This is a genomic window from Pontibacillus yanchengensis (assembly GCF_009856295.1).
Lineage (GTDB): Bacteria > Bacillota > Bacilli > Bacillales > BH030062 > Pontibacillus > Pontibacillus yanchengensis_A.
In genome coordinates this window covers 288,357-346,027 of record NZ_WMEU01000001.1, presented here as the reverse complement: position 1 = coordinate 346,027, position 57,671 = coordinate 288,357, and the positions used below count along the sequence as shown (strand labels likewise).

The following is a 57,671-nucleotide window of genomic DNA, read 5'->3' as shown; positions in this document are numbered from 1 at the left end:
GGTTGATAAGTCCATTTTTTCAGCTCCTCTTTTACACTTTTCGAATGGTTTCTTCTAAGACCTCAATGTTTATGATAAAATAAATAAGTTGAAATTGAAAATAACATCTGAGAAAAAAACAAAAAAGTAGAGTACATAGGAGGAAATAATATGTTCCTCAAACGTTTAGATACAGTAGGATTTAAATCGTTTGCAGATAGAGTAACAGTCGATTTTGTACCAGGAGTGACGGCTGTGGTCGGCCCAAACGGAAGCGGTAAAAGTAATATTACAGATGCTGTCCGTTGGGTGTTAGGTGAACAATCTGCAAAATCCTTAAGAGGGGCGAAAATGGAGGATATCATTTTTGCAGGAAGTGATACTCGAAACGGATTAAATTTTGCAGAAGTCACCTTAACCCTAGATAATGAAGATCATGCATTACCGATAGATTACCAAGAAGTTTCCGTAACAAGGCGAGTATATCGTTCTGGAGAAAGTGAATTTTATATTAATAAACAATCCTGTCGTTTAAAGGATATTGTTGAATTGTTCATGGATTCAGGTCTAGGACGAGAAGCTTTTTCCATTATTTCACAAGGCAAGGTGGAAGAAATTTTAAGCTCAAAAGCTGAAGAGAGAAGGTCCATTTTCGAAGAAGCAGCTGGAGTTTTAAAATATAAACAACGTAAGCAAAAAGCTGAGTATAAGTTAGCTGAAACGCAAGAAAACTTAAATCGTGTAGAAGATATTATATATGAAATAGATAACCAACTTGAACCATTAAAAGAACAAGCTGCTATTGCCAAAGACTACCTTGAGAAGAAAGAAGAGTTAGAACAACATGAGGTATCACTACTTGTAGCAGAAATAGAGTCATTGCATGAACAATGGGAAACCATGCTTAAGGATATAGAAACGCAAAAGGAACAAGAAGGAAAGCTTCAATCAACAATACAAAACGAAGAAGCCAAGATAGAGGAAGAAAGAGCACATATACAAGCTTTGGATGAATCAATTGAAGAACTTCAAGAATCATTGCTCATCCTAACCCAAGAATTAGAAAACCTTGAAGGTAAAAAGGAACTTCTATCTGAGCGACACAAGCATTATACGGAAAATAAAACGAAAATGGAAGAAGATTTGGCTTCGTTAAGAAAGCAACAGCAGCAAGAAGAGTCCTCTTACCAAGAAGAACAATCTAAACTAAAAGCCTATGAAGAACAACGGAATCAAACAAAAAAGCAACTAGATGATGTGAAAGAAAAGTTAGTTAGTGCTAGTGAAGATCACGAAGAGCTAATTGAAGAGTTAAAAAGTGATTATATTGAGTACTTGAATCAACAGGCAGCAAAACGTAACGAGCAACAGTCTATTCAACAACAACTACAACAGACGGATGTAAAAAACACTCGTTTGGAAGACAAGTTTAAGGGACTCTTAGAAGAGCGGACACAAATACAAAGTCAGAAAGAATCTGCCCAGTCTAGTCTAGATGAGACTTCGATACAACGAAAGCAAGCAGAGCAAGAACTTGCTACATTGCAGCAACAAGTAGATAAATCCAATGAAGACTATCAAGAACAACAATCTAAACTTTATAAGGGATACCAACATATTGAGAAGCTACGCTCTAAAAAAGAAATGCTGGAGGAAATGAAAGAAGACTTTGCAGGATTTTTTCAAGGTGTCAAAGAAGTATTAAAGGCTCGTCAAAATAATGAGTTGGTAGGTATTGAGGGTGCTGTTGCAGAATTAATTGACATTCCAAGTGATTATCTCACAGCTATCGAAACAACCTTAGGTGCCCAAGCTCAACATGTGGTCGTTGATAATGAGCAAAATGCCAGACAATCGATTAATTGGCTTAAAAAGAATAATAAAGGAAGAGCAACATTTTTACCCTTACCTACTATTCAATCGAAGTATATACCTGGAGAACGTCTAAATACCGTCAAACAGTATGATGGATTTGTGGGAGTAGCATCCGAGTTAATTCGTTATGACGCAAAGTATGAAACCGTCATTAAGCATCTAATGGGACATGTAATCATTGCAAAGACGTTGAAGGATGCAAATGAAATGGCGAGTGCAACTGGTAGGAAGTTCCGTATTGTAACCCTCGAAGGCGATGTTGTGAATCCAGGCGGTTCCATGACGGGTGGTGCTCAAAAGAAAAGCAATCAATCGCTATTCACAAGAGAAAAGGAATTAGAAGAATTAAAGGATAGGCTTTCTCATTATGAGCAACGAGCTCGTCAATTTGAAGAAGAAGTTAAAAATTTAAAAAATGATATCACTACAAAACAACATGAGGTACGATCGCTACATGAGAAGTTAGATCAGTATCGAACAGAGGAACAGCAAATAAAATCTAACGTAAGAGAGTTAGAGCTAAAAGAGCAAAATTTAAATGATCATCTCAAGCTATACGATCAAGACAAAGCTCAATTTGAAACGGATTATAACCAGCTTCACGCACGAAATGAAGAGTTATATACGGAACTAGAAGAGATAGATCAGCACTTGCAACATGTTCAGAAACGAATTGATGAATTAACATATCAACAAAGTTCTCAAAAAGCAAACGAAGAACAGCTCCAACAACAACTGAATCATCTGAATGTTCAATTTGCTGAACAACAAACACAGGTGCAAAATCAGAATGAAAAAACCACAACGCTTCAGAACCAATTAGCTGAGCGTAATGAGACCATAAAAAAGCAGCAAAAGCACCTCGATGACTTACAGCAATTAACCGATAATGGGGATACTCAAGAAGACTTACAAGAAAAAATTCAAGAAAAACGTAAATACAAAGAGTCAAATACAGAATTAATTCAGAGCCGTCGGGAAGAACGAAGTAAACGGTCACAGGCGATAGAAGATATTGAGCATGAATTGAAAGAAATGAAGCGGAACCATCAATCGGTAGTTAACGACATTCAAGATAAGGAAGTTAAATCCAATCGATTAGATGTCGAGCTTGAAAATCGCCTTGAGCACCTTAGTACTGAGTACATGCTAACCTATGAAAAGGCAAAAGCAACGTATCCTAAAACAGAAAATATGGAAGAAACTCAGACGAAGGTGAAGCTGATCAAGCGTGGTATTGAAGAATTGGGTACCGTAAACCTTGGCGCGATTGAAGAATATGATCGTATTCTTGAACGCCATACCTTTTTAACGGATCAGCAAAACGATTTACTTGAGGCGAAATCGACCCTCTATAATGTCATTGCTGAGATGGATGAAGAAATGGAACGACGCTTTGAACAGACTTTTTCTCAAATCAAAGAACAATTTACTGTTGTATTCAAAGAATTATTTGGCGGTGGAAGAGCTGATTTACGTATGACAGACCCGGAAAACATATTAGAAACTGGTATTGAGATTGTCGCACAACCACCTGGTAAAAAACTTCAGCATTTAGGGTTATTATCTGGGGGAGAACGCGCTCTTACCGCAATAGCTTTATTGTTTGCAATCCTTAAGGTGCGACCAGTTCCTTTCTGTGTACTAGATGAAGTAGAGGCAGCGTTAGACGAAGCCAATGTAAATCGATTTGCCAGATATTTAAAAGCATTTAGTGAAAAAACGCAATTTATTGTTATCACTCACCGTAAGGGAACAATGGAAGAAGCGGATGTACTATATGGTGTAACCATGCCCGAGTCTGGTGTATCTAAGCTTGTATCTGTTCGATTAGAGGAAACAAAGGAATTAGTAGAAGGCGCAACCATATAATGAAAGGATGAGTGAAGATGAGTTTCTTTAAAAAATTGAAGGAAAAGATTACAAAAAAAGAGGAAGAAGAACAAGAAAGTCTAATTACTTCAGAAACCCAAGGTGATGAGGAAGAAAATGCAGAAGTAGAGGAAAAGGAAACCATCTCTGACAAGTTTAAAGAAGGGCTTTCCAAAACTCGAAATTCTTTTGCTAGTAAAGTGAACGACCTCGTTGCCAAGTATCGTACTGTTGATGAAGAATTCTTTGAAGAATTAGAGGAGATTCTTATATCTGCTGACGTAGGCGTCAATACTGTTATGGAATTGATTGACGAGCTGAAAATGGAAGTGAAACGGCAAAATATTAAAGACAGTTCCAGAATGAAAGAAGTTATCTCCCAGAAACTGGTTGAAATCTATTATGGTGATGATGAGGAGGAAATAGAAGAACTTCAGTTAAATGAAGATGGTCTATCTGTTATTCTATTTGTCGGTGTAAATGGAGTAGGAAAGACAACTACAATCGGAAAGATGGCTCAGCGTTTGAAAGACCAAGGGAAAAATGTTGTTCTAGCAGCAGGAGATACATTCCGTGCAGGTGCGATAGAGCAATTAGAAATTTGGGGTCAACGAGTGAATGTACCTGTTATTAAACATAGCGAAGGCAGTGACCCAGCTGCAGTTATCTATGATGGAATCCAGTCAGCTAAATCAAAAGGCGCTGATGTACTTCTATGTGACACAGCAGGACGTCTCCAAAACAAAGTGAATTTGATGAATGAACTCTCTAAGGTGAAACGTGTTATTGAACGTGAAATACCAGGCGCACCTCATGAATCATTACTTGTACTAGATGCTACCACGGGTCAGAATGCTCTAAGTCAGGCAAAAACATTTTCTGAGAGTACAAACGTATCAGGAATCGTATTGACAAAACTTGATGGGACAGCTAAAGGTGGTATTGTCATGGCGATTCGCAATGAATTAGATATACCTGTTAAGTATGTAGGTTTAGGGGAAAAAGTTACCGATCTACAAGCTTTTGATGCACATGCCTTTGTGTATGGGCTATTTGCAGATATGCTAGAAGAACAGGAAGAACAATCCTCATAATTTCAAGGTCTAGCCTTGACAGACGCCTACTACATTTTGTACTATTTGTATATGTAAAGGCTTTTCACTTAACAAGGAGTGCTTGCTTTGCTTGAAAAAACAACACGCATGAACTATTTATTTGATTTTTATCAAGAATTGCTTACCGATAAACAGCGTAGTTACATGGAGTATTATTACCTTGAAGATTATTCTTTAGGGGAGATTTCCGATACATTCGATGTGAGTCGTCAAGCCGTCTATGATAATATTAGACGTACAGAAACCATGTTAGAAGAATATGAAACAAAGTTGCACTTGTATGAACGTTTCCAAAGGCGGCAGCAGCTGCTCGATCAATTGAAAGATTCCATTCAACAAGGTCATGATGATGTATTAGACATCATTCATACACTTGAGAATTTAGATTAGGAGGACGGCTTATATGGCATTTGAAGGGTTAGCCGACCGACTGCAAAATACGTTTCAAAAGATAAAAGGCAAAGGTAAGGTTACCGAAGCTGATGTGAAAGAAATGACCCGTGAAGTACGTCTTGCATTACTAGAAGCAGACGTTAACTTTAAGGTTGTAAAAGACTTTATTAAACGCATTAAAGAGCGTGCAGTAGGTCAAGAGGTCATGCAAAGTCTTACCCCTGGTCAACAAGTGATTAAAGTGGTCAAGGAAGAGTTGACGGACTTAATGGGTGGGGAGCAAAGCAAGATTGCTGTTGCGAACCGGCCACCAACTGTCATTATGATGGTTGGTTTACAAGGTGCGGGTAAAACCACCACTACAGGGAAGTTAGCAAACCATCTTCGCAAGCAGCATAATCGTAATCCTTTACTTGTAGCAGCCGACGTTTATCGTCCTGCAGCCATTAATCAGTTAGAAACATTGGGGAAACAGCTTGATATGCCTGTGTTTTCAAAAGGTACAGAAGCAAACCCAGTAGATATTGCAAATGAGGCTATTCAACAAGCAAAAGACAACCACAATGATTACGTTATTATTGACACGGCTGGTCGTTTGCATGTCGATGAACATCTAATGGATGAACTCCAGCAAATACGTCAAAATGTTCAACCAAATGAAACATTCCTTGTTGTTGACGCTATGACAGGTCAAGATGCTGTTAATGTTGCTGAAACCTTTAATGAACAGTTAGATGTTACGGGCGTTGTATTAACTAAGCTAGATGGTGATACACGTGGTGGTGCAGCATTATCCATTAAAGCTGTAACCGATAAACCGATTAAATTTGCAGGTATGGGTGAAAAGCTTGACCAATTAGAGCCTTTCTATCCAGATCGTATGGCCCAGCGTATTTTGGGAATGGGTGATATGCTCAGCCTGATTGAAAAAGCTCAAAATGAAGTCGATGAAGATCAAGCCAAACAGCTTGAACAAAAAATGAAGGACGCGTCCTTTACATTGGATGATTTCCTAGAACAAATGGGACAAGTCCGAAATATGGGTCCTCTTGATGAACTCATAGGTATGATTCCCGGAGCAGATAAAATGAAAGGTCTTAAGAACGCTCAGGTTGATGAAAAGCAACTCAACCACATAGAGGCCATCATTCAGTCTATGACCAAGAAAGAACGTGAGGATCCTAGTATCATGAACGCCAGCCGTAAAAAACGTATTGCCAAAGGTTCAGGTCGTACTGTTGCTGAAGTGAATAGACTTCTTAAGCAGTTTAGTGATATGAAGAAAATGATGAAGCAAATGACCAATCAAAAAGGCAAAAAAGGCAAAGGTGGCGGTGGATTTAAAATGCCTTTCATGTAAAAAACGGCAGTAGTTCGTCCATGACTCACACAATTTTTAGAATGTAATGTAAAAACACTTTACACACTTTTGATTGTCTGCTACAATCTTTACTTGTGTAATGATATTATTAATGAATTAAAAATATGGAGGTTTTATAATATGGCAACAAAAATTCGTCTAAAACGTATGGGTTCAAAGCGTAACCCTTTCTATCGTCTAGTCGTAGCAGATTCTCGTTCACCACGTGATGGTCGTTTCATCGAAGAGATTGGAACGTACAACCCAACAGCTAATCCAACTGAGGTTACTGTAAACGAAGAAAAAGCACTTGATTGGATGACAAAAGGTGCTAAGCCATCTGATACAGTACGCAACCTATTCTCAAAACAAGGCATCATGGAGAAGTTTCACGCACAAAAAACTCAAAAGTAAAGTAGTGTGATATCATGAAAGCCCTAATTGAAACGATGGTTAGACCGCTCGTCGATTACCCTGATGAAGTTACTGTTCATGAACAGGAAGAAGAAAACAAAATCACCTATCATCTATCTGTTCATAAAGAAGATGTAGGGAAGGTGATCGGCAGACATGGTCGTATAGCTAAGGCTATTCGTACCGTTGTCTATGCTGCAGCATCAAATTCAACTAAAAGAGTTTACTTGGATATCATGTGAAAAGGGGAGGGGAGACCTTTCCCTTTTTTTATAAGAAAAGAAAGCATGAAATTAGGCACTTAGATACATAGCTTCAGCGTCCACCCCACTAGTAGCTTCCTTCACCTCCGGTCGATAAGTTAATATCGAATCGCGTATGCTTTGGTTTTTCCCTTTATTTACTGTGGATGCAGGGAAGCTTGATTAAGGCTGTTGCTTCACGCAGCAATATCGAACCAATCTACGTTGTGTAGGCCGCAGCATATAAGTTGATAGCAGTGCACTTGCGCTTTTCTTGTAAGTAAAGAAATTGTAACTCATAGATGTCTAGTATCAGTTTTTTACGCTATGTTAACCATTTCATGCTTTGACCTTCTTCTTTAACTTAAAGGACTTGAAATGAGTGTAAAAATCTAGTTCAAGATAGAATACGGAGGACGGAATCATGAGAATAATGAAAAAGGTTCCCGTTAAACAAATACTTACTGAATTGAGTAAGCAAAAGCTAGCCAATGATTTCGAGAAACAAAAGACACAATTAGATCAGGAGTGCCAGCAACTGTCTTTTGAAAAGAGAAAAATAGAAATGAAACAAAATGTGTCCCGTGAAGAAGTATCGAAACGATTTCAACGTGAGATTGACCGTCGCAAAGAAAAAATACGATGGGTGGATTATAAATTAGAGCAATTGAATGTATTACCATTAGGCAGTGAAATAACGGAAGATGAAGTAGAAACAATTGTTGAAGTTAACGTTGGTGACGATTGGGATAGTATCATGAATAATGGCGCCATCATCGTCGAAGATGGCAAAGTAATCAGAATTGATGAATAGGTGATAAGAATGGAAGAACAATTATTTACAGTAGGAAAAATTGTGAACACACATGGTGTACGAGGAGAAGTACGCGTTATTAAAGTTACAGATTTTGAGGATCGATTTGAGCCGGGTAATATCGTGTATTGGAAAAATGCAAATGGTCAAAACATAATGGAACTAACTATAGACGGGCATCGCATGCATAAGAACTTTCACCTTCTTCATTTTCAGGGGTATGATGGCCTGAATGAGGTTGAAGCGTTTAAAGGTGGCTCTCTTTCTATTACACAAGAGCAACAAACCCCTTTGGATGAAGGAGAATTCTATTACCGTGAAATCATTGGTTGTCATGTTGTTACAACAGATGGTGAAGAAGTAGGAACTGTGAAGGAGATTTTATCCCCAGGCGCAAATGATGTATGGGTAGTAAAACGAAAACAACAAAAGGATGCAATGATTCCCTATATTGAACAAATTGTTTACGAGGTGGATATAGAACAACAGAGAATTGTCATTAATCCTATGGAAGGGCTGCTAGACTGATGCATATCGATATTCTTACACTATTTCCAGAAATGTTTGATGGAGTATTAAATTCATCAATCATGAAGCGAGCACAAGATATGAATGCCTTCTCCTACAACACCATAAATTTTAGAGAGTACACCGAGAGCAAACACAATAAAGTGGATGATACGCCTTATGGTGGAGGTGCGGGAATGGTATTGTCACCTCAACCTATTTTTGATGCAGTAGATGCTATTAAAGACACATCAAATCAAACCAAGTATCCACGGATTATCCTTCTATGCCCGCAAGGCGAACCTCACTCTCAACAAAAGGCAGAGGAGTTAGCACAAGAGGACCACCTTATCTTTCTGTGCGGACATTATGAAGGCTATGATGAACGTATTCGAACGCATCTTGTCACAGATGAGATTTCAATTGGGGATTATGTGTTAACGGGTGGAGAGCTTGGAGCTATGGTCGTCATGGATAGTGTTGTAAGACTTCTCCCAAGTGTGCTAGGTAATGAATCCTCTGCACCAGAAGATTCATTTTCAAACGGATTATTGGAACACCCCCATTATACTCGACCAAGAGATTTCCGCGGGATGCACGTTCCAGAAGTCTTGTTTTCTGGAAATCATGCTAAAATTGACGAATGGCGACATCAACAATCCCTTTTGAGGACGTATAAGCGACGTGAAGATTTATTACGTGACTATCCTTTGAGTGAAAAGGAAAAAGAATGGATAGAATCATGGGAAAATGAGTGATCAAATATTGCAGTCATAGTTTAATTATGATATATTAAACCTTGTGCTTAAGTGATCGTACTTAAGAATAAAACGATGTTCCGCTGCTAGGTTATCCAGGCATGAGCATTAGTGAAGAGGAGTGAAAAAAGGATGCAAAACTTAATCCAAGAAGTAACACAAGACCAACTACGTACAGACCTTCCTAAATTCAAAGCAGGTGACACTGTTAAGGTTCACGTTAAGGTTGTTGAAGGTAACCGTGAACGTATCCAGGTTTTCGAAGGTGTAGTAATCAAGCGCCGTGGCGGAGGAATTTCCGAAACATTTACAGTACGTAAGATTTCTTACGGTGTAGGTATTGAGCGTACATTCCCTGTACATTCTCCACGCGTTGATAAAATCGAAGTAAGTCGTCGTGGTAAAGTACGTCGTGCTAAACTTTATTATCTACGTAATCTACGTGGTAAAGCAGCACGTATCAAAGAACTTCGCTAAGATGACACCGAAAAAGGAGCTTGCATTGACAGGCTCCTTTTTGTTATCAATAGAACGAATAATAAATTATATTAGAGTTTCTGTGGAGGGGTGAAGGGTGACTGGAAAACGAAGTGAATGGTTTGACTGGGTGAAAGCTCTAGGTATCGCTGCTGCAATTGCTATTATTATACGTGTGTTTTTGTTTTCTCCAGTTATCGTAGATGGGCCCTCTATGTTACCAACTTTACATGATGGGGATTACTTAATTGTTAATAAGATAAGTTATACGATTGGAGATCCAGAACGTTTTGATGTTGTTGTATTTCATGCAACAGAAACTCGGAATTATATCAAACGTGTAATTGGTTTACCAGGTGAACACGTCGAATACAAAGATGAAAAACTATATGTGAATGGCAAGACTGTTAACGAACCGTTTATACAAGACAGGGTTAACCAGTTAAATGATAATCAAACGTACACATTTGATTTTTCACTTGAAGACCTACCAGGTGGATATCAGAAGATTCCTGAGGGGTATGTATTGGTGTTAGGGGATAATCGTAATAACTCCACAGATAGTAGAAGATTAGGACTCATCTCAATAGACCGGATTGTAGGCGAGGCTCAATTTAAAATTTGGCCACCTAGTCGAATTGGAACTGTGAACTAAAAAAAGGGTGATTGAATTTGACTATTCAATGGTTTCCAGGCCATATGGCCAAAGCAAAACGTGAAGTAGAAGAAAAATTGAAGTTAGTAGACTTTATTATTGAACTGGTAGATGCAAGAGCACCTTACTCATCTCAAAACCCAATGTTACATCAGGTTTTAAACCAGAAAACGAAAATGGTCTTATTAATGAAGAAAGACCTAGCTGACGCACATGTAACGGAGCAGTGGGTTCAGTGGTATGAAGAAAAAGGAATCATTGCTATACCTGTAGATGTTCAACAGCAAAAAGACATCCAATCAGTCGTACAACAGGCGAAGGAACTTGGAAATGAAAAATTAGAAAAGCTCCGGAAAAAAGGGGTTCGCCCTCGTCCGGCTCGTGCAATGATTTTAGGTATTCCTAATGTAGGGAAGTCTACTTTGATTAATCGACTGGCTAAGAAAAAGATTGCAAAAATTGGAGACAAGCCAGGGGTGACCCAGGCACAACAATGGATCAAAGTTAAAAAAGACTTTGAGTTATTAGATACTCCAGGTATATTATGGCCTAAATTTGAGGATGAAATCGTTGGTTATCGTTTAGCATCTATTGGGACGATTAAAGATAATATTCTACCAATACCAGATGTAGCGGCTTTTATAATTCGTTTTCTACAAGCTCATTATTCATCTGCTTTAAAAGAACGCTATGGTCTTCCTTCCTCTATTGAAGAAATGGGTGAAGCATTCGAGCATATAGGTGAAAAACGTGGATGTTTAGAAAGCGGTGGCAACGTCAATTTTGATAAAGTAGCTGATATTATCATACGTGATTTACGATCCAATAAATTAGGTGCCATTACACTTGAGACACCTGAAGTTGTCGAACAACAAGAAACAGAGTGATACAGGGCTGACTCACATTGGGTCAGCCTTTCTTTCGTATAGTCCAATGTAAATACGAAAATTGCTATACTTTAAAATTTTTAACTAAAACCGATATAAAGATTGATGGAGGAGTATATGAAATCAGACTTTACAATTGCTTATATTAAAGAACTTATCAATAATGAACAGTTTACAGAAGAACAATACATAGCATTCCAAAAGGATAGCCGTAAAGGTGTTCAAAAATTATTGGAGCAATATGAAAAAAAACAAAAGCATAAACGAGCATTACAACATCAATTTGAGGAAATGCAATCGTTTGAGAAGCATTACTTTCAGGAAGGCAAACAGTATATTGCTGGTATAGATGAAGCTGGAAGAGGTCCTTTGGCCGGCCCTGTAGTAGCAGCAGCAGTTATTTTACCTATAGATTTCCATTTGGTAGGATTGAATGATTCTAAGCAGTTGACAGGAAGTAATCGTAATCTATTTTTTGAATCGATAAAACAAGAAGCAATTTCCTATGGGATAGGAGTAATTCCAAGTGAAGTGATTGATGAATTGAATATTCACCAAGCTACAAAGTTAGCAATGCGTAAAGCCCTATCTCAATTAGATCCTTTCCCCGATCATGTATTAATCGATGCAGTAGAATTAACAGACATTAGTGTAAGTTATGATGCACTAATAAAAGGGGACACTCGCAGTATTTCCATTGCTGCAGCCAGTGTGCTAGCTAAAGTAACACGAGATCGTTATATGGAAACACTTCATAACGCTTTTCCTGAATACCAATTTGGAAATAATATGGGGTATGGAACAAAAGAACACATGCAAGCCATACAGGAGCATGGTATAACTCAGTACCATAGGCGTTCTTTTTCCCCCGTTCGTAAAGCCATTTATGGAGGTGAATAATATTGTCCTCTACCATTACATCACAACTGTTAGAGACACTGAAATCATCAAAAACTCAATCTATCCAACAAACATTAAAGCCTGGTCAAATGGTAACTGGTAAAGTACTAAAGCTTTATCCAAACCAACGCGCCCTTGTTCAGCTTGGTAATCAGCAAGTTACCGCACAGTTAGAAGCCGCCTTAACTCTAAATGGACGATATTTATTTCAAGTGAAGTCTAATGACCAAATGGTGCAATTACAAGTGATGAATGAAGTGGGCATGCAACAATCTGATAAACAAACCACACAAATATTACAGCAGTTAGGAATATCTTTTTCAAAAGAACGCGCCAACCTTATCAAAACCTTGTTAAATGAAAACATACCATTTCAAAAAGGTGATGTTCAGAAGGCTATAAGCATATTGGGTAAATTCGGTGACCAAAAAGGATTCAACCATGTGATGCTAGACATGTTGAAACGAAAAATGCCTATCAAAGCTTCGATATTTCAAGCATTACAGACGAGAATAGAAGGACAACAGACTTTATCATCAACCTTACAGTCTGTTGAGGCAGACTTAGAAGGTCAACCAACGACAGATCGACAGCAACAATTATTACATCAAATAAAATCTGCAATGAACCGATCAACAACTTCTTTTTCTCAACAGGTCTCTAATACGCTAAATGCTCATATAAACATGAATCAATCAGAAAGCTTACATGTATTACGCAAGGCTGGTATCATTTCGGAAGCTAATTCGATACAAAACTTGAAGTCTCAAGTATTCCATTCTTCACAACCTACTCTAAAAGGACCTGCTAATCAAGAGGACTTACCGCAGACGTTATTGTCCCAGGTTACGAACAGTAACAACTCTTCGAAAGATATGGCAAGGAGATTATTGAACCTATTACAACAACAGTTACCTTTTCAAGGTGGAAAGCAACAACAATTTCAACAATGGGTAACAACTTTGACAAGCCTAGTTAAACTAGGTCAAGATGGAAAGCTAAATACTAGTCAGATGGATCACAAACAAGTAAATGCATTACAATTAAAAACACAGCAACTACTTTTTTCTAATCAAAATCAAGCTTTGATACAATCCCTGAAAAGCACTTTAACTGATGATGCATATAAAGTATTGCAAGAATTTGCATCAAGTCAAAAACCACAACAAGTTATACAACAACAATCAGCTCCTATATCCAACATGGTGAATCAACTTCAGCAGGTATCTGGAAGACAGCTTACTCAACAACAAATGCAAGTATTAGTTGATTGGTTAAGTCATGCTAGGCAAGATCAATCTCAGCTTTTCCAGGGAAGTAAGGAGCAGTTTTTAGTCCAGCTAAAGTCTTCATTGCAATCAACAGGAATGAACGTTGAGCATAAGCTTCTTCATAATCCAGAACAAGTAAATCAAACATTAAAATCCACAGTTTTACAAGTAATGCATGACGGTACTAGTCCTCAAATGACGGAGAAATTACAAACAGTTCTCCATCATCTGAATGGGATGCCGTTAAATGTGCAGGAAAACAATCAAATGCTTCAAATGAACCTACAGTTACCTGGGGAATGGTTTGGTTTGGAACAGGATTTATTCATGGATGTAGAAGGCAAAAAAAATGAAGATGACGTAATTGATCCAGATTATTGCCATATTTTATTTTATTTAGAATTAGGATCTTTAAAAGAAACGGTAATTGATATGCGTGTTCAAAAAAGAATTGTTCAGCTTACAATCTTTTCGGATAACGAAAAGGCATCTTCTGTTCTAAAGTCGCTAAAACCGTCTTTAGAACAAGGGTTGGAAAAGATAGGGTATCAGGTTTCTACGGTTAGACATCGTGCTATACATGAAAATCACCAAGAAACAAAAACCCCTACTTCAAAACATTCCACTTTTCCTCAAGGAGGCTTTGATTTAAAAATATGAGTGAACAACATAAACGAAGAGAGGCAGTTGCATTAAATTATGATGCTGATGAACAAGAAGCACCAAAGGTTGTAGCTAAGGGAAAAGGCGATGTTGCTTCTAAGATCGTAGAAAGTGCAGAAGAGCATCATGTACCTATTCAAGAAGACCCTGCTTTAGTAAATTTGCTTGGAGAGCTAGATATAAATGAAACAATACCAGAAGATCTTTATCAGGCTGTAGCAGAAGTGTTTGCATTTGTATATCAAGTTGATAAACGATCTGGATAAAAAACGTAAAGTGGATTCTTTTAAGAAAACAGGTCTGTTGAGGGGGGGATACTATTTCCAGAAACTAGTTTACGTAGCACAATTACAGGTAACTAAATTAGTTACCTGATTTATGTGATATTTTGTGAGAATAAAGAGAAATTCTCGAAAGTTTTCTATATTATAAATGAATTTGTGGACAATTCACACATATTTTTTATACAATGGTCATGCAGTGACAATTTGATGGGAGGATGGAACATGAATATTCACGAGTATCAAGGTAAAGAAATATTACGTAGCTACGGCGTTGCCGTTCCCAATGGTAAGGTAGCTTATACCGTAGATGAAGCTGTAGATGCTGCGAATGCACTAGGCTCTAAGGTATCAGTAGTGAAAGCACAAATCCACGCAGGAGGACGCGGTAATGCCGGTGGCGTAAAAGTAGCAAAAAACCAAGATGAAGTGCGTACATATGCCAATGAAATTCTAGGTAAGCAGTTGGTTACTCATCAGACAGGACCTGAAGGTAAAGAAGTTAAGCGCTTACTGATAGAAGAAGGCTGTGACATACAAAAGGAATATTACGTAGGCATTGTACTTGATCGTGCAACCTCTAGAGTTACGATGATGGCTTCTGAAGAAGGCGGTACAGAGATAGAAGAAGTTGCTGCAAATACGCCTGAAAAAATATTTAAAGAAGTTATTGATCCAGTTGCAGGCTTAATGCCATATCAAGCACGTCGTTTAGCATTTAACATTAATATCCCAGATGAATTATTAGGTAAAGCAGTTAAATTCATGATGGGTCTTTATCAAGTCTTTGTAGAAAAAGATTGCTCCATTGCTGAGATTAACCCTCTTGTTACGACAGGTGATGGTGAAGTTCTAGCTTTAGATGCAAAGTTAAACTTTGATGATAACGCTTTATTCCGTCAAAAAGATATTTTAGAATATCGTGACTTAGATGAAGAAGATCCAAAAGAAATTGAAGCTTCTAAGTATGACCTAAGTTATATTGCTCTAGACGGGAATATCGGTTGTATGGTGAATGGTGCGGGTCTTGCAATGGCAACGATGGACACCATTAAGCACTACGGTGGTGAGCCCGCCAACTTCCTTGATGTAGGGGGAGGTGCCACTACAGAAAAGGTAACGGAAGCGTTTAAGATCATTTTGTCCGATTCCAGTGTTAAAGGGATTCTCGTTAATATCTTCGGTGGAATAATGAAGTGTGATGTTATTGCTGAAGGTGTAGTAGCGGCTTCGAAAGAAGTAGGTTTAGAGATTCCACTTGTTGTACGTTTAGAAGGTACCAACGTAAAAGAAGGTAAACAAATTCTAAATGAGTCAGAACTAAATATTACAGCTTCTGAATCTATGGCTGAAGCGGCTCAGAAAATTGTTGAACTAGTAAAATAAGAAAGGACGGACAAAAATGAGTGTATATATTAATAAAGATACAAAAGTTATTGTGCAAGGAATCACAGGTTCTACTGCACTTTTCCACACAAAACAAATGCTTGAGTACGGAACTCAAATTGTTGGTGGTGTAACCCCGAAAAAAGGCGGAACAGAAGTAGAGGGTGTACCTGTTTTCAATACAGTTGAAGAGGCTGTTGAACAAACAGGAGCAACTGCTTCCGTTGTTTACGTTCCTGCAGCATTTGCTGCCGATGCTATTATGGAAGCAGTAGATGCAGAACTTGATATGGTAATCTGTATTACAGAACATATCCCTGTAATCGACATGGTAAAAGTTAAACGGTATATGGAAGGCAAGAAAACTCGCCTAGTAGGACCAAACTGTCCAGGTGTTATTACCCCTGAAGAATGTAAAATTGGTATTATGCCTGGTTATATTCACAAAAAAGGCCATATCGGTGTTGTTTCCCGTAGTGGAACACTAACGTATGAGGCAGTACATCAACTTTCAGAAGCTGGAATTGGTCAATCTACTGCTGTTGGAATTGGCGGAGACCCTGTAAATGGTACTGACTTTATTGATGTATTGCAGGCATTCCAAGATGATCCTGATACGTATGGAGTTATCATGATTGGGGAAATAGGTGGTACTGCAGAAGAGGAAGCTGCCCGTTTCGTCAAAGAAAACATGGATAAGCCTGTAGTTGGATTTATCGGAGGTCGCACAGCTCCTCCGGGTAAACGTATGGGACATGCTGGTGCAATCATCTCTGGCGGAAAAGGAACAGCAGAAGAAAAGATTTCTGTTATGAATGAATGCGGCATTGAAGTTGCAGAAACGCCAGCAGTAATGGGTGAAACACTTATTAATGTCTTGAAAAATAATGCTCTATATGAAAAATGTAAAACACATTAAGAAGAATGTTCGAAAGCTCCTGGTATCCCCCAGGAGCTTTTCTTTCTAATGATGCCTATAATAAACATTACAATAGTAGAAACTTGTTTACTTAGTAGAAAGGATAAATGTGATGACCAATTTTGAATTCCGCTTATGCCATCTTCTTATAGTGTTGAATGGAAATCGTCGATTAATGAGGAAGGTTATGAATGTAGATCCTAATTTAATCCTTCCCTATAAAAAATCTCTTGCTCAACTAGCCTCTTTATTACAACTCCCAACCAAGAAAGCTACAAGTATATTTCAGAAGTTGCATTCGAGTGATATGAAGCGCCTTACAGCATCCTATATACATCAAAATATTGTAATAACGAATAAGCATCCTCTGTTTCCTTCCCACCTCAAACAAATCCCAGATCCGCCGATTGTTTTATATTGTAAAGGGGACCTATCTTTACTAAGTCAATCACCTTCTCTTAGCGTAGTAGGTACAAGAACTCCTACCTCTAAAGCATACCCAATAATGAAGAATGTGTTAACTCCATTAATTGAACAGAAATGCGTAATTGTTAGTGGTATGGCGAGAGGAATCGACACCTTTGCTCATAATATAACAATGGAAAAAGGAGGTCGAACAATCGCTGTGCTTGCATTTGGTTTTAACCATTGCTATCCTTTAGAAAATCGAGGACTTATGGAAAACCTTAGAAGGAACCAACTCCTTGTTAGTGAATATCCTCCTTATATCAAACCTCAGAAATGGCATTTCCCGGAGCGTAATCGACTTATTAGCGGTCTAAGTACAGGAACATTAGTGATAGAAGCGAAAGAAAGAAGCGGATCTCTTATTACGGTGGATCAAGCTTTAGAGCAAGGGAAAGATGTGTATGCTTTACCAGGCGATATTACATCCCCCATGTCAGTGGGGTGTCATCGATTAATCCAACAAGGAGCGAAATTAGTTCAAAACTCCCACGATATAGAAGAGGATTGGTTGTAATAATGGAGGTAATTTTGTAGATTATCGTCAAATTTCTGTTTGAAATATCCATAAAATGAAATATTTATCTATTTATGCGTTTGACAAACTGAGAAGAAATATTTAATAATAGGGAAGATTTTAAAATAATAAACGTTTTCAACATAACAATAGAACTAACAACTGAAAATGAACCCCATCTGGGAGGAAACATATATGGCAGATTATCTGGTTATTGTAGAATCACCTGCAAAAGCAAAAACAATAGAGCGATATTTAGGAAAAAAATATTCTGTAAAAGCATCAATGGGCCACGTAATTGACTTACCTAAAAGTCAAATGGGTGTGAATGTTGAGGAAGACTATCAACCTAAGTACATCACAATAAGAGGTAAAGGGCCCGTATTAAAAGAATTGAAAACGGCAGCTAAAAAAGCGAAGAAAGTGTATCTTGCCGCTGACCCCGACAGAGAGGGAGAGGCAATTGCTTGGCACTTAGCACATAGCCTGAATATGGATGAAACATCTCAATGCAGGGTTGTGTTTAATGAGATTACGAAAGATGCTATAAAAGAATCGTTTAAAAACCCTCGTACCATCGATATGGATCTGGTAGATGCACAACAGGCAAGAAGGGTTCTAGACCGATTGGTTGGTTATAATATCAGTCCATTATTATGGAAGAAAGTTAAAAAAGGCCTTAGTGCTGGACGAGTACAATCAGTCGCTGTAAAGCTTATCATTGATCGTGAAAATGAAATAAATGAATTTAAGCCAGAAGAATATTGGACAATTGAAGGAAACTTTCAAAAAGAAAAAGAATCATTTGAAGGATCGTTTTACGGTTTGAATGGAAAAAAAGAAAAACTATCTTCAAAAGAGGATGTTGATGGAGTACTTTCAAAAATGAAAGGGAAAGACTTTACCGTTGATAAAATAAATAAAAGGGAAAGGCGAAGAAATCCCGCAGCTCCTTTTACAACATCTTCCCTCCAACAGGAAGCAGCACGTAAATTAAACTTCAAAGCTAAGAAAACCATGATGCTTGCGCAACAACTCTATGAAGGTATAGAGCTAGGGAAAAAAGAAGGTACGGTTGGTTTAATTACTTATATGCGTACGGACTCTACAAGAATATCTCAAAGTGCTCAAAAAGAAGCAGCTGGATATGTTGAAGAGAAGTACGGCAAAACATTTTTAGGAAAAGGGAACCAAAAAAACAAAAATGCACAAAATGCACAAGATGCACACGAAGCAATTCGACCAACTTCCACAGTGCGTGATCCAAGAACAATTAAAGAATTCTTATCAAGAGATCAATTTCGCTTATACAAGTTAATTTGGGAACGTTTCTTAGCGAGTCAAATGGCTCCTGCCGTGATGGATACGATAACAGCTCATTTATTAAATGAGGATGTTGAATTTAGAGCTACAGGATCTAAAATAAAATTCAAAGGTTTTATGAAGGTCTACGTGGAAGGTAGCGATGATAACAAAAAGGAAGAAGATAAGTACTTACCTGAATTGGAAGAGGGTATGACTGTTAAGGCTTCCAAAATCGAACCGAACCAACACTTTACCCAGCCACCTCCACGGTACACAGAAGCTCGTCTAGTGAGGACGTTGGAGGAAATGGGCATTGGACGTCCATCTACTTATGCTCCAACATTAGATACTATTCAAAGACGTGGGTATGTAAGCTTGGATAATAAACGATTCGTACCAACGGAGTTGGGTGAAATCGTAGTTGAATTATTAAGAGAGTATTTTCCTGAAATTATTAACGTGGACTTCACAGTTGAAATGGAAGGAAACTTGGATGCTGTAGAAGAAGGGAAAAAGCAGTGGATTCAAGTTATCGATGACTTTTATCAAGATTTCGAGAAGCGTTTAGAAAAGGCTGAAAAAGAAATGGAAGAAGTCGAGATTAAAGATGAACCTGCTGGTGTTACATGTGAAGAATGTGGACACGAAATGGTCTACAAAATGGGACGCTATGGTAAATTCCTAGCATGCTCGAATTTCCCGGACTGCAGGAATACCAAGCCTATTTTAAAAGAAATAGGTGTAAAATGCCCTAAGTGTAAAGAAGGTAATGTAGTTGAACGTAAAAGTAAAAAGCGTCGTACCTTTTATGGATGTGATCGCTTTCCAGAGTGCGACTTTATTTCTTGGGATAAGCCAATTAGCCGTCCTTGTCCAAAATGTGAATCTTTATTGGTAGAAAAGAAGGCGAAAAAAGGCACACAAGTTCAATGTACATCATGTAACTATAAAGAAGATTCACAAGAATAGTAAAAAAGCCTGGTTGCTTCTATTAATAGGAAGCCAGGCTTTTTTTGTGTAGAATGTAGTAAATTTTTATGTTACATACGAATGTATTATTTGCGATATTCAGGATAAGAGGAATAATATGGAAGACTTAAAATCGAGATAAATTTGGTAATCCCGAAAGAGGGGTGTTTCCGTAGATTTAGTTAGAATAAAGGTGGCCGTGGAACAACTCGCGTCCTGCCGGCGAGCTGGCAAGCCTCCTCGAGCCCAAAAATCGGGGCTCTGTGGAGTCTTGCCTACCTCTTTTTCCAGCGGGAGTTCTTCTTGTTCCATGGCCACCTCCTGCGATGTTGGGAGAAACGGCAACATTTGCGAAGTTAGAGAGGTTGAGGTATTTGAATATCTTCTAATGGTACACACCCTAGTAAGTTCTAGTATAACAATTGGTTCATAACAAAAAATTCTGTGGCAAGAGACTAATGGACATTTAGTTCGCTGTTTGTAAAAAATAAAGTTTTATTTGTCCGTAAGATCTAACCAAAGAGGGTTTTCACTAAAAATAAGGGCTTATATGTCCTTTCGGGAGACATACAACATTTGGCCGCGGGTCCGATAGCCATTACCCGTATAGGGGTGAAGGGAAACTACGAGACTCCCGCGGGAGAAAGAGGTTGGTGAGACCCCCGGAGGGAGCAAAGCAACTGAGAAGGCTCACCAGCTCGCCCGCAGGAAAGCGAGTTGCTTCACCGTAACCCCCTTCCACGTTTCAAGTATCGGACCCATCATCTTTTGAATATATCTCGAACTCAAGCCTTCAAGATAATGGGGCTTTTCTGGCATATAAAATTAAGAAGCTTCTTATAGTAAAGTAGAAGTTGGTATCGCCCTTCTATTACATGTTTATTTACCATAAGGTTGTAACAAAACTTGATTATTTTAAAATTTGGAATAAGTTTTTGTAAAGATTATGATTGTACAGAAAACTTTGTTTGACACCTATTTCACACTAAGGCTATAATCTACGAGTGGTAAGGGAAATTGCTTGACAGAAATTTGAATAATATCTGTTCAAAAGGCTATCCTGATAAAGGTTATGAAATTGAGTCTAATCGATAACAATTCAGAATTTTGTTACAATTTAGTAAAATTCATTGCATAAGGTATAGAACTGTGTTAATATTTAAACGCCTTATGTGAGGTGATAATATGGATATTCAAAAGGAAAGACAGGCATTTATCGAATACTTACAAATTGAAAAAAATGCTTCCTCTAATACCATCCAATTTTATGAATATGATTTGAATGCATTTCTTGAATTTTTAAATAAGGAAGGGATTACTTCTTTGTTTGATGTGGATTATGCAGTAATTCGTATATTTTTAACCGAATTATATGATCGACAATTGTCCAGGAGATCTGTATCACGGAAGCTATCAAGTTTACGAATGTTTTACCGATTTCTTGAAAGAGAAGGCAAGATTGAATTTAACCCATTCCTAAATATTTCATTACCTAAAATGAATAAACCAATTCCAGAGTTTTTATATGAAGAGGAGTTGGAGAAGCTTTTTCATGTTAGTGATTTGAACACTTCACTTGGGAAAAGAAATCAAGCTATTTTGGAATTACTATATGCAACTGGAATGCGTGTTAGTGAATGTGTAAAACTGAGCATAGAAAACATAGATTTTTCTTTAGGTACTTTACTTGTACAAGGAAAAGGGAGAAAAGAAAGGTATGTACCATTCGGTAGCTTTGCTCAAGAAGCATTATCAGATTATATTTCTAACGGCAGAAACAAGCTGTTAGCAAAATCAAACCATGCAACACAGCATGTCTTCTTAAATGCAAAAGGTACGCCTTTGACAGATAGAGGTGTTCGAAAAGTATTGGATCAAATGGTGCAAAAAGCAGCTTTGACAATTCATTTACATCCTCATAAGTTGAGGCACACATTTGCAACCCATATGTTAAATGAAGGTGCCGATTTACGTTCCGTACAGGAATTATTAGGACACGAACATTTGTCTTCAACACAAATTTATACTCATGTAACGAAAGACCATTTACGTAAAATATATAATAATAGCCATCCAAGAGCCTAAAAGGATGACGATTGGAAAGAGGTGGATAGGTTGGAACAACAATTTCATGCTACAACTATTTTTGCCGTTCGACATAATGGTCAAAGTGCTATGAGTGGGGACGGTCAGGTTACATTTGGAAATGCAGTTGTAATGAAACATAAAGCAAAAAAAGTTCGTACCTTATATAAAGGGCAAGTACTAGCAGGATTTGCTGGATCTGTTGCGGATGCCTTCACACTGTTCGAAAAATTTGAGGCCAAACTAGAAGCATTTGATGGTAATCTCCAAAGAGCAGCTGTTGAACTTGCTAAAGAATGGCGTAGTGACAAGGTTCTTCGTAAATTAGAGGCCATGCTTATTGTAATGAATAAGGATGCTATGCTATTAGTTTCTGGAACTGGGGAAGTGATTGAACCAGATGATGACATCCTAGCAATTGGTTCAGGTGGGCATTATGCCTTGAGTGCAGGGAGAGCATTAAAGAGATATACTGACCAAAAAACAGCAGGTGAAATTGCTCAGGCAGCTTTAGAAGTTGCTGGTGAAATATGTGTGTATACGAACAATGAGATAGTTTTAGAAGTGTTAGGTGAGTAAAGGAGGACGTAAATATGTCTGATAATCTTACTCCACGTCAAATCGTGGAAAAACTTGATCAATATATTATTGGTCAAAAAAATGCTAAAAAATCAGTGTCAATTGCTTTACGAAATCGATATCGACGTATGCAGCTTGACGATAAGCTTAAAGAAGAAATTGTTCCAAAGAATATTTTGATGATTGGACCCACTGGTGTGGGGAAAACAGAAATTGCTCGGCGATTAGCTAAACTAGTGGGTGCGCCTTTTATAAAAGTTGAAGCAACAAAGTTTACAGAGGTAGGCTATGTCGGCCGAGATGTGGAGTCAATGATTCGTGATTTGATGGAGACGTCTGTACGAATGGTGAAAGAAGAAAAAATGGAAGGCGTTAAAGGTCGCGCTGAAGAGTTGGCGAATAAACGTATAGTAGAGTTATTAGTTCCAGAAAAGAAAAAACAAAATAACTTTAAAAATCCATTGGAAATGTTCTTCAATCAGCAACAAGATCAAGGTCAGGAAGAATCAACTCAGGAAGAGCAAGATATTGAACAGAAGCGCAAACGTAGAGCAAATCAACTGGCTATGGGTGAACTTGAAGATCACATGGTTACTGTTGAACTAGATGAACAGCAACCATCTATGTTTGACATGATGCAAGGCTCGGGTATGGAACAGATGGGGATGAACATGCAAGATGCATTTAGTCAGTTCATGCCTAAAAAGACGAAGAAACGTCGTTTAACTGTGGCTGAGGCTCGTAAAGTACTCACTCAATCAGAAGCACAAAAGCTCATTGATATGGATGAAGTTTCTCAAGAAGCTGTTCAAAAAGTAGAACAGACTGGAATGATTTTTATTGATGAGATAGATAAAGTTGCAGGGCAAAGTGAACAATCCGCTAATGTTTCTCGGGAAGGTGTCCAACGCGATATTCTTCCAATTGTAGAAGGGTCTACTGTAACAACTAAATATGGACCGGTTAAAACCGATCATATTCTTTTCTTTGCTGCTGGAGCCTTTCATATGTCTAAGCCCTCAGATCTTATTCCAGAATTGCAGGGACGTTTCCCAATTAGGGTAGAATTAGAAAAACTGACCGTACTAGACTTTGTCAATATTTTAACAGAGCCTTCAAATGCATTACTAAAACAATATAAAGCACTTCTAGAGACAGAAGGTATAAATGTTGAATTTTCTGACGAAGCTGTAACTAGACTTGCAGAAGTTGCATTTGAAGTGAACCAGGACACAGATAACATAGGAGCTCGTCGTTTACACACCATTTTAGAGAGGCTCTTGGAAGATTTATCTTTTGAAGCACCTGATGTCAATATGGAAACAATTGAAATCACTAAAACATACGTAGACGACAAATTAGCTTCGATTGCGAAAAATAAAGATTTAAGCCAATTTATTCTATAGCTAAGTCAGAACAGGAGGATCACTATGAAATTATTAGAACGAGCACGTAACATTAATGCGATGTTACAAACAACAACAGGTAAATCCGTGAACTTTAATGATATGTCTGAAACATTAAGAGATACAATTGGAGCAAACACTTTCATTGTAAGTCGTCGAGGTAAATTGTTAGGTTTCGCGATTAAACAGGAAATAGAAAACGAACGCATGAAAAATATGCTAGAACAACGTCAATTCCCCGAGGAATACACTCAAAATTTATTTAACATCAAAGAAACTACGTCCAATATTGATATAAATAGTGAATTCACAGCGTTTCCAGTAGAAAATCGTGACCTATTTAAGAACGGGCTAACAACAATCGTCCCTATTATCGGTGGGGGAGAACGTTTGGGAACGTTAATTTTAAGTCGTATTACTGAAAGCTTTAATGAAGATGATTTATTGCTTGCTGAGTACGGAGCTACAGTGGTTGGTATGGAGATTCTTCATGAAAAAGCCGAAGAAATCGAATTAGAAGCAAGAAGTAAGGCTGTTGTACAAATGGCAATTAGTTCATTGTCGTATAGTGAACTAGAAGCAATTGAGCATATCTTTGAAGAACTAGAAGGCAATGAAGGATTACTAGTGGCGAGTAAGATTGCTGATCGTGTAGGGATTACACGTTCGGTTATTGTAAATGCCTTGCGTAAGTTAGAAAGTGCTGGTGTAATCGAATCTCGTTCCCTCGGAATGAAAGGGACGTACATTAAAGTACTAAACGACAAATTTCTACATGAATTACAAAACATGCGATTGAACTAAATATATGGAATAATATCCCTTCTCTATTCGAGAAGGGATATTTTTTTTGGGGGTCTTACAAAAATCTTTATACTTTGTACATTTCTTTTGAATTCCTAATGTGTCATAATAATACCTAGATGGAAAAATGTAACCTTAACGCGAAAATTGTCGTAAAATTTGCCTTGACGAACTTGTTTGTTTTTGTAGGTAAATAGTCTTGTTATTACAAGAAAATTATAGAAATATAGGTTAAATAGGGAATTAATCTCATAGACATTCAGTCTTGTATTTCTTACAATTACCGTAGAAACTAGGTCTCACTACTTAAAAATTTGGTTAAAAAGGAGGGGGAAAATGAAACTCTTTGGGAGCACATTTCAAGTGTTAGAGAACTCAATGAATTACGCATCACAAAAGAACCAAACAATTACAAATAATATAGCAAATGTCGATACCCCTAATTTTAAGTCAAAAGATGTGGTATTTAAGGACGTTTTGGCAAATGAAGTAAATAACTCTTTAGAAACGAAAAGAACGAATGAAAAGCATATCCCTTTTAGTAGCTATAGAGGGAAATCTTACAAAGTGGTAACGAATTCAAATACAACATATAACCATAACGGAAACAATGTTGATATGGATAAAGAAATGTCAGACTTAGCAAAAAACCAAATCTATTATCAAGCTTTGGTAGATCGTCTGAATGGTAAGTTTAGAAGCCTTCAAAGTGTCCTGAAAGGTGGTCAATAAATAATGGGGATATTTAATTCACTAAATGCAAGTGCTAGCGCATTAACAGCACAACGACTGAGAATGGATGTTGTATCTTCCAATCTGGCAAACGCTGAAACAACAAGAGCATCCCAGACGGAAGATGGTCAGTGGCAACCATATCGTAGGAAGACGGTTACCTTTCAACCGAATGGGCAATCATTTCAATCTCATCTACAAACCGCAATGGGTTCTTCAACTGATTCTGCGCAAGGTGTAGAAGTCACTGATATCAAGGAAGATCCAGAACCGTTTAATATGATGTACAATCCCAATCATCCTGATGCAAATGACGATGGATATGTTGCGATGCCAAATGTTGATCCACTAAAAGAAATGGTTGATCTAATGAGTGCTACACGCTCATATGAAGCCAACGTAACTGCTATGAATGCTAATAAAAGCATGCTTATGAAAGCATTAGAAATCGGAAGATAACAGGAGGTATATTGGAGATGAACAATTTAGCGACCTCGATTTCATCCTTGCAACAATTACAACCACAAACGGAATCTACCAAAACAAAAGCATCTCCTTCTGAGGTGCAATCTGCATTTGCAGATAGTTTGAAAAATGCAATTAACAATGTAAATAAAGCCGGAGTGACATCGAACCAAATGACAGAAAAGCTTGCAAAAGGTGAAGTTGATAACTTGCATGAAGTGATGGTTACAGCTCAAAAAGCAAGTATCACTTTGCAAACAGCTGTCCAAGTACAGGGGAAAGTCATCGATGCATATAAAGAAATCTCTAGAATGCAAGTATGATTATGTTTGAACAGCATAATTAAGAACGTTTTTGACGACGGGGGCTATTATGAGAGAAAAGCTACAACTTTATATAGAAAAGGTAACTACATTTTGGAAAAGCCGTACTCTCGCTCAAAAAAGTGTCATGATTGGTGCAATTATTGGTTTATTTGTTTTAATAATTGGAGTGAGTGCGTTTGCTTCCAATACCAAAATGGTTCCTCTATATAGTAATCTATCACTGCAAGAGGTAGGCCAAATTAAAGAAGAGCTCGATACGAGGAACATAAAGTACGAAATATCTAATGGAGGACAAAGTGTTTTAGTTCCGCAAGAACAAGTAGACTCTTTGTTAGTGGATTTAGCAGCTCAAGGGCTACCTAACAGCGGAAATATTGACTACTCCTTTTTTAGTGCCAATACATCGTGGGGAATGACAGATAACGAATTTGATGTCATAAAATTAGACGCGATGCAAACAGAATTAGCAACATTGATTTCAAGTATTGATGGTATTAGAGATGCTAAAGTAATGATTAACAAACCTAAAGAATCTGTTTTTGTCGGTGAGCAGCAACAGCAAGCTTCAGCATCTGTAGTCATACAAAAAGAAGGCGGCTACGATATAGACCAAAATAAAGTCAAATCTTTATATAACTTAGTATCGAAATCGGTGCCAAACCTTTCTACAGATAATATCGTCATTACAGATCAATCTTTTACATATTACGACTTAGAAAATGAAGGAAATATGGCATCAGGTAATACCTATGAATATCAACAGGGGATAAAAAAAGATATAGAACGTGATATTCAACAACGTGTACAAAAAATGCTAGGTATGATGATAGGACGAAATAAAGTCGTGGTATCTGTAACAGCTGATGTAGATTTCACAAAAGAAAACCGTACTGAAAATCTTGTGCAGCCTAGTTCAGCTGACGGTGAGGAAGGGCTTCCTGTAAGTGTAGAGAGGATCACAGAGACTTATACAGGGAATCCGCCAGTTGGTGGGACACCTGGTACAGGGGAAGAAGATGTTCCGAACTATGATACAGCTGAGGGTGAAGGCGATGGCAGTTATGAAATGATGAAAGAAACAATTAACAATGAATATAACCGTATTCAGCGTAATATTGTGGAAAGTCCTTATAAGCTTCGTGACTTAGGGATTCAGGTTGCCGTTGATAATAGCAAAGCACAAACAGAAAACACTGAATCTGCAGAATCATTGAGTACACAGGAGCAAAATACGGTTAGTGAAAGTGTGACATCTATTTTAAGTTCTATTGTGGAAACCTCGATTTCTGATGAATATGGTGAAGTTGAACCATCAAATAAGATATCAGTTGTTTTTGAAGAATTTAATGGACAACCTCAGTTTGAAGGAGAATCTAAACCAGTTATTCCAACCTGGCTATATGCTATCGGTGGAGTGATGTTAGTCATCATAGCAACATTAATTTGGATGTTAGCAAAAGGAAACAAGAAGAAGGCTGTAAAGGAAGAATATGTGGCGGAAGCGCCAGTATCAGTACCTGATATTGAGGAAGAACAAGAAACAGAAGCCTCTTTACGCCGTAAGCAATTAGAGCGAATGGCTAAGGATAAACCAGAGGATTTTGCAAAACTTCTTAGATCGTGGATTGCAGAAGACTAGGAGGAAGCGTTTATGGCAAAGCAAAAGAGTGAGATGACTGGCAAGCAAAAAGCTGCTGTGTTACTCATATCTCTTGGGCCTGATGTATCAGCACAAGTGTACAAGCATTTAACAGAAGAAGAAATTGAAAAACTAACATTAGAAATATCATCCGTTAAAAAAGTAGAACCAGAACAAAAAGAGCAAATCCTAGATCAATTTCATCAAATAGCTTTAGCACAAGACTACATTTCACAAGGAGGGATTGGATACGCGAAGACAGTGCTTGAAAAAGCTTTAGGAGAATCTGAAGCATCCAATCTTATTAATAGACTTACTTCCTCCTTACAGGTAAGACCATTCGATTTTGCTCGAAAAGCTGATCCAGCTCAAATTCTAAATTTCATTCAAAATGAACATCCTCAAACCATTGCACTCGTTCTATCCTATTTAGATTCTGAGCAATCCGCTCAAATTTTATCAGAACTGCCTCAAGAAATGCAGGCTGATATAGCAAAACGTATTGCTATTATGGATTCTACATCACCGGAGGTCATTAGTGAGGTAGAACAAATACTAGAAAGGAAACTTTCTACTACAGTTACACAAGACTACACACAAACTGGTGGAATTGAAGCAGTGGTTGAGGTGTTAAATGGAGTAGATCGAAGTACAGAGAGAACAATATTAGATTCTTTAGAAATTCAAGATCCAGAATTGGCTGAAGAAATTAAGAAACGTATGTTTGTATTTGAAGATATTGTGACTCTTGATAATCGAGCTATTCAACGTGTAATTAGAGAAGTTGAGAACGAGGATCTTATGCTTTCTCTGAAAGTAGCTAGTGAAGAAGTAAAAGAGGTCGTATTTAACAATATGTCTAACCGTATGGCTGAAACATTTAGAGAGGAAATGGAATACATGGGGCCAGTAAGACTCAAAGATGTAGAGGAAAGTCAGTCTAGAATAGTTGCAGTTATAAGAAGATTAGAAGATGTTGGTGAAATAGTAATTGCTCGAGGCGGGGGTGACGATATTATTGTCTAACTCGAAAAGAGTAATTGGATTAAAGCCAATCAACGCTCAACAAGTAAGACAAGATATACAGAGTGATAATGAAGTTGAAGTAACACAAGAACATGCTGAACAAGTTAAGAGACAAGCTGATGAAACATTTGTTCAAGCGGAAGAAACCTTAAAAAATGCTGAAGAAAAAGCACAACAACTGATAGATGAAGCCCAAACTGATATCGAGCAACAAAAAAGCAATTGGGATCAAGAAAAACAGAATTTGATTCAACAAGTAAAAGAAGAGGCTTATAAAGACGGATTTGCTGAAGGAAAAGTAGAAGCAGAATCAGAATACGAACATCTTATCCAACAAGCTCAGTTCATTATTAATCGTGCTGAACAAGATTATAAGCAACGAGTTGAAGAAAGTGAAGAAACGATACTTCATTTAGGGATTGCTTCTGCTTCAAAAATTCTAAATACGAAGCTACAGGAAGAACCATATCAATTTGTGGAAATAGTTCGTGCGCTTATAGAAGAAGTGAAAGAACAAGGACAAATATCTATTTATGTACATCCTGAGCAATATGACCAAGTTGTGGAACAGAAAGCAGAGTTACAAATGATAGTAGATCAGCAAGCAGATTTATCTATCTTTCCTAAACATAATGTAAATCCTTACCAATGCTATGCAGAATCATCATTTGGTAGAGTCGATGCCAGTATCGATAGCCAATTACAAGAATTACGCACGAAATTGCTTGAATTATTAGAGGAGGCCAAAGCCAGTGAGAATGAGTCAACTTACTGAAGAGATTCCTCATCTTGATACCTTTAAAAGGTACGGTAAAATTCATAGAGTTGTAGGGCTTATGATTGAGTCTAAAGGGCCGGAAGCAAGTGTTGGTGAGGTATGCATTATTCATTCTAGTCCTAAGAAAGGACAACACATTTTAGCTGAAGTTGTTGGTTTTCATAACGAAAATGTACTCCTTATGCCTTATTCTGAGATAACGGATATTGCTCCAGGATGTCTGGTCGAATCTACTGGTGATCCATTACAAATTAAAATAGGCAGAGGGCTGATTGGACAAGTTATTGATTCTCTAGGTCGTCCTCTATATGAAGACACGCAATTACCGAAAGGGTTAGAGATGTATCCAACCGATCAATCACCCCCGAACCCATTATCTAGACCAAGAATCCAGGAACCAATCCAAGTAGGGGTCAGATTAATTGATACACTTTTAACGGTAGGAAAAGGCCAGCGGATTGGCATTTTTGCGGGTAGTGGTGTGGGAAAGAGCACTTTAATGGGGATGATTGCTCGTAACAGTGGTGCTGACATTAATGTGATTGCGTTGATAGGAGAACGGGGCCGGGAAGTTAAGGAATTTATCGAGAAAGACTTAGGTTCTGAAGGGTTAAAAAAATCAATTGTAGTAGTGGCAACCTCAGACCAACCAGCCCTTATGCGTATAAAAGGTGCCTATACAGCTACAGCAATTAGTGAATATTTTCGAGACCTTGGTTTTAATGTGAACCTTATGATGGATTCAGTAACAAGAGTAGCTATGGCGCAGCGGGAAGTTGGACTAGCTACAGGTGAGCCTCCAACAACGAAAGGCTACACACCAAGTGTGTTCGCAATATTGCCAAAGTTATTAGAACGTACAGGCACAAATTATTTAGGGACCATTACAGCATTTTATACAGTGTTAGTGGATGGAGATGACCTCAACGAACCAATATCAGATACAGTAAGAGGTATATTAGATGGACATTTTGTATTAGATCGAAAACTTGCTGAACAAGGGCAGTTTCCAGCAGTAAACATACTTAAATCAATCAGTAGAGTGATGAAACAAATCACATCTACTCAACACCAAGACGCTGCAAATGAACTTAGGTCAATGCTTGCAACATATGAAGAAAACCAAGAGCTCATCCAAATAGGTGCTTATAAAAAAGGAACATCAAGAGATGTGGATCAAGCAATTCAGTACCATCCTAGTATTATTTCATTTTTGAAACAGGGAACGGAAGAAGTAGTTAGACAAGATGAAGCAGTAAGTCAGCTGTTGAAGTTAGTAGGGCGAGGGGAGTGATAGTTAGTGGCGGATATTGCAACGTTTCATAAATTACTCCAATTAAAAGAAACAGATAAAAACGTAGCTCACAAAATATACCAAGAATCTATAGAAGAGTTTGAACAGGTTGCAACGACAATGTATGAACTTTTAAAGAAAAAAGAACAAGCTGAGGAATACTACCAACATCAATTGCAACAAAGTACTCAAGTTACTGAACTACATATGACACACAATTATATCGAACAATTAAATAAGCAGATTACTCAAATGCAGTCTTCCGTTCAAGAAGCTCGAAATCATATGGAAAATAAACAAGAAGAATTAACATTTGCTCATGTTGAAATGAAGAAGTATGAAAAGATTATTGATAGGAAAGAGCATAATCTCTATTCTTTACAAATGGAAAATGAGAAGAAACAAATGGATGAGATTTCTATGCAACAGTTTATAAGTCAGGGGAATAGGTGAATGTAATGGCAGAACAGGAATACAACCAACTAGAATCAAAAAAGACAAATAAATTCCAATGGTTTGTCTTCGTTATCCTAATTCCATTACTATTTGCCGTTACCTTCGCCTTAATTGTAATGACGATAGGTGGAGTGAACGTCTTTCAAAAAGTTCAAGAGTATGGTGGCAAGATTCCGGTGGTTTCGTCAATGGTTTCTTCTGACAACACTCAAGAAAACCAGGAACCACAATCTGCTGAACTTCAAGCGACAGTTCAAGATCAAAACGCTCAAATTCAGCAGTTAAAAGGGACGGTCTCGCAGAAAAACCAAACCATTGAAGAACTCAACCAACAGATAGAAGAGTTAACGAATCAATTAAATGAAAAGGCAAAATCAGACCAACAGCGATCCGAAATAATGAAGAATATGTCTTCATCATTTAAAGAGATGGATCCTGAAGAAGCGGCTCCGATTATTGCACAATTAGACCAATCTACCGCCGTTTCCATCCTCCAACAAATGCCTGATGAAGAACGTGGTAATATATTTGCTAAAATGAGCCCTGAACAGGCTGCAACGTTAACGAGTGCTTTAGTTAATAATAGTAATCCTTAATGTATGTAAACAAAACCCTTTGAAAGGGGGTGAAAATATGAGCAATAACGTAATGATGTTATCTCAGGTGCTAAGTCAATCGAAGCATTCATTAAAACAAGTCATGAATCAGTCCGCCCAGAGTGGTTCAAGAAAAAGTTTCAGAAACGCTATGCAATCCGTTCTTCAAAATACTACATCAAAGTCTGAATTACAAAAAGGACTCAATGAGCTCGTTTCATCTAGTCAATTTTCAGAACAGATGAAATCTTTACTAACTCACGTAAAACAATTCTTTCAATCAATACCCAAAGAAGAACTAACATTAAACTCAGATATGCTTACAAATTTAAAAAATAGTGATTTGTGGTCAAAACTTTCAAATCAAAAACAAAAAAATATAGAAGATTTGTTCGAAAACAATCAATCTATTCTATCAATTTTGAATTTGGACACTCTAGACTCTAATGACTCATCTATTCAGTTGATGACAGTCCAAACATGGTTCCAAGCTAATCCAGGATATAGGAGTACGGAACTTGGTTCTGCTATTGAAAGCCAGCTTAAGCAATTACAACGGCAATCAATCACGTTAAATACTCAATTCGCAACAAGTTTTATAGCTGATTCAGGTTTGCAACAAAATAACGTAACTTTCAATAAACAAGGTGAAGAAGCCAAAGCTATGGAAAAATTAGTACTGCAACTAACGACAAGTCTGCAAAATCTAGACCAAGAAACACAATTAACAAAAAGCCAAATGGCTACATTAGAGAAAAAGCTTTTTGAAATAGCTAAACAATGGGTACAAATGGACAAATCCCAATCGCAAGCACCCAATCAAATACTGCAGCAACTAAAACAAGAAGGTGTGTCAGATAAAGCACTAGAGTCATGGCAACAAGCTTTATCTAATCTTAAAAAACGTAGTTCATTAGCAAATCAGAATCAATATGGTCAAAATGCTACAGTCACAAGAAACGAGTTTGCAAACTGGATTCGAAGCGCATGGCAACGTATGAATACAGAAGGTTCAAAAGCTGCAAACCAAGAACAACAAAATTTGAAAACATCTCCATCCCAGTTTAGTACTTCAGATATGGTACCCATGTCTAAACAAGAACAGATGGTAATTAAGCTTAATGGCTCTCAGTCGAATGAGAGTATGCAGAAACAATTAGTTGAAGAATTTCAAAAAGTCATGAATCGTAGTAAGTTTTCCATTCACAAAGGAAGTTCACAGCTATCCATTAAGTTAAACCCTGGTCAACTAGGAGATATGATGGTGAAGATGACACAACAAAATGGCGAGATGATGGTAAAAATCATGGTGACTTCCCAGGCAGCTAAAGAAATGTTGGAAGGAAATCTGCAACAGCTTCGTCACATGTTCTCACCAAGCCAAGTTCAAGTTGAAAAGCATGATCAACTAACTTCTTCCCAGGAAAGCCACTTACTAGATAAAGACCAAGCTGATAAAGATGAGGAACAGACCCAAAACTTCCATTCTACCTATGAGGCTGATGAGGAGTATGAAGAAGATTCAGAGAATGTGAGTTTCCATGACTTATTAATGAATGAGAAAGTGTAGGTGAATGCAATGCCTAGTATTGATCCATCATTATATTTACAAACCCAAAACCAATCCAAGTCCCAAGAATCAAAAAGTGCCACCCTCGGAAAAGATGATTTTCTAAAAATTTTGATGACTCAGTTACAAAATCAAGATCCGACGAGCCCTATGAAAGATAAAGAGTTTATTTCACAGATGACTAGTTTTTCGACATTAGAACAAATGACAAACATGTCCGATGCCATTCAAAAGCTTACGGAGGCTCAATCCGAAGCACCTGTTGTACGGTACAGTAATATGATAGGCAAACAAGTTTCCTACGAAATTTCGAATGAAAATGGGACAACAGGAAGTGAAACCAGTAAAGTAGCAGCCGTCTCGAAAAAAGGAGAAAAAATTGAACTTGAATTAGCGAATGGTGATCGAATTAGTACTAATTCGATTACTCGAGTTAGCAACGAGGCGAGTGAATAAGAAAGAAGGGGTATCATGGATCCGAGAATCCATCAGTTACAACACAAACCCTTACAGCTTCCAAAAACTAAGACTACTAATGTTTCCTCAAGTAACACTGCGTCTTTTCAAGAAGTACTTCAAAAAGAAGTAGAAAGTTTAACTATTAGTAAACATGCGAGGACAAGGTTACAAGAACGAAACATTCACATACAGGATAATGTATGGGAAACAATTTCATCAAAAGTAAAGGAAGCGAAAGCTAAAGGAGTCACAGAGTCACTAGTGGTAACGAAAGATGCAGCACTAGTAGTCAGCGCGAAAAATGATACAGTCATTACAGCCATGGATCGAAAAGAAGCTGCATCGCAAATCTTTACGAATATTAATGGAACAATTTTAATGGAAGATTAGGCTGGACCTACGGGAGGCCTACAAGCTGTGGACTGATTGAAGCAGCTCTACTATTACATTTTGAAAGGATTGAATAACCTTATGTTACGTTCAATGTATGCAGGTATTTCCGGAATGAAAGGTATGCAACAAAAATTAGATGTGATTGGTAATAACATTGCCAATGTGAATACATCTGGCTATAAAAAAGGAAGGGTTACGTTTCAAGATATGATGAGTCAGACAGTGAGTGGCGCAGAAGGACCCGTTAACGATCGTGGCGGTAAAAACCCTTCCCAAGTTGGACTAGGTTCGCAGTTAGGGTCTATTGATAACATTCATACGCAAGGTAATCGCCAAACTACGAACCGCCCACTTGATTTAGCAATTGAAGGGGATGGGATGTTTGCAGTAGCTGATTCAGTTGAAGCTGGAGATAATATTGGAGATACCTATTATACTCGTTCAGGTAACTTCTACTTAGATAACCAGGGAGATATCGTGAATAACAACGGTCAATATCTATTAGGAGAAAGTGGAAGTAATGATGGGGGTGGTGATTTATCAAAAATCAATATCCCAGAAACTGCGAAAAGTTTTAGTATTACCTCCAATGGCTCTGTTAATTATATTGATGATAATGGTGACAACCAAGTTGCAGGACAAGTTCGAATGGCTAAATTTGCAAACCCAGCTGGGTTAGAAAAAGCTGGTAGCAATATGTTTAGAGCAACTAATAACTCTGGAGATGGAATAGAGGATTTAGCTGATACAGAAATTCCAGGTACTGGAGGATCAGGACAACTAGTCTCAGGCGCACTAGAAATGTCCAATGTTGACCTGGGTGGAGAATTCACGGAAATGATTACAGCTCAACGTGGTTTCCAGGCTAATACTCGAATCATTACAACATCTGATGAAATCCTCCAAGAGCTTGTCAATCTAAAACGTTAATATAGAGGAGGGGATGGGGATGGAGAACGTCTTTTTCGTGTTGTTCTCTTTCTCCTTTTACATATGATTGCATTAACCAAGCTAAATGGTGACCGGTTTACATTGAATGCTATTTACATAGAGCAAGTTCAACGTTTGCCCGCTACCACAATCACATTAAGTAATGGAAAGAAAGTCATTGTCAAGGAAACAGATGCTGAAGTCATTTCGCAAGTGAAACAATTCTATCGACAAATAGGATTGGTAGGGGTTCAAAATGATAATGAGGAGGGATCCTCTTGAGTTCAAGGTTATTTAAGTCGATGGTCACCGCGTTAGTCGTAATTACAATTGTTGGTGTAGTGGCTCTTATATTAGTATTAAATACTTCAGGCCAAGAAGATTCTAGTGCTGAACCAACAATTGATGAAATAATAGAGAATTCTTTTGAGACAGAAGAGATAACGACTGATTTGAAAAATGACCGTTTTGTTCGGATTCAATTCCGGATTGTAACCAACGGCAAGGATGCCAAACAAGAATTACAAAAGCGTGATTTTCAATTGAAGAATATCTTAATCAAAGAACTATCTAAGATGGAAGAGAGTGAATTTCAATCGGGAGTTGCTAATCTAGAGAGCATGCTGAAGCTACGTTTGAACGAATTATTAGCAGAAGGAAATGTTACTGAGGTGTACACAATTGAAAAAGTTTTGCAGTAATGAATATATGATACGCCTGAATGGAGGTGACGTTTTTTGGCTGAAGAGGTTCTTTCCCAAAATGAAATAGATGCTTTACTATCTGCTTTATCTACTGGGGAAATGGACGCAGATGATTTAAAGAAAGAAGAAAAAGAGCAAAAAGTGAAGGTTTACGATTTTAAACGTGCCCTCCGCTTCTCAAAAGATCAAATAAGAAGTTTATCGAGGATACATGAAAACTTTGCCAGACTGTTAACAACGTTTTTTTCAGCTCAACTTCGAACATATGTACAAATATCAGTTGCTTCTGTAGACCAAATTCCTTATGAAGAGTTTATACGTTCCATTCCTAAAATGACCATTCTTAACATTTTCTCTGTAGCTCCATTAGATGGACGAATCCTTCTGGAAGCTAATCCAAATATTGCATATGCAATGCTTGACCGTGTTTTAGGAGGAAGAGGAGTTAGTGTGAATAAGGTAGAGAACCTAACAGAGATTGAAACGAAAATCATGTCACAAATGTTTGAAAAGACCATTGATAACTTGCAAGAAGCCTGGAGCTCTGTTGTTGATATTGACCCTGAGCTTGATGAATTTGAGGTTAATCCTCAATTCTTACAAATGGTGTCTCCAAATGAAACGGTAGTCGTAATTTCATTAAACACGGAGATTGGTGACTCCAGCGGTATGATTAATATATGTATACCTCATGTTGTACTAGAACCAATCATACCAAAACTATCCGTACATTATTGGATGCAAACAGAAACGAAAGAACGTGAACCAGGTGAGTATGAAGCATTAACGAAAAATATTCAAAAAGCGGAAGTTGAAATGAAGACGATTCTTGGTGAATCCTCGATGACAATTGAACAATTTTTACAATTAGCCCCAGATGATGTCATCCAGTTAAACCAAGACATTGATGATCCATTAGTATTAAAAGTAGATGATGAATCAAAGTTTCTTGTGCAGCCTGGAGAATCGAAGAAGAAAGTAGCTGTACAAGTTCTAGAAGAATATAAAGGGGGGGACGATGATGATGAGTGATGATATGCTTTCTCAGGATGAAATCGACGCGTTGTTAAAAGGTACAGCAGATGATGCTGATGAAAATGAACAAAACCAAGCAGGCCAACAACCCCCTGTGGAAGATTACTTGTCAACATTAGAACAAGACGCATTAGGTGAGATTGGAAATATTTCGTTTGGTAGTTCAGCAACAGCTTTATCTAGCTTGTTGAATCATAAAGTTGAAATCACCACGCCAACTATTTCTGTAGTTGAACGTGATAAATTATCAGAGGAGTTTCCACAACCAAATGTGGCCATTCAAGTTACATATACAGAAGGTTTTTCTGGTATGAATTTATTAGTTATTAAACAAACAGATGCAGCAATTATTGCTGACTTAATGTTAGGTGGGGATGGAACATCTCCTTCAGACGAAATGAATGATATACATTTAAGTGCTGTACAAGAAGCTATGAATCAAATGATGGGTTCTGCGGCAACGAGTATGTCGACGGTCTTTAATAAGCGGGTAGACATTTCACCACCAACCATTGATTTATTGGATGTACAGGAAGGCGAAGGTACTGAAACGATACCGAAAAAGGATGTACTTGTGAAGGTATCCTTCCAGCTTAAAGTTGGAAATCTAATTGATTCCAACATTATGCAACTACTACCTGTTGAATTTGCCAAGCAACTCGTTGATCAACTACTTAATCCTCCAGAAGAAGAGGAAAGCAATCAATTAGACCAATCAAAAACAGCAAAAGAGGTGGAACGTCCAGTCTCTCAAATGACTAATAATCCAACACCAGAAACCAATCAGAATGGTCATCAAACACAAACAAATGCTGCACAGCAGGCACAATCCCAAGGTCAACAAGCTCAACAAGGGCCGCAATATTTGGGTGGTATGCAAGGTGGAGCAGAGTCTACTATACAATCAGCCCAGTTTAGTAGTTTTGATCAAGTAGAATTACCACAAAATGAACAAAGAAACCTAGATATGCTGTTGGATATTCCGTTACGAGTGACCGTTGAGCTAGGAAGAACAAAGCGGACTATTAAAGAAATTTTGGAGCTGTCATCAGGATCAGTGGTAGAGCTTGATAAATTAGCTGGAGAACCGGTTGACATCTTAGTAAACGACAAGCCAATTGCTAAAGGTGAAGTAGTTGTAATTGACGAGAACTTTGGTGTACGCGTAACGGATATATTAAGCCAAAAAGATCGCTTAAAGCGAATACAATAAATCAATACAAATATAGGGGGAAATAATGATGGCAAGTAAGATTCTAATAGTAGACGATGCAGCATTCATGCGTATGATGATCAAGGATATTCTAACAAAAAATGGATTTGAAGTAATCGGAGAAGCTCAAGACGGTAATCAAGCGATTGAGAAGTATAAAGAATTAGATCCTGATTTAATCACGATGGATATTACCATGCCGGAAATGGATGGTATTACAGCTCTCAAAGAAATTAAGTCTATTAATCCTGATGTGAAAATCATTATGTGTTCAGCCATGGGGCAACAAGCGATGGTTATTGATGCTATTCAAGCTGGAGCTAAAGACTTTATAGTGAAGCCATTTCAAGCTGATCGTGTATTAGAAGCTATAAAAAAAGCATTAGGGTAAAAGTAGGGAAAATATGAAATTGAAACCAATCATCAGGGTTTTAATAGCTTGTATCACACTTGCAACAGTTCCAATGGCACATGTACATGCAGGTTCTAAAAGTGTCGATTGTGCCTATAACCCTGAAAAATGCCAAGATGATAATAACTCAAACCAACCAGAGGAAGAGGAACCAACATCTACTTCCCCTGGTCAGAGTTCTAGTGACAGTCCTTCTATAGGTTGGCAAATTGTTAAACTCGTGTTTGCTGTTTTGTTTATTGTTGTACTTATCTATGGACTACTGAAATTTGTAAATAAGCGAAACAAAATGTTTCAAAGCGTGAAGACGCTCGAAAATATTGGAGGCGTTTCACTGGGTCAAAATAAATCGCTTCAAGTGGTGCGCATCGGAGAGCAATATTATGCAGTTGGAGTAGGAGATAATGTAGAGCTCTTAACAGAAATTACCGATGAAAAGACAATTCAAGCATTCCATCAACAGAATGATCAAGCGAGTTATTCAGCAAGTTCCATACTCGCAAATGTTATTCCAAAGACGAAACAACAGTCAGGAAAAGGGGAAGAAAAGAGTTCTAGTTCCTCTGTTCAATTTCAGCAATTATTTCAATCTGAGCTGAATTCGTTAAAACAAAAAAGGAAGAAAGTGATGGATCAGCACCAAAAGCAGAAAGAGGATTCAGATGAATGAATTTATAGATGTCTTCTCCAATTCAGATCCGTCAAATGTTACTACATCTGTTAAACTTCTGCTTCTGTTAACGATACTTTCTCTCGCTCCTAGTATATTAATTTTGATGACATCTTTTACAAGAATCTTAATTGTTTTATCTTTTGTGAGAACATCCCTCGCGACGCAACAAATGCCTCCTAATCAAGTATTAATAGGATTAGCTTTGTTCCTGACATTCTTTATCATGGGGCCTATTTTTCAAGAAGTGAATGAAGAAGCTCTTACGCCTCTTTTTAATGAGGAGATTACACTAGATGAAGCATATGATAGAGCAAGTGAACCCATGAAGGAATTTATGGCGACTCACACAAGGGAAAAGGATTTAGCTCTTTTTATGAATTATACGGAGATGGAGAGACCTGACACCATTCAAGAGATTCCCATTACAACGTTAGTACCAGCATTTGCTATTAGTGAATTAAAAACGGCTTTCCAAATGGGATTTATGATATTTATACCATTTCTCGTTATTGATATGGCTGTAGCAAGTGTCCTCATGTCAATGGGGATGATGATGTTACCACCTGTCATGATTTCCTTGCCCTTTAAAATCTTACTATTCGTTTTAGTAGATGGTTGGTACCTCATTACACATTCATTGCTGGAAGGATTCTAATATCCTAAGAAAGGAGGCCCCTGATATGAATAGTCAGTTTGTAATTTCATTAGCAGAGCGTGGCATTTATACAGTACTTATCGTCACTGGTCCATTACTCATTTTGGCTTTATCAGTTGGATTGCTTGTTTCTATTTTTCAAGCAACAACACAAATTCAAGAACAGACGCTTGCCTTTATCCCTAAAATTGTAGCTGTTATGGGTGGGCTAGTATTCTTTGGGCCATGGATGCTATCAAAAATGGTGGAGTTTGCTGCAAGTATTTTTAATAATCTTAATCAATTTGTAGGGTAACCGATGCTTGAGTTTATCGATTTAAATAAACTACCAGCCTTTCTATTAATCTTTGTAAGGGTTACTGCTTTTTTTGTTACAATACCTATTTTCTCTTACAAAAACGTCCCAACACAGCATAAAGTAGGTTTTAGTTTCTTCTTAGCTTGGATTATGTATTACACAATTGATATTCCAGAGATAACGATTGATGGAACCTTTTACATCTTATTGCTCAAAGAAACGCTGGTTGGATTAGCTATTGGTTTTATTGCGTACCTCGTATTAGCAGCCATCCAGATTGCTGGGGGGTTTATTGATTTCCAAATGGGTTTCGCTATCGCAAACGTAATTGACCCCAGAACTGGTGTTCAGAGTCCATTGATTGGTCAATATTTATATACGGTGACGTTGTTATTCTTGCTAGCTGTTAATGCGCACCACATGTTAATTGATGGAGTATTTTACAGTTACGAACTGATACCCATAGAGAGTCTAGACGTAGGCTTTTCAAACCAATCTATGGTTTCTTTTGTAATTGAAACGTTTAATCAGATGTTTGTTATTGCTTTTCAAATGGCGGTTCCAATTGTGGGATGTTTGTTTTTAGTTGATGTGGCGTTAGGTATAGTGGCTAGAACCGTTCCGCAATTAAACGTGTTTGTAGTTGGTCTTCCATTAAAGATCTTCGTCAGCTTTGTAGTGATTTTAATATCTTTTGGTATGTTTACCATTTTAATTAGAGACATATTTGAAATGATGCTTATGTCCATGAGGGGATTAATGAGGATAATGGGAGGTGCCTAATGAACCATCTTCGCTTAGATTTACAATTCTTTTCACAAGAAAAAACGGAAGAAGCTACTCCCAAAAAACGGGAAGACAGTAGAAAAAAAGGTCAAGTAGCTAAGAGTCAGGATGTAAATACAGCACTTTTATTATTTGCTGTATTTTTGATTCTTTTTGTGGTTGGCGGGTTTCTAAGAACACGTTTCACCACCTTATTTGAACAAAGTTTTAGCGAATACATTACTTGGGAAGTAACACAAAACACTGTTCATGAAATTATGTTTGAATCAACGATGGAAATGGCATCCACGTTGGCACCAATAATGGGAATGGCTATATTAGCAGGACTAGCCTCAAACTTTTTGCAAATTGGCGTGTTGTTTACTGGTGAGCCATTGAAAATTGATTTAAAAAAACTAAATCCTATTCAGGGTGCTAAAAAAATATTTGCTGCTAGAGCATTAGTTGAGTTAGTGAAATCGTTGTTGAAGATTGGTTTTGTGGGTTCTGTAACCTTCTCAATCCTATGGTTTCGTCGTGAAGATATGATGGAGATGTCCCAAAAAGGATTAGAAGCAGCAGTGGCATTTTTTGGTCAAACCACTGTCATCATGGGACTAGCAGCTTCATTATTATTACTCGTACTCTCTGTTATTGATTATACATATCAGCGTTATGATCATGAGAAAAACATCCGAATGTCAAAACAGGATGTAAAGGATGAGCATAAGAACATAGAAGGTGACCCGCAGATAAAATCAAAAATTAAAGAACGTCAACGACAAATGTCCCAACAACGCATGATGAGTGAAGTACCAGAGGCGGATGTTGTTATCACAAACCCTACTCACTATGCGGTAGCTATCAAATATGATGAATCAAAAGCTCAGGCACCGTACGTTGTTGCTAAAGGAGTCGATTATGTAGCCTTGAAAATTCGTGAGATTGCTAAACAACATGATGTCGTAACTGTTGAAAATCGATCTTTAGCAAGAGCCATGTACGACTCTGTAGAAATTGATAACGCCATTGGAGAAGAGTACTATCAAGCGGTAGCGGAAATATTAGCTTATGTATATCGTATCCAAAAAAAAGCTTAAGGTAATAGGGAGAGAATTCTATGTCAGCTAGAGATTTATCGGTACTTGTGGGAGTAATATTAATTATTGTCATGCTAGTTATTCCCCTGCCACCTGTACTGTTAAGTGTCTTTATACTTATAAATATATCACTCGCACTTATGGTAATATTGGTAGCCATGAATACAACAGAAGCATTAGAGTTTTCCATTTTCCCTTCATTACTGTTACTACTAACCTTATTCCGATTAGGGTTAAATGTGTCTACCACTCGTTCCATACTTGCTAATGCAGAGGCTGGTGGAGTTGTATCAACATTCGGAACATTCGTTACGGGGAATAGTGCTTTGGTTGGTTTTGTAATCTTCTCCATCTTGGTTATTATTCAGTTTTTGGTTATCACCAAAGGTGCGGAACGTGTATCCGAAGTAGCGGCACGTTTTACGTTAGATGCTATGCCAGGAAAGCAGATGAGTATTGATGCAGATTTGAATGCTGGATTAATTTCTGAGCAGCAGGCTAAGCAACGAAGAGAAAAAATTGAAAATGAAGCAGATTTTTATGGGGCTATGGATGGTGCCAGTAAATTTGTTAAAGGTGACGCTATCGCAGGAATCATTATTGTACTTATAAATATATTATTTGGACTTATAATTGGTATGACACAAAAAGGAATGGGCTTTAGTGAAGCGATTGATACATATATGCGTTTAACTGTAGGGGATGGCCTAGTCAGCCAAATACCAGCCCTTCTTATATCAACGGCTACTGGTATTACCGTTACCCGTGTAGCTTCAGAGGGGAATCTTGGAACAGATGTAACAGGTCAGATGTTACGCTATCCTAAACTCCTATATATAGCTGGGGCAACCATCTTTATGCTCGGCCTAACTCCTGTACCGATACTTATTACGACAGTTATAGCGGGAGTTATGATCTTTGGAGGATGGTATCTTACAAGAGCTGCTGAACAACAAGAAATGCCTCAAGAAGATGAGGGTGAGGAACAAGAAAGTTCTGAAATGCAATCTCCTGAAAATGTTGTTAATTTAATAAGCACTGATCCTATAGAATTTGAATTTGGATATGCCCTCATTCCTATTGCTGACGCTAGTCAGGGAGGAGACCTACTTGACCGAATTGTCATGATAAGGAGGCAATTAGCCATCGAATTGGGGCTCGTAATTCCAACAGTAAGAATACGTGATAATATACAACTCAACCCGAATGAATACCGGTTAAAAGTAAAAGGAAATGAAGTAGCGAAAGGTGAACTACTTTTAGATCATTATTTAGCTATGAGTCCAGGAGTTGAAGATGATGCAGTAGAAGGAATTGATACACAAGAACCTGCGTTTGGTCTTCCAGCAAAATGGATTACGGAGGAAACGAAAGAAGATGCTGAAATGTTTGGTTATACAGTAGTAGATCCTCCATCTGTCGTATCAACACATATAACCGAGATCATAAAACAACATGCACATATGCTATTAGGAAGACAAGAAACGAAACAACTTATCGATCATCTTAAAGAATCTTATCCAATTTTAGTTGAGGAAGTTACACCAGAGCCTTTATCTGTAGGTGAAATTCAAAAAGTTTTATCCAAGCTTTTAAGAGAAAATATATCAATCAAAAATCTACCTATTATATTTGAGACCTTAGCCGACTTTGGAAAGATGACAAATGACACAGAATTACTTGCTGAATACGCACGCCAATCATTATCAGCACAAATCACATATCAGTTCTTACAAGAGAATGATTCTATTAAAGTCATCACCGTTTCAGGAAAGGTTGAAAAAACCATCGCGGAGCATGTTCAACAAACGGAACATGGCAGCTACTTAGCTTTAGACCCAGAGTCTCAGCAGTCCATAGTGCAGTCTGTAGCTCAGCAAGTTGAACAGCTTTCCTTACAAGAAGAAACGCCAATCGTATTATGTTCTCCTGCTGTTAGAATGTACCTGAAACAATTACTGGATCGATTTTTACCTCAAGTTGTTGTCTTGTCTTATAACGAATTAGAACCAACTGTTGAAGTCCAAAGTGTAGGGGTGGTGAATGTAGCATGAAGGTAAAAAAATTCGAAGCACCAACAATGCCTGAAGCGATGAGTCAAGTTCGGAAAGAATTAGGAAATGAAGCGGTCATTTTAAATTCCAAGGAAATTCAAAAGGGAGGCTTCCTTGGTTTATTCCGAAAAACCAACATCCAAGTTATTGCAGCCATCGATCCTCAACCGAAAATGGAAGAGCATGAGTCAAAACCAAAACAGATGTATGATAACTTCTCCAAAAAGACAGAGCAGGGCTTTAATATGTCATCCATGAACACGAAAGAGAATGATGACATCAAAAAAGAGATTCAAGAACTTAGGACGATGATGGAGCAACAGTCAAATCAGTTCACACTATATCCAGCGCCTCTTCAAAAATTATATGAATCATTACTAAATCAGGAGTTATCAAAAACTAAATCGAAAGAGCTCATTGATCCATTAGTTGAAAAATATTATTTAACCCAAAAACAGATGACGAATCAAATGGCCGAGGAAATGCTTCGTGAAGAATTGCACCAACATCTTCAAACGATTCCGCTTGGAGGGATTGATTTTTCAAAGCAATTTGTTCATATTGTTGGTCCTACAGGAGTAGGGAAAACGACCACAATAGCTAAAATAGCAGCCGAAGCTGTATTGAAGCATAAGAAGAAAGTCGCTTTTATAACAACCGACACATTTCGAATTGCGGCCATCGACCAATTGAAAACATATGCAAAAATTCTAGATGTTCCTATTGAAGTAGCTTATAACTTAGATGATTATAAGAAAGCTAGAGAAACGTTTCAGAATTATGATCTTGTTCTTGTAGATACAGCGGGCCGTAACTTTAGAGATCCTAAATATGTCAAGGAGTTGCAGAAGGTGGTAGACTTCACTGAAGACCTCGAAACTTATCTTGTGCTATCTATTACTTCAAAGGTTAAAGACCTAGATGAAATTTTTTCACAATTTTCAACTGTTCCATTAAAAAAATTAATATTTACTAAAGTTGATGAAACCTCTCAATATGGAGGGATGTTAGAGCTTGTACTTAAGCATAAAGTAGGTGTTGCCTACTTGACTAATGGGCAAAATGTACCAGATGATATAAAAGAAGCATCAATTGATCAGATTTTAAACAGGATAGTTGGTGAAGGCTCATATGAATGATCAAGCACATAATCTTAGGCAGAAGCTTAACCGAATAAAGCATGATTCGGAAGCTAAAACCATCGCTATTGCTAGCGGAAAAGGTGGTGTGGGTAAGTCAAATTTTGCTCTGAATTTTGCCTTGTCCCTTACAAAACAAAATAAAAAAGTTTTGATATTTGATTTAGATATTGGCATGGGCAACATTGATATTTTGTTAGGTTTGTCTCCTCAGTATTCTATTGTAGATATGTTTGAGGAACACTTATCTATTCACGATGTGATTGAAACAGGACCTAACTCCTTGTCTTATATTGCAGCAGGGTCAGGTCTTTCTAAGCTGTTCCACTTAAATGATTCGAAATCAGAATATTTTTTCAACCAACTCCAAGAAATCATTGAATGGTATGATTACATCTTTTTTGACATGGGAGCAGGAGTAACAGATGAGAGTTTGAATTTCATTTTAGCAGCAAACGAATGTATTGTTGTAACTACTCCAGAACCAACCTCTCTTACAGATGCCTATGCCATGATTAAGCATATATATAATAAACAATCAAAATTGCCCATTTATTTATTAGTTAATCGCGCTCATTCTCGAAAAGCAGGAGAGCAAACGATGACAAGACTTCAAGAAGTGGTGGAAAAATTTCTAAACAAGTCGATTAACCCTTTAGGGATTCTGCCTGATGATAGATGTGTAACGAAGGCTGTATCAAGGCAATTACCATTTGTTACATATGATGAACATTCAAAAGTAAGCCGTACGATTCGTAACATAGTTAAGCAATACCTTCAAGATATAACAACCATTCAGGAACAAGGTAAGCGACCATTTGTTTCTAAATTAAAACGCTTCATGCTAGAAAGGTAGATAGCCATGATCAATATCAGAGTATTAATCATAGATGATTCCGCATTTATGAGGAAAATGATAAAAGACATACTAGAGCATGATACTCGTTTTACGGTTGTTGGAACAGCAAGAAATGGAGAAGATGGCTTACAAAAAATAAAACAACTACAACCAGATGTCGTCACTCTAGACATAGAAATGCCTAAAATGGATGGTCTGACTTGCCTACAACACATAATGAAAGAAAACCCATTGCCAGTTGTTATGCTATCCAGTCTTACTCACGATGGTGCAGAGAGCACAATAAAAGCAATGGAATACGGCGCTGTTGACTTTATAGAAAAGCCATCCGGATCAATATCTCTTGATATTGAAGTAAAGAAAGATGAAATTATTCAGAAAGTTTATGAATCATTTAAAGCTAATTTACAAGAGGTTCAAACGGATGCTTTAGAATATGAAGATATTCCAACGATTCCATACGAACCACCATCGAGATTATTAATGGAGAAAAACCTTAAGAAAATCGTTGCCATTGGTACTTCCACTGGTGGTCCAAGAGCCTTACAACAAGTTATCACAAAACTTCCTGCGGATATACCCGCACCCATTCTAATTGTGCAACATATGCCATCTGGTTTTACCAAATCATTAGCGAAGCGATTAAACGTTTTATCAGAAATAGAGGTTAAAGAAGCAGAAAATGGAGAAATTCTTCGAAAAGGTGTAGCCTACATCGCTCCTGGTAATTATCATCTGAAAGTTCAAAGAGTCGGCTTATCTCTAGCAATCAAGCTAGATCAAAGTGACACTAGAAATGGGCATCGACCTTCCGTGGATACAATGCTAGAGTCCCTGGCAGTATTAATAAACTACCAAGCTTACGCAGTTATTATGACTGGTATGGGATCAGATGGATCAGAGGGATTACGTTATTTAAAGTCTAGAGCACAACAAACCATTGCTATTACCGAATCTAGTGAATCAGCTATTGTTTACGGTATGCCTAAAGCAGCTGTCTTAACGAATAAAGTAGAACACATCGTACACTTGAAAGATATAAGCTATACCCTCGTTAGTGTAATGGGGAAAAATAAGGGGTGAAAAATATGGAAATGAGCCAGTACTTAGAAGTATTTATTGAAGAAAGTAAAGAACATTTACAAACAGTCAATGACTCACTGTTAGCTTTAGAAAAAAACCCTCAAGATTTATCAATCGTTAATGAGATTTTCAGAGCTGCCCATACCCTTAAAGGGATGTCAGCTACGATGGGATATCAAGATTTAGCGAATCTAACGCATATAATGGAAAATGTTTTAGATGCTGTTCGAAATCATCAAATAGAAGTTGACTCAAATATACTCGATATCGTGTTTGATGCCGTTGATGATTTAGAAGCGATGGTTACTGATATATCAGCTGGTGGTAGTGGTGAGCGTAACGTAGAAGTTGTAGTTGAAAAACTTAAGCGTATAGAACAAGGAGAAAAACCTGCAGATGTTCAACACTCAAATGTAGATGTAACTAGTCAACACAACATTAGTGTAGATGAAGAAAATGCTTCTTTACCTGACACGATTTCCGATTTAGATGAATTTGAACTAACCGTATTGCAAGAGTCAGATGAACGTGGATTTACCAACTTTCAAATACTTGTGGAATTGAGAGAAGACTGCCTTTTAAAAGCAGCTCGAGTGTATATGGTATTTGAGGTATTAGAGCAAATCGGGGAAGTCATTAAATCTAATCCTGCCGTGGACCAACTTGAAGAGGAAAACTTTGATCATACATTTTCCATTTTAATCGTTTCAGAAGAATCAAATGAAGAAATTAAAAACAGAATTGAGAAAGTCTCAGAGATTGAAAGTGTTGATGTGAAAGAGTTTTCTATTAACCAATACCAAAACAATTCACAAAGTAATGGACAAGATTTCAAATCTGAGCAGGAAGTTGTTCCATCAGATTCTGAAAAAGAACTTGAAACAACGACTTCTTCTGTAGCTACGATGACACCACCTCAAGAAAAAACAGAAGAACCATCAACAACAAAGCAACAAACCTCACAAAACAAAACAATAAGAGTAAACATTGAGCGTCTAGATGTGCTAATGAACTTATTTGAGGAATTAGTCATTGATAGGGGACGACTAGAACAAATATCTAATGATTTAGATCATACCGAGCTCGAGGAAACTGTAGAACGAATGTCTCGTATATCAGGTGATTTACAAAACATTATATTGAATATGAGAATGGTACCTGTAGAGCAAGTATTCAACCGCTTTCCGAGGATGGTTAGACAACTAGCTCGCGATCTGAATAAGAAGGTTAACCTTGATATATCAGGTGCAGAAACAGAATTAGATCGTACCGTAATCGACGAAATAGGGGATCCACTTGTGCACTTAATTCGAAATTCTCTGGATCATGGTATCGAAAGTCCAGATCATCGAGTACAACAAGGTAAAACAGATGAAGGGACCCTTTCCTTAGAAGCTTACCATAGCGGCAACCATGTATTCATCGAAGTATCAGATGATGGTGGTGGTATTAACCGTGACAAGGTATTAGATAAAGCCATTTCAAATGGAGTTATTACACAAGAACAAGCCAAGGGTCTTTCTAATCAACAGGTTTTTGATTTAATAATGGAAAGTGGATTCTCGACTGCTGATAAGGTTTCAGATGTTTCTGGTCGTGGTGTTGGATTAGATGTGGTTAAGAACACAATCGAATCATTAGGGGGAACCATTACAATAGATTCGAAACTTGGTGAAGGGTCTGTATTTTCTATTCAACTTCCACTAACATTATCTATTATTTCGGTTATGCTGGTAGAGGTTCAACAAGAGAAATATGCTATTCCACTCTCCTCTATCATTGAAACAGCAATAGTGAAAAAAGATGACATTATGCATGCTCATAATAAAAAAGTGATTGATTTTAGAGGTAGAGTCGTTCCTTTAGTTTTCTTGAAAGATGTGCTTGATGTCCCTGTTGAAGAAGAGGAAGACTACTATTCTGTAGTCTTAGTAAGAAAAGGTGATAAGACAGCTGGTTTAGTAGTAGATTCATTTATCGGGCAACAAGAAGTAGTATTGAAATCTTTAGGGAATTACCTAACAAACGTATTTGCGATTTCTGGAGCCACTATACTTGGTGATGGACAAGTAGCATTGATCCTGGATAGTAATGCATTAATTAAATAACAAACGGGGGAGATACCATGTCTGAAAATAGTTTGCAAGACGAAAAAGTAATCGTGTTTCAACTGAATAAAGAAGAATATGGGGTGCCTGTCCAACAAGTTGGATCAATTGAAAGAATGCAACATATTACCAGAGTTCCTCGAACCTCAGAATTTGTGAAAGGGGTTATCAATCTACGGGGGGTTGTAACGCCTATTATTGATCTTAGAACTCGCTTCAATTTAGAACAAGTAGAATATAATGAAAGCACTCGCATTATTATTGTTTATATCGTAGACATGGAAGTAGGCTTAATCGTTGATGAAGCAAACGATGTGATCGATATTCCTTCAGAAGCCATTGAGCCTGCTCCGGAAGTAGTGGGTACTGTTGAGGTAGAGTACATAAGAGGTGTAGCCAAGTTAGAAAAACGTTTACTCATACTTCTAGACTTACCGAAAGTATTGTCTTTTGAAGAAATAAATGAATTAATGACTGTTGAAGGTTAAAGCCTATGTCGTTTATTGATCGTTTCTCTACCTATCACTTAGATATTTTACGTGAAATCGGAAATATAGGTGCTGGTCATGCAGCAACATCATTATCAAAATTATTAAATCAAAAAATTGATATGACAGTCCCAGCTGTACGTTTAGTTTCTTTTGATGAAATGATGGATATTGCTGGGGGGCCAGATCGGGTTATTGTTTCTGTATTTCTTAGAATTGAAGGGGATGCACCAGGAAGTATGTTTTTTATCGTGCCTCCTGAACAAGCTGATCGTTTAGTACGAGATCTCACAGGAGATACATCGTTTACTTTTACAACTTCTGCTGTAAATGAAATGGCATTCTCAGCAATTCTTGAATTAGGGAACATTTTATCAGGTTCTTATTTGAGCTCCTTATCTGACTTCACTCAATTATCGATTCAACCCTCAGTACCTTCTGTTTCCGTTGATATGGTAGGTGCTGTTCTGAGCTTCGGATTACTAGAGCTTTCTCAACAAAGTGACCATGCCATTGTTGTAGATACGTCGTTAAATGAAGGTGAATCAACTGGTGAAGAAGTGAATGGACATTTCTTCCTTTTACCTGATCCCGACTCTTTTGAAACGATTTTTAACGCGTTGGGAGTTACTGCATATGAATGAAACCATCTCGATTGTAAAGGTTGGCATCGCTGACTTTAATATAGTTCAAGCCCCTAACACGATTCGCACCTCTGGATTAGGTTCGTGTGTAGGAGTTGTTCTTTTTGATTCCAACTCGAAATTTGCAGGAATGGCTCATGTTATGCTCCCTACATCTACTATGGCGAAAGAAACAAAAACAAATATAGCAAAATACGCTGACACTGCAATACCTGCTTTAATACAAGTACTTTTGGATAAGGGTGTAAAGAAGTATGCGATGAAAGCTAAAATTGCCGGAGGCGCACAAATGTTTCAGTTCTCTTCGTCTTCTGACATGATGAGAATTGGTCCCCGAAATGTAGAAGCAGTAAAAGAGCAATTGAAAAAAGTTCGTATTCCTCTTATCAGTGAGGATTGCGGAGGAAATAGTGGGAGAACGATAGAGTTTCATCCAAGAACAGGGGTTCTGGAAATTCGAACAGTCAATAAAGGTGTGTCACATATATAATGGTAGGATCGGCTTTATGGAATTTAATATTTGCATTTGTTGGTGGATTATTAGCATTTTTTCTATCTTACTCAACCAATACAATATCCACTACAATGATACGTAGCGTAATCATATTCGTATTATTTTTTCTAATCATGTTTGTTATACGATGGATTATCTACTTCATCCAAAAGACACCATATAATGAAAAAGAATCGTTAGTACTAGATAAAGGTAGTGGAAATGCAAACCAAAAGAACCAAAATGTAGAAGATGAGTTATCGCATCATGAAGAAAGGGAAAAAAGCGAAAGAGAAGATTTATCAGATGAAGAAGCAAAAAAAACATCTGAAATGATACGTGAGCTTTTGAATAATGATGACAGGTAATTATGTAATCTTACATCGTCGAGGAGGGTCATTATGACAAATTATTCAGCTCCTCAGGAACAACAGCTATGGGAAAAGTGGGAGAAAGAAAGAGATATGGATGCTGCTAATGATTTAGTACAGGCTTATATGCATCTAGTTAATTATCACGTACATAGAATAGGGGCGCACCTCCCACAAAATGTAAGCAAAGAAGATATTAAAAGCTTAGGGTTGGTGGGGCTTTACGATGCTATTGAAAAGTTTGATTTAACCCGAGATTTGAAATTTGATACGTATGCTTCTTTTCGTATTAGGGGTGCGATTATTGACGGTTTACGTAAAGAAGATTGGTTGCCGCGTTCTGTTCGAGACAAATCAAAGAAAATAGAGAACGCATCTGAAAAACTTGAGCAATCACTTCAACGACCTCCTACTGCTGAGGAAGTAGCAAATCAGGTAGGAATTCCAGTAGAGGAAGTAGAAGAAGTCGTAAAAGACACTCTATTTGCCAATGTATTGTCGATGGAAGAAAAGCCTAAGGACTCTAAAAATGATCATAAAGAAGGTATTGGATATTCAATACCTGATCCAAGTACAAGTCCACCTGAGACAAATCTCGTAAAAGAAGAAAATTATGATGAACTAGCAGATGGAATCAAACAGTTAAATGAAAAAGAACAACTTGTAATTAGTTTATTTTACAATGAAGAATTAACGTTAACTGAAATAGGAAATGTATTAGGTTTAACAACATCAAGAATTTCTCAAATTCATGCAAGAGCCTTATTTAAACTACGTAAAATTTTAACTCAAATTGAATTAGTCAATTAGGTGTAGGCGGGAGGAGTTTCTTTGGGGATTGAACAATTTGAAGAGTTCTTTTCAGTGAAGATCAGTTCAGACAAAATGAAGGCAATGCTATACTTGAATAAAGAATACCATTTGGATATTTCATTTACTGAAGATGATTTAATAGAGGAATTGGTAGAACGGTCTGTTACATATGGTATTCAACAAGACAGGGTTAAGTTGGTTTCAACAGGGATGAAGTCGGAAGGGTTCCCTGTCGTGATTGCCGAAGGAACTTCTCCTCAACATGGACAGGATGGAACCATCAACTATGAAATAAACGTAAATGTTCAAAAACAGGTACAAACTGCTGGTCCTGTAAACTTCAGGGAAGTAATGGAGATCCCATCTGTACATAAGGGAGATAAATTGCTAACCGTTATCGATCCTACCGTTGGAAAACCAGGCAAAAATGTTATAAATAGTACTGTCTATCCTAAAAAGGGGAAGCCTGTAAAAATCAAAGCTGGTAAGAATGTTGAATGGAACCAACAAGAACAAGCTATGTATTCTACCATTGATGGACAAGTCAGTGTTGGGGAAAAAGTCATTCATGTATATCCATATTACGAGGTATCAGGGGATATCGATATGAGAACGGGGAATTTGGATTTTGTAGGGACCATTGTTATTAGAGGGAATGTACCTAATGGTTATAAACTCAAAGCAGATGGAGATATAAAAGTATATGGTTTAGTAGAAAGTGCAGTATTACTTGCTGGTGGCTCTATCTATGTTTCAGAGGGGATAGCAGCTTCATCTAGAGGAGAAGTCAAAGCTTCTCTAGATGTGCAGGTAGGCTATGTTAACCAAGGAAATATCGAGGCTGGAAGAGATATCATTGTTGAAAACTCAATTCTGCATAGTCACTGTATTGCCAGAGAACATATATATTGTGAAAAAGGTAGTATTATAGGAGGCTCTTTATCTGCTGGTACACTTATTCAAGGTAAAGATATTGGGAATAGAATGAGTACGACAACAGAACTTTTCTTTGGCGTGAATAAGAAAATAGTAGAGAAGGAGCAAATCCTTCAAACAAAGCAAGTGGAACTTAAAGATTCGATTAAGAAATTAACACTAATAGGTGAAAAGCTGAATAAAAAGAAAGAAGTAAGCGGATTATCTTCTAAAGAACGGATTACCCTTTTAAGACAACGTAATTCATTAGAGGTTACAGAACAACAGTTAAATGATGTGGAAGAACAACTGGAATCGCTCGGGGTAAACAATGAAGAAAATCCTAATGCCCAACTAATGGTTAATGGGACACTACATTCAAATACATATCTATCATTTGGCAAATATAAAAGACACATTATACACCCTAGTAAACGAGTCAAGGTAGAATTAAGGGATGGGGAGATTTCGATTCTTTCAAGAGATTAAGCTATCATTTGTCTAGAGGAAGTGGTTGAGATGGGTTGGAAGGCTGTTGAACTTCAAGGCGCACTCCCACGGATACAAGATGCTGGAAAAATTCAAGATCAAATGCAACAACGTGGGCAATTAATGAATAATCATATTACTCAACAACAATTGATTATGGAAGAGAGAAAACGCAAGAAAGTCATCGAAAACCAACAAAATGAAAGAGTTCATTTGCAGGAGAAGAGTAATGTAGATTCGAATGAGAATCCTAAAGAAATTAGAAGAGTCTACATCTTTAGAAAACACAAACCACCCTTATCTAGCACATAGAATAGATTTTAAAGGGTAAGAAGGGACAATATGTTACTATTTTTATTAGTCATTAGCTTTTTGCTTCATGGTGTAACTATATTTATATTGGTCACCTTATCATTGCGTGTAAATAAAAATAAAGAATTGGAGATGAAGCAAGAAAAGGTCGCAAAAGAGATAGAAGAAAGTTTTACAGCCTATCTAATTGAAATTAAGGAAGAAAATCAACGCCTCATGAATATGTTGGATGAAAGTGGTCAGACTGTTGATACGAATGCACCTTCCGTAGAGAGCAAAAACTATAAAGCTAGCGCTCATCGTGAGCGTCCAAAAGATAAAGTCGAACAGTATGAGCGTGATTATACATCATATTCCCACGAGCCTTCTATCCATTATAGTGAACAAAAAATGGATAATGGAGCTTTTAATCCTATGATGCCCGACAATCAAGGAGATTCCTTTGAACCATCGATGCAATCATCGATCTATCAGCTCTATGACCAGGGATATTCGAAAGAAGATATTGCTAAGAAATTGAATTGTGGAAAAACAGAAATCGAATTAATGCTAAAATTTCATTCATAAAAATAGAAATTACGCTTGAACGGTGAAGGGTCATATGGTATAGTTACTTTTGGTGTTAATACACACGTTTGTCGATTTATACGGGTGGTGCTCTACTAGAGTCCTTGTATAAAGATGAGACAAGCGGAGGAGAAATAAAAACCATTAGGAGGAAACATTATGTCTGTAATTTCAATGAAACAGCTTTTAGAAGCTGGTGTTCATTTTGGACACCAAACTCGTCGTTGGAACCCGAAAATGAAGAAATATATCTTCACAGAGCGTAACGGCATTTATATTATCGACCTTCAGAAAACAGTTAAGAAGGTAGATGAAGCATTTAACTACGTTAAGGAAGTAGCTGAAAATGGCGGTAACATCCTTTTCGTTGGAACTAAAAAACAAGCTCAAGAATCCGTTAAGGAAGAAGCAACTCGTGCAGGTATGTACTACATTAACCAACGTTGGTTAGGTGGAACCCTTACGAACTTCCAAACTATTCGTAAGCGTATTAATCGTCTAAAAGACATTGAGCGCATGGAAGAAGACGGTACTTTCGAAGTACTACCTAAGAAAGAAACGGTAGATCTTCTAAAAGAAAAAGATCGTCTTGTTAAATTCCTGGGCGGAATCAAGAATATGGAAAGTCTTCCAGATGCAATGTTTATCATTGACCCACGTAAAGAGCGCATCGCTGTAGCTGAAGCGCACAAATTAAACATTCCAATCGTCGGAATTGTAGACACAAATTGCGATCCAGATGAGATCGATTATGTGATTCCTGCGAACGACGATGCTATCCGCGCTGTGAAACTTCTTACTGCTAAAATGGCTGACGCTGTCCTTGAAGCAAAACAAGGGGAAGAAGTTGAAGAGGCAGAAGTAGAAGCTGAACAAGCAGAAGCGGCACAAGAGTAAGGAAGGTTTGAAAGGTGATAAGAGGGAAGAACCTTTTATCACCTTTTTTTCAGAAAAAAACCGAATTATTTAAAGGAGGATTTACCATGGCAGTAACAGCTAAAATGGTCAAAGAACTGCGTGAAAAAACAGGTGCAGGAATGATGGATTGTAAAAAAGCCCTATCTGAAGTTGAAGGTGACATGGAAAAAGCAGTAGCATACCTTCGTGAAAAAGGTATTTCTAAGGCTCAAAAGAAACAAGACCGTATCGCTGCAGAAGGCTCTACACATATTGAGGTAGACGGTAATACTGCCGTTATCTTTGAAGTGAACGCTGAGACAGACTTTGTTGCAAAGAACGAACAGTTCAAGCACCTACTTAATGAATTAGGTACTCACCTTGTTAAACAACAACCTGCAAACGTGGAAGAAGCTCTAGAGCAGAAGCTACATGGTGAAGGTGATACGCTTAACGATTATATTACTGAAACGATTGCTAAAATTGGCGAGAAGATCTCTCTTCGTCGTTTTGAAATTGTAGAAAAAACAGATAACGATGCATTCGGCGCTTATCTTCACATGGGCGGCCGCATTGGCGTTCTTTCCCTTCTAGAAGGCACAACAGAAGAATCTGTAGCGAAAGACGTTTCTATGCACGTTGCTGCAGTAAGTCCTCGTTATATCAATCGTGAAGAAGTTCCAGAAGAAGAAGTGAACGCAGAGCGTGAAGCTCTTAAGAAAGAAGCTCTTAACGAAGGCAAGCCTGAGCACATTGTAGAAAAAATGGTAGAAGGCCGCCTTGGCAAATTCTACGAAAGTGTTGTTCTTACTGAGCAAGCATTCGTAAAAGATCCTGATAAAAAGGTTAAAGAATTTGTTCAAGAACAGGGAGCTACAATCAAAGGCTTCGTACGTTACGAAGTTGGCGAAGGTATGGAAAAACGTGAAGATAACTTCGCTGAAGAAGTAATGAACCAGGTTAACAAGTAAAACAAGATAGCTTGGTGAGGAATAGGGGACACGGTGTGTTCCCTATTTTTCAAAAGCTTACATAAACGAGTGATGGAGGTAATTATGACAACAGCTCATTACCGTCGTGTGGTATTGAAATTAAGTGGTGAAGCCTTGAGTGGCCCAGAGGGATACGGTTTAGATCCCGAGATTATACAGTCAGTAGCTCGACAAGTAAAAGAAATATCTGAGCTAGGAGTGGAAGTTGCTGTTGTAGTTGGCGGCGGAAACATTTGGAGAGGTAAAGTAGGAAGTGAAGTAGGCATGGATCGAGCAACAGCTGATTACATGGGTATGCTTGCTACAGTAATGAATTCATTGGCGCTCCAGGATAGTCTGGAGAATATTGGAATTCCGACTCGAGTTCAAACTTCTATCGAGATGCGCCAAGTTGCTGAACCATATATTCGTCGAAAAGCCATTCGTCATTTGGAGAAGAAACGTGTTGTGATTTTTGCAGCAGGTACTGGTAACCCATATTTCTCAACGGATACAACTGCAGCACTTCGAGCAGCTGAAATAGAGGCTGACGTCATCCTAATGGCAAAAAATAACGTTGATGGCGTATACAACGCAGATCCTAAGCAGGATGAAAACGCCAGGAAATATGAAGAATTATCTTATTTAGATGTCTTGAACGAGGGATTAGGAGTAATGGATTCAACTGCTTCTTCTCTATGTATGGACAATGACATTCCACTTTTAGTATTCTCTATTATGGAAGATGGCAATATTAAACGCGCTGTTTTAGGCGAAAGTATTGGTACAATAGTAAGGGGGAAATAAAAATGCCAGAATCACTTATGAAAGAAACTCGTGAACAAATGGATGAAGCGGTAAGTGCATTTACTCGTCAACTAGCTACTGTTAGAGCTGGTCGTGCAAATCCAGCCATTTTAGATGGTGTGAAAGTAGACTACTATGGTGCAGTTGTTCCTTTGAATCAACTTGCGACAATTTCTGCTCCAGAAGCCCGTATGCTTGTCATTACACCATTTGATAAATCCTCAATTAATGATATTGAGAAAGC

General features: G+C 37.6%; 64 protein-coding genes (2 of these 64 cut by a window edge). 63 read left to right on the top strand and 1 reads right to left on the bottom strand.

Going from position 1 to position 57,671, the window contains the following annotated elements:
* Window positions 1-15, bottom strand: partial view of a DUF1128 domain-containing protein gene (locus GLW08_RS01665; RefSeq protein WP_160846851.1) — the 5' portion only. The gene continues 216 nt to the left of window position 1, outside the view; only the first 15 of its 231 coding nucleotides appear in the window; its start codon is at window positions 13-15; the stop codon falls past the left edge of the window.
* A 135-nt stretch (window positions 16-150) separates the two neighbouring features.
* Here GLW08_RS01665 and smc point away from each other — a divergent pair, with 135 nt between their 5' ends.
* From smc to frr, 63 genes are all read left to right on the top strand, one after another.
* Window positions 151-3,726 carry a chromosome segregation protein SMC gene (gene smc / locus GLW08_RS01660; protein ID WP_160846850.1) on the top strand — a complete coding sequence of 1,192 codons (3,576 nt, stop codon included), beginning with the start codon at window positions 151-153 and terminating at the stop codon, window positions 3,724-3,726.
* Window positions 3,727-3,743: 17 nt separating this feature from the next.
* Window positions 3,744-4,820 carry a signal recognition particle-docking protein FtsY gene (ftsY, locus tag GLW08_RS01655; protein ID WP_160846849.1) on the top strand — a complete coding sequence of 359 codons (1,077 nt, stop codon included), beginning with the start codon at window positions 3,744-3,746 and terminating at the stop codon, window positions 4,818-4,820.
* Window positions 4,821-4,907: 87 nt separating this feature from the next.
* Window positions 4,908-5,231 carry a putative DNA-binding protein gene (locus GLW08_RS01650; RefSeq protein ID WP_160846848.1) on the top strand — a complete coding sequence of 108 codons (324 nt, stop codon included), beginning with the start codon at window positions 4,908-4,910 and terminating at the stop codon, window positions 5,229-5,231.
* Window positions 5,232-5,244: 13 nt separating this feature from the next.
* Window positions 5,245-6,594, top strand: coding sequence for a signal recognition particle protein (gene ffh, locus GLW08_RS01645; protein WP_160846847.1), 1,350 nt, complete (start codon window positions 5,245-5,247; stop codon window positions 6,592-6,594).
* A gap of 141 nt (window positions 6,595-6,735) precedes the next feature.
* Entirely contained in the window at window positions 6,736-7,008 is a 273-nt protein-coding gene (rpsP, locus tag GLW08_RS01640) for a 30S ribosomal protein S16 (RefSeq protein ID WP_160846846.1), read from the top strand.
* A gap of 14 nt (window positions 7,009-7,022) precedes the next feature.
* Window positions 7,023-7,250, top strand: a complete 228-nt coding sequence (locus GLW08_RS01635; protein ID WP_036816310.1) for a KH domain-containing protein — start codon at window positions 7,023-7,025, stop codon at window positions 7,248-7,250.
* Window positions 7,251-7,674: 424 nt separating this feature from the next.
* A complete protein-coding gene (locus tag GLW08_RS01630) occupies window positions 7,675-8,064 on the top strand; it encodes a YlqD family protein (RefSeq protein ID WP_160846845.1) in 390 nt (129 codons plus the stop codon).
* A gap of 9 nt (window positions 8,065-8,073) precedes the next feature.
* The gene (rimM, locus tag GLW08_RS01625; protein WP_160846844.1) at window positions 8,074-8,592 is read left to right on the top strand and encodes a ribosome maturation factor RimM; all 519 of its coding nucleotides are present in this window, start codon (window positions 8,074-8,076) and stop codon (window positions 8,590-8,592) included.
* Window positions 8,592-9,329, top strand: coding sequence for a tRNA (guanosine(37)-N1)-methyltransferase TrmD (trmD, locus tag GLW08_RS01620; RefSeq protein WP_160846843.1), 738 nt, complete (start codon window positions 8,592-8,594; stop codon window positions 9,327-9,329). Before rimM ends, trmD begins: the two co-directional genes overlap by 1 nt.
* A gap of 132 nt (window positions 9,330-9,461) precedes the next feature.
* The gene (rplS, locus tag GLW08_RS01615; protein ID WP_036816318.1) at window positions 9,462-9,806 is read left to right on the top strand and encodes a 50S ribosomal protein L19; all 345 of its coding nucleotides are present in this window, start codon (window positions 9,462-9,464) and stop codon (window positions 9,804-9,806) included.
* Between the two features lie 97 nt (window positions 9,807-9,903).
* Window positions 9,904-10,461 (top strand): signal peptidase I, encoded by a 558-nt coding sequence (gene lepB, locus GLW08_RS01610; protein WP_160846842.1) that lies wholly within the window; start codon window positions 9,904-9,906, stop codon window positions 10,459-10,461.
* A 17-nt stretch (window positions 10,462-10,478) separates the two neighbouring features.
* The gene (ylqF, locus tag GLW08_RS01605) at window positions 10,479-11,348 is read left to right on the top strand and encodes a ribosome biogenesis GTPase YlqF (protein ID WP_160846841.1); all 870 of its coding nucleotides are present in this window, start codon (window positions 10,479-10,481) and stop codon (window positions 11,346-11,348) included.
* 117 nt (window positions 11,349-11,465) lie between these two features.
* Window positions 11,466-12,248 (top strand): ribonuclease HII, encoded by a 783-nt coding sequence (locus GLW08_RS01600; protein ID WP_160846840.1) that lies wholly within the window; start codon window positions 11,466-11,468, stop codon window positions 12,246-12,248.
* A gap of 2 nt (window positions 12,249-12,250) precedes the next feature.
* Window positions 12,251-14,179 carry a hypothetical protein gene (locus GLW08_RS01595; protein ID WP_160846839.1) on the top strand — a complete coding sequence of 643 codons (1,929 nt, stop codon included), beginning with the start codon at window positions 12,251-12,253 and terminating at the stop codon, window positions 14,177-14,179.
* Window positions 14,176-14,448 (top strand): EscU/YscU/HrcU family type III secretion system export apparatus switch protein, encoded by a 273-nt coding sequence (locus GLW08_RS01590; RefSeq protein ID WP_160846838.1) that lies wholly within the window; start codon window positions 14,176-14,178, stop codon window positions 14,446-14,448. The genes GLW08_RS01595 and GLW08_RS01590 overlap by 4 nt, the downstream gene beginning before the upstream one ends.
* 240 nt (window positions 14,449-14,688) lie before the next feature.
* Window positions 14,689-15,849 carry an ADP-forming succinate--CoA ligase subunit beta gene (gene sucC / locus GLW08_RS01585; protein WP_160846837.1) on the top strand — a complete coding sequence of 387 codons (1,161 nt, stop codon included), beginning with the start codon at window positions 14,689-14,691 and terminating at the stop codon, window positions 15,847-15,849.
* A gap of 16 nt (window positions 15,850-15,865) precedes the next feature.
* Window positions 15,866-16,768: a succinate--CoA ligase subunit alpha gene (sucD, locus tag GLW08_RS01580; protein WP_160846836.1), complete on the top strand. Its 903-nt coding sequence runs from the start codon at window positions 15,866-15,868 to the stop codon at window positions 16,766-16,768.
* 187 nt (window positions 16,769-16,955) lie between these two features.
* Window positions 16,956-17,750, top strand: coding sequence for a DNA-processing protein DprA (dprA, locus tag GLW08_RS01575; protein ID WP_237458254.1), 795 nt, complete (start codon window positions 16,956-16,958; stop codon window positions 17,748-17,750).
* A 195-nt stretch (window positions 17,751-17,945) separates the two neighbouring features.
* Window positions 17,946-20,024 (top strand): type I DNA topoisomerase, encoded by a 2,079-nt coding sequence (topA, locus tag GLW08_RS01570; RefSeq protein ID WP_160846834.1) that lies wholly within the window; start codon window positions 17,946-17,948, stop codon window positions 20,022-20,024.
* 1,185 nt (window positions 20,025-21,209) lie between these two features.
* Window positions 21,210-22,109: a tyrosine recombinase XerC gene (gene xerC, locus GLW08_RS01565; protein ID WP_160846833.1), complete on the top strand. Its 900-nt coding sequence runs from the start codon at window positions 21,210-21,212 to the stop codon at window positions 22,107-22,109.
* 30 nt (window positions 22,110-22,139) lie between these two features.
* A complete protein-coding gene (gene hslV, locus GLW08_RS01560) occupies window positions 22,140-22,688 on the top strand; it encodes an ATP-dependent protease subunit HslV (RefSeq protein ID WP_160846832.1) in 549 nt (182 codons plus the stop codon).
* Between the two features lie 14 nt (window positions 22,689-22,702).
* Window positions 22,703-24,094, top strand: coding sequence for an HslU--HslV peptidase ATPase subunit (gene hslU, locus GLW08_RS01555; RefSeq protein WP_160846831.1), 1,392 nt, complete (start codon window positions 22,703-22,705; stop codon window positions 24,092-24,094).
* A 24-nt stretch (window positions 24,095-24,118) separates the two neighbouring features.
* Window positions 24,119-24,898: a GTP-sensing pleiotropic transcriptional regulator CodY gene (gene codY / locus GLW08_RS01550; RefSeq protein WP_160846830.1), complete on the top strand. Its 780-nt coding sequence runs from the start codon at window positions 24,119-24,121 to the stop codon at window positions 24,896-24,898.
* Between the two features lie 336 nt (window positions 24,899-25,234).
* The gene (gene flgB, locus GLW08_RS01545) at window positions 25,235-25,630 is read left to right on the top strand and encodes a flagellar basal body rod protein FlgB (protein WP_160846829.1); all 396 of its coding nucleotides are present in this window, start codon (window positions 25,235-25,237) and stop codon (window positions 25,628-25,630) included.
* Window positions 25,631-25,633: 3 nt separating this feature from the next.
* Window positions 25,634-26,089 carry a flagellar basal body rod protein FlgC gene (flgC, locus tag GLW08_RS01540; protein WP_160846828.1) on the top strand — a complete coding sequence of 152 codons (456 nt, stop codon included), beginning with the start codon at window positions 25,634-25,636 and terminating at the stop codon, window positions 26,087-26,089.
* A gap of 17 nt (window positions 26,090-26,106) precedes the next feature.
* A complete protein-coding gene (fliE, locus tag GLW08_RS01535; RefSeq protein WP_160846827.1) occupies window positions 26,107-26,418 on the top strand; it encodes a flagellar hook-basal body complex protein FliE in 312 nt (103 codons plus the stop codon).
* Window positions 26,419-26,467: 49 nt separating this feature from the next.
* A complete protein-coding gene (gene fliF, locus GLW08_RS01530) occupies window positions 26,468-28,060 on the top strand; it encodes a flagellar basal-body MS-ring/collar protein FliF (protein WP_160846826.1) in 1,593 nt (530 codons plus the stop codon).
* Between the two features lie 12 nt (window positions 28,061-28,072).
* Complete coding sequence (gene fliG, locus GLW08_RS01525; RefSeq protein WP_160846825.1) at window positions 28,073-29,086, top strand: flagellar motor switch protein FliG; 1,014 nt, start codon at window positions 28,073-28,075, stop codon at window positions 29,084-29,086.
* Window positions 29,079-29,861, top strand: coding sequence for a flagellar assembly protein FliH (gene fliH, locus GLW08_RS01520; protein ID WP_160846824.1), 783 nt, complete (start codon window positions 29,079-29,081; stop codon window positions 29,859-29,861). Before fliG ends, fliH begins: the two co-directional genes overlap by 8 nt.
* Window positions 29,845-31,158, top strand: coding sequence for a flagellar protein export ATPase FliI (gene fliI, locus GLW08_RS01515; RefSeq protein WP_160847852.1), 1,314 nt, complete (start codon window positions 29,845-29,847; stop codon window positions 31,156-31,158). Before fliH ends, fliI begins: the two co-directional genes overlap by 17 nt.
* Before the next feature lie 6 nt (window positions 31,159-31,164).
* Complete coding sequence (fliJ, locus tag GLW08_RS01510) at window positions 31,165-31,611, top strand: flagellar export protein FliJ (RefSeq protein ID WP_160846823.1); 447 nt, start codon at window positions 31,165-31,167, stop codon at window positions 31,609-31,611.
* Window positions 31,612-31,616: 5 nt separating this feature from the next.
* Window positions 31,617-32,210, top strand: a complete 594-nt coding sequence (locus GLW08_RS01505; protein WP_160846822.1) for a MotE family protein — start codon at window positions 31,617-31,619, stop codon at window positions 32,208-32,210.
* Window positions 32,211-32,247: 37 nt separating this feature from the next.
* The gene (locus tag GLW08_RS01500; RefSeq protein WP_160846821.1) at window positions 32,248-33,780 is read left to right on the top strand and encodes a flagellar hook-length control protein FliK; all 1,533 of its coding nucleotides are present in this window, start codon (window positions 32,248-32,250) and stop codon (window positions 33,778-33,780) included.
* A 9-nt stretch (window positions 33,781-33,789) separates the two neighbouring features.
* Window positions 33,790-34,236: a flagellar hook assembly protein FlgD gene (gene flgD / locus GLW08_RS01495; protein ID WP_160846820.1), complete on the top strand. Its 447-nt coding sequence runs from the start codon at window positions 33,790-33,792 to the stop codon at window positions 34,234-34,236.
* Window positions 34,237-34,251: 15 nt separating this feature from the next.
* Window positions 34,252-34,629 carry a TIGR02530 family flagellar biosynthesis protein gene (locus GLW08_RS01490; protein WP_160846819.1) on the top strand — a complete coding sequence of 126 codons (378 nt, stop codon included), beginning with the start codon at window positions 34,252-34,254 and terminating at the stop codon, window positions 34,627-34,629.
* Window positions 34,630-34,710: 81 nt separating this feature from the next.
* The gene (flgG, locus tag GLW08_RS01485; protein WP_160846818.1) at window positions 34,711-35,562 is read left to right on the top strand and encodes a flagellar basal body rod protein FlgG; all 852 of its coding nucleotides are present in this window, start codon (window positions 34,711-34,713) and stop codon (window positions 35,560-35,562) included.
* A 63-nt stretch (window positions 35,563-35,625) separates the two neighbouring features.
* Window positions 35,626-35,844: a flagellar FlbD family protein gene (locus tag GLW08_RS01480; RefSeq protein ID WP_160846817.1), complete on the top strand. Its 219-nt coding sequence runs from the start codon at window positions 35,626-35,628 to the stop codon at window positions 35,842-35,844.
* Window positions 35,841-36,263, top strand: coding sequence for a flagellar basal body-associated protein FliL (fliL, locus tag GLW08_RS01475; RefSeq protein WP_237458253.1), 423 nt, complete (start codon window positions 35,841-35,843; stop codon window positions 36,261-36,263). The genes GLW08_RS01480 and fliL overlap by 4 nt, the downstream gene beginning before the upstream one ends.
* Window positions 36,264-36,299: 36 nt before the next feature.
* Window positions 36,300-37,298, top strand: a complete 999-nt coding sequence (fliM, locus tag GLW08_RS01470) for a flagellar motor switch protein FliM (protein WP_160846816.1) — start codon at window positions 36,300-36,302, stop codon at window positions 37,296-37,298.
* Window positions 37,288-38,514 carry a flagellar motor switch phosphatase FliY gene (gene fliY, locus GLW08_RS01465; protein WP_160847850.1) on the top strand — a complete coding sequence of 409 codons (1,227 nt, stop codon included), beginning with the start codon at window positions 37,288-37,290 and terminating at the stop codon, window positions 38,512-38,514. Before fliM ends, fliY begins: the two co-directional genes overlap by 11 nt.
* Before the next feature lie 28 nt (window positions 38,515-38,542).
* The gene (locus GLW08_RS01460; protein ID WP_160847849.1) at window positions 38,543-38,905 is read left to right on the top strand and encodes a response regulator; all 363 of its coding nucleotides are present in this window, start codon (window positions 38,543-38,545) and stop codon (window positions 38,903-38,905) included.
* Between the two features lie 13 nt (window positions 38,906-38,918).
* Complete coding sequence (locus GLW08_RS01455) at window positions 38,919-39,596, top strand: flagellar biosynthetic protein FliO (RefSeq protein WP_160846815.1); 678 nt, start codon at window positions 38,919-38,921, stop codon at window positions 39,594-39,596.
* Window positions 39,589-40,254 carry a flagellar type III secretion system pore protein FliP gene (fliP, locus tag GLW08_RS01450; RefSeq protein WP_160846814.1) on the top strand — a complete coding sequence of 222 codons (666 nt, stop codon included), beginning with the start codon at window positions 39,589-39,591 and terminating at the stop codon, window positions 40,252-40,254. The genes GLW08_RS01455 and fliP overlap by 8 nt, the downstream gene beginning before the upstream one ends.
* Window positions 40,255-40,279: 25 nt before the next feature.
* A complete protein-coding gene (fliQ, locus tag GLW08_RS01445; RefSeq protein WP_160846813.1) occupies window positions 40,280-40,549 on the top strand; it encodes a flagellar biosynthesis protein FliQ in 270 nt (89 codons plus the stop codon).
* A 3-nt stretch (window positions 40,550-40,552) separates the two neighbouring features.
* The gene (gene fliR, locus GLW08_RS01440) at window positions 40,553-41,335 is read left to right on the top strand and encodes a flagellar biosynthetic protein FliR (RefSeq protein WP_160846812.1); all 783 of its coding nucleotides are present in this window, start codon (window positions 40,553-40,555) and stop codon (window positions 41,333-41,335) included.
* Window positions 41,335-42,417, top strand: a complete 1,083-nt coding sequence (gene flhB, locus GLW08_RS01435; RefSeq protein ID WP_160846811.1) for a flagellar biosynthesis protein FlhB — start codon at window positions 41,335-41,337, stop codon at window positions 42,415-42,417. The genes fliR and flhB overlap by 1 nt, the downstream gene beginning before the upstream one ends.
* A 20-nt stretch (window positions 42,418-42,437) precedes the next feature.
* Window positions 42,438-44,471 (top strand): flagellar biosynthesis protein FlhA, encoded by a 2,034-nt coding sequence (gene flhA / locus GLW08_RS01430; RefSeq protein ID WP_160846810.1) that lies wholly within the window; start codon window positions 42,438-42,440, stop codon window positions 44,469-44,471.
* Complete coding sequence (gene flhF, locus GLW08_RS01425; RefSeq protein ID WP_160846809.1) at window positions 44,468-45,610, top strand: flagellar biosynthesis protein FlhF; 1,143 nt, start codon at window positions 44,468-44,470, stop codon at window positions 45,608-45,610. The genes flhA and flhF overlap by 4 nt, the downstream gene beginning before the upstream one ends.
* Window positions 45,603-46,466: a MinD/ParA family protein gene (locus GLW08_RS01420; protein WP_160846808.1), complete on the top strand. Its 864-nt coding sequence runs from the start codon at window positions 45,603-45,605 to the stop codon at window positions 46,464-46,466. Before flhF ends, GLW08_RS01420 begins: the two co-directional genes overlap by 8 nt.
* A gap of 6 nt (window positions 46,467-46,472) precedes the next feature.
* Window positions 46,473-47,552, top strand: a complete 1,080-nt coding sequence (locus tag GLW08_RS01415; protein ID WP_160846807.1) for a protein-glutamate methylesterase/protein-glutamine glutaminase — start codon at window positions 46,473-46,475, stop codon at window positions 47,550-47,552.
* 5 nt (window positions 47,553-47,557) lie between these two features.
* The gene (locus tag GLW08_RS01410) at window positions 47,558-49,660 is read left to right on the top strand and encodes a chemotaxis protein CheA (protein WP_160846806.1); all 2,103 of its coding nucleotides are present in this window, start codon (window positions 47,558-47,560) and stop codon (window positions 49,658-49,660) included.
* A 17-nt stretch (window positions 49,661-49,677) separates the two neighbouring features.
* On the top strand, window positions 49,678-50,148 hold the full coding sequence (locus tag GLW08_RS01405) for a chemotaxis protein CheW (protein ID WP_160846805.1): 471 nt from the start codon (window positions 49,678-49,680) through the stop codon (window positions 50,146-50,148).
* Window positions 50,149-50,153: 5 nt separating this feature from the next.
* Complete coding sequence (locus GLW08_RS01400) at window positions 50,154-50,792, top strand: chemotaxis protein CheC (protein ID WP_160846804.1); 639 nt, start codon at window positions 50,154-50,156, stop codon at window positions 50,790-50,792.
* Window positions 50,785-51,282: a chemotaxis protein CheD gene (locus GLW08_RS01395; RefSeq protein WP_160846803.1), complete on the top strand. Its 498-nt coding sequence runs from the start codon at window positions 50,785-50,787 to the stop codon at window positions 51,280-51,282. The genes GLW08_RS01400 and GLW08_RS01395 overlap by 8 nt, the downstream gene beginning before the upstream one ends.
* Window positions 51,282-51,653, top strand: a complete 372-nt coding sequence (locus tag GLW08_RS01390; RefSeq protein WP_160846802.1) for a heme biosynthesis protein HemY — start codon at window positions 51,282-51,284, stop codon at window positions 51,651-51,653. Before GLW08_RS01395 ends, GLW08_RS01390 begins: the two co-directional genes overlap by 1 nt.
* Window positions 51,654-51,686: 33 nt before the next feature.
* Entirely contained in the window at window positions 51,687-52,466 is a 780-nt protein-coding gene (locus GLW08_RS01385) for a FliA/WhiG family RNA polymerase sigma factor (RefSeq protein WP_160846801.1), read from the top strand.
* 21 nt (window positions 52,467-52,487) lie between these two features.
* Entirely contained in the window at window positions 52,488-53,873 is a 1,386-nt protein-coding gene (locus tag GLW08_RS01380; protein ID WP_160846800.1) for a DUF342 domain-containing protein, read from the top strand.
* A gap of 30 nt (window positions 53,874-53,903) precedes the next feature.
* Window positions 53,904-54,185 carry a hypothetical protein gene (locus tag GLW08_RS01375; protein WP_160846799.1) on the top strand — a complete coding sequence of 94 codons (282 nt, stop codon included), beginning with the start codon at window positions 53,904-53,906 and terminating at the stop codon, window positions 54,183-54,185.
* Window positions 54,186-54,215: 30 nt separating this feature from the next.
* Complete coding sequence (locus GLW08_RS01370) at window positions 54,216-54,752, top strand: DUF6115 domain-containing protein (protein WP_160846798.1); 537 nt, start codon at window positions 54,216-54,218, stop codon at window positions 54,750-54,752.
* A 159-nt stretch (window positions 54,753-54,911) separates the two neighbouring features.
* Window positions 54,912-55,649: a 30S ribosomal protein S2 gene (gene rpsB / locus GLW08_RS01365; RefSeq protein WP_036816419.1), complete on the top strand. Its 738-nt coding sequence runs from the start codon at window positions 54,912-54,914 to the stop codon at window positions 55,647-55,649.
* An 86-nt stretch (window positions 55,650-55,735) separates the two neighbouring features.
* On the top strand, window positions 55,736-56,620 hold the full coding sequence (tsf, locus tag GLW08_RS01360; protein ID WP_160846797.1) for a translation elongation factor Ts: 885 nt from the start codon (window positions 55,736-55,738) through the stop codon (window positions 56,618-56,620).
* A gap of 84 nt (window positions 56,621-56,704) precedes the next feature.
* Window positions 56,705-57,427, top strand: a complete 723-nt coding sequence (pyrH, locus tag GLW08_RS01355) for a UMP kinase (protein ID WP_160846796.1) — start codon at window positions 56,705-56,707, stop codon at window positions 57,425-57,427.
* A 2-nt stretch (window positions 57,428-57,429) separates the two neighbouring features.
* Window positions 57,430-57,671 carry the 5' end (the start) of a ribosome recycling factor gene (gene frr, locus GLW08_RS01350; protein ID WP_160846795.1) on the top strand. 316 nt of this gene lie beyond the right edge of the window, so only the first 242 of its 558 coding nucleotides appear in the window; the start codon lies at window positions 57,430-57,432; the stop codon falls past the right edge of the window.

What these genes read in the sequence shown, in the direction of transcription:
- ftsY (WP_160846849.1), top strand. Translation starts at nt 3,744, where the DNA reads ATGAGTTTCTTTAAAAAATTGAAGGAAAAGATTACAAAAAAAGAGGAA.
- GLW08_RS01590 (WP_160846838.1), top strand. Translation starts at nt 14,176, where the DNA reads ATGAGTGAACAACATAAACGAAGAGAGGCAGTTGCATTAAATTATGAT.
- tsf (WP_160846797.1), top strand. Translation starts at nt 55,736, where the DNA reads ATGGCAGTAACAGCTAAAATGGTCAAAGAACTGCGTGAAAAAACAGGT.
- codY (WP_160846830.1), top strand. Translation starts at nt 24,119, where the DNA reads ATGAAATTATTAGAACGAGCACGTAACATTAATGCGATGTTACAAACA.
- flgC (WP_160846828.1), top strand. Translation starts at nt 25,634, where the DNA reads ATGGGGATATTTAATTCACTAAATGCAAGTGCTAGCGCATTAACAGCA.
- GLW08_RS01490 (WP_160846819.1), top strand. Translation starts at nt 34,252, where the DNA reads ATGGATCCGAGAATCCATCAGTTACAACACAAACCCTTACAGCTTCCA.
- GLW08_RS01635 (WP_036816310.1), top strand. Translation starts at nt 7,023, where the DNA reads ATGAAAGCCCTAATTGAAACGATGGTTAGACCGCTCGTCGATTACCCT.
- fliG (WP_160846825.1), top strand. Translation starts at nt 28,073, where the DNA reads ATGGCAAAGCAAAAGAGTGAGATGACTGGCAAGCAAAAAGCTGCTGTG.
- smc (WP_160846850.1), top strand. Translation starts at nt 151, where the DNA reads ATGTTCCTCAAACGTTTAGATACAGTAGGATTTAAATCGTTTGCAGAT.
- GLW08_RS01395 (WP_160846803.1), top strand. Translation starts at nt 50,785, where the DNA reads ATGAATGAAACCATCTCGATTGTAAAGGTTGGCATCGCTGACTTTAAT.
- xerC (WP_160846833.1), top strand. Translation starts at nt 21,210, where the DNA reads ATGGATATTCAAAAGGAAAGACAGGCATTTATCGAATACTTACAAATT.
- GLW08_RS01460 (WP_160847849.1), top strand. Translation starts at nt 38,543, where the DNA reads ATGGCAAGTAAGATTCTAATAGTAGACGATGCAGCATTCATGCGTATG.
- GLW08_RS01455 (WP_160846815.1), top strand. Translation starts at nt 38,919, where the DNA reads ATGAAATTGAAACCAATCATCAGGGTTTTAATAGCTTGTATCACACTT.
- GLW08_RS01370 (WP_160846798.1), top strand. Translation starts at nt 54,216, where the DNA reads ATGTTACTATTTTTATTAGTCATTAGCTTTTTGCTTCATGGTGTAACT.
- GLW08_RS01400 (WP_160846804.1), top strand. Translation starts at nt 50,154, where the DNA reads ATGTCGTTTATTGATCGTTTCTCTACCTATCACTTAGATATTTTACGT.
- rimM (WP_160846844.1), top strand. Translation starts at nt 8,074, where the DNA reads ATGGAAGAACAATTATTTACAGTAGGAAAAATTGTGAACACACATGGT.
- sucD (WP_160846836.1), top strand. Translation starts at nt 15,866, where the DNA reads ATGAGTGTATATATTAATAAAGATACAAAAGTTATTGTGCAAGGAATC.
- fliY (WP_160847850.1), top strand. Translation starts at nt 37,288, where the DNA reads ATGATGAGTGATGATATGCTTTCTCAGGATGAAATCGACGCGTTGTTA.
- flgD (WP_160846820.1), top strand. Translation starts at nt 33,790, where the DNA reads ATGCCTAGTATTGATCCATCATTATATTTACAAACCCAAAACCAATCC.
- fliF (WP_160846826.1), top strand. Translation starts at nt 26,468, where the DNA reads ATGAGAGAAAAGCTACAACTTTATATAGAAAAGGTAACTACATTTTGG.
- topA (WP_160846834.1), top strand. Translation starts at nt 17,946, where the DNA reads ATGGCAGATTATCTGGTTATTGTAGAATCACCTGCAAAAGCAAAAACA.
- dprA (WP_237458254.1), top strand. Translation starts at nt 16,956, where the DNA reads ATGAATGTAGATCCTAATTTAATCCTTCCCTATAAAAAATCTCTTGCT.
- GLW08_RS01390 (WP_160846802.1), top strand. Translation starts at nt 51,282, where the DNA reads ATGGTAGGATCGGCTTTATGGAATTTAATATTTGCATTTGTTGGTGGA.
- GLW08_RS01415 (WP_160846807.1), top strand. Translation starts at nt 46,473, where the DNA reads ATGATCAATATCAGAGTATTAATCATAGATGATTCCGCATTTATGAGG.
- ffh (WP_160846847.1), top strand. Translation starts at nt 5,245, where the DNA reads ATGGCATTTGAAGGGTTAGCCGACCGACTGCAAAATACGTTTCAAAAG.
- GLW08_RS01410 (WP_160846806.1), top strand. Translation starts at nt 47,558, where the DNA reads ATGGAAATGAGCCAGTACTTAGAAGTATTTATTGAAGAAAGTAAAGAA.
- flhF (WP_160846809.1), top strand. Translation starts at nt 44,468, where the DNA reads ATGAAGGTAAAAAAATTCGAAGCACCAACAATGCCTGAAGCGATGAGT.
- fliI (WP_160847852.1), top strand. Translation starts at nt 29,845, where the DNA reads ATGAGTCAACTTACTGAAGAGATTCCTCATCTTGATACCTTTAAAAGG.
- fliQ (WP_160846813.1), top strand. Translation starts at nt 40,280, where the DNA reads ATGAATAGTCAGTTTGTAATTTCATTAGCAGAGCGTGGCATTTATACA.
- pyrH (WP_160846796.1), top strand. Translation starts at nt 56,705, where the DNA reads ATGACAACAGCTCATTACCGTCGTGTGGTATTGAAATTAAGTGGTGAA.
- rpsP (WP_160846846.1), top strand. Translation starts at nt 6,736, where the DNA reads ATGGCAACAAAAATTCGTCTAAAACGTATGGGTTCAAAGCGTAACCCT.
- GLW08_RS01600 (WP_160846840.1), top strand. Translation starts at nt 11,466, where the DNA reads ATGAAATCAGACTTTACAATTGCTTATATTAAAGAACTTATCAATAAT.
- trmD (WP_160846843.1), top strand. Translation starts at nt 8,592, where the DNA reads ATGCATATCGATATTCTTACACTATTTCCAGAAATGTTTGATGGAGTA.
- GLW08_RS01385 (WP_160846801.1), top strand. Translation starts at nt 51,687, where the DNA reads ATGACAAATTATTCAGCTCCTCAGGAACAACAGCTATGGGAAAAGTGG.
- GLW08_RS01375 (WP_160846799.1), top strand. Translation starts at nt 53,904, where the DNA reads ATGGGTTGGAAGGCTGTTGAACTTCAAGGCGCACTCCCACGGATACAA.
- flgG (WP_160846818.1), top strand. Translation starts at nt 34,711, where the DNA reads ATGTTACGTTCAATGTATGCAGGTATTTCCGGAATGAAAGGTATGCAA.
- hslU (WP_160846831.1), top strand. Translation starts at nt 22,703, where the DNA reads ATGTCTGATAATCTTACTCCACGTCAAATCGTGGAAAAACTTGATCAA.
- fliE (WP_160846827.1), top strand. Translation starts at nt 26,107, where the DNA reads ATGAACAATTTAGCGACCTCGATTTCATCCTTGCAACAATTACAACCA.
- flhB (WP_160846811.1), top strand. Translation starts at nt 41,335, where the DNA reads ATGAACCATCTTCGCTTAGATTTACAATTCTTTTCACAAGAAAAAACG.
- GLW08_RS01500 (WP_160846821.1), top strand. Translation starts at nt 32,248, where the DNA reads ATGAGCAATAACGTAATGATGTTATCTCAGGTGCTAAGTCAATCGAAG.
- flhA (WP_160846810.1), top strand. Translation starts at nt 42,438, where the DNA reads ATGTCAGCTAGAGATTTATCGGTACTTGTGGGAGTAATATTAATTATT.
- sucC (WP_160846837.1), top strand. Translation starts at nt 14,689, where the DNA reads ATGAATATTCACGAGTATCAAGGTAAAGAAATATTACGTAGCTACGGC.
- fliR (WP_160846812.1), top strand. Translation starts at nt 40,553, where the DNA reads ATGCTTGAGTTTATCGATTTAAATAAACTACCAGCCTTTCTATTAATC.
- fliP (WP_160846814.1), top strand. Translation starts at nt 39,589, where the DNA reads ATGAATGAATTTATAGATGTCTTCTCCAATTCAGATCCGTCAAATGTT.
- GLW08_RS01505 (WP_160846822.1), top strand. Translation starts at nt 31,617, where the DNA reads ATGGCAGAACAGGAATACAACCAACTAGAATCAAAAAAGACAAATAAA.
- GLW08_RS01405 (WP_160846805.1), top strand. Translation starts at nt 49,678, where the DNA reads ATGTCTGAAAATAGTTTGCAAGACGAAAAAGTAATCGTGTTTCAACTG.
- GLW08_RS01630 (WP_160846845.1), top strand. Translation starts at nt 7,675, where the DNA reads ATGAGAATAATGAAAAAGGTTCCCGTTAAACAAATACTTACTGAATTG.
- GLW08_RS01480 (WP_160846817.1), top strand. Translation starts at nt 35,626, where the DNA reads ATGATTGCATTAACCAAGCTAAATGGTGACCGGTTTACATTGAATGCT.
- rplS (WP_036816318.1), top strand. Translation starts at nt 9,462, where the DNA reads ATGCAAAACTTAATCCAAGAAGTAACACAAGACCAACTACGTACAGAC.
- GLW08_RS01420 (WP_160846808.1), top strand. Translation starts at nt 45,603, where the DNA reads ATGAATGATCAAGCACATAATCTTAGGCAGAAGCTTAACCGAATAAAG.
- flgB (WP_160846829.1), top strand. Translation starts at nt 25,235, where the DNA reads ATGAAACTCTTTGGGAGCACATTTCAAGTGTTAGAGAACTCAATGAAT.
- rpsB (WP_036816419.1), top strand. Translation starts at nt 54,912, where the DNA reads ATGTCTGTAATTTCAATGAAACAGCTTTTAGAAGCTGGTGTTCATTTT.